The organism is Fundidesulfovibrio terrae (assembly GCF_022808915.1).
Taxonomy (GTDB): Bacteria; Desulfobacterota; Desulfovibrionia; order Desulfovibrionales; family Desulfovibrionaceae; genus Fundidesulfovibrio; species Fundidesulfovibrio terrae.
Genome location: NZ_JAKZFS010000001.1, coordinates 1,438,853 through 1,492,993, shown reverse-complemented (window position 1 = coordinate 1,492,993; position 54,141 = coordinate 1,438,853). Strand labels below are relative to the sequence as shown.

At 65.0% G+C, this 54,141-nt stretch carries 61 protein-coding genes (2 of these 61 only partly in view); 24 read left to right on the top strand and 37 right to left on the bottom strand.

Annotated features, from left to right (window positions below):
• Window positions 1–308 carry the 5' portion of a deoxyhypusine synthase family protein gene (locus tag ML540_RS07005; RefSeq protein ID WP_243359583.1) on the bottom strand. It extends 664 nt beyond the left edge of the window, so only the first 308 of its 972 coding nucleotides appear in the window; the start codon lies at window positions 306–308; its stop codon lies beyond the left edge, outside the window.
• A 304-nt stretch (window positions 309–612) separates the two neighbouring features.
• Between ML540_RS07005 and ML540_RS07000 the strand changes: the two genes are divergently transcribed.
• The 3 genes from ML540_RS07000 to ML540_RS06990 all read left to right on the top strand — a co-directional run bounded on the left by ML540_RS07000 (window position 613) and on the right by ML540_RS06990 (window position 4,748).
• Entirely contained in the window at window positions 613–2,295 is a 1,683-nt protein-coding gene (locus ML540_RS07000) for a long-chain-fatty-acid--CoA ligase (protein ID WP_243359582.1), read from the top strand.
• Between the two features lie 45 nt (window positions 2,296–2,340).
• A complete protein-coding gene (locus ML540_RS06995; RefSeq protein ID WP_243359581.1) occupies window positions 2,341–2,841 on the top strand; it encodes a cyclic nucleotide-binding domain-containing protein in 501 nt (166 codons plus the stop codon).
• Window positions 2,842–2,906: 65 nt separating this feature from the next.
• Window positions 2,907–4,748: a UbiD family decarboxylase gene (locus tag ML540_RS06990; RefSeq protein WP_243359580.1), complete on the top strand. Its 1,842-nt coding sequence runs from the start codon at window positions 2,907–2,909 to the stop codon at window positions 4,746–4,748.
• Between the two features lie 361 nt (window positions 4,749–5,109).
• On the opposite strand, the gene ML540_RS06985 is transcribed toward ML540_RS06990, so the two are convergent.
• Both ML540_RS06985 and ML540_RS06980 read right to left on the bottom strand, forming a co-directional pair.
• On the bottom strand, window positions 5,110–5,643 hold the full coding sequence (locus tag ML540_RS06985; RefSeq protein ID WP_243359579.1) for a hypothetical protein: 534 nt from the start codon (window positions 5,641–5,643) through the stop codon (window positions 5,110–5,112).
• 72 nt (window positions 5,644–5,715) lie between these two features.
• Window positions 5,716–6,846: an acyltransferase family protein gene (locus ML540_RS06980; RefSeq protein WP_243359578.1), complete on the bottom strand. Its 1,131-nt coding sequence runs from the start codon at window positions 6,844–6,846 to the stop codon at window positions 5,716–5,718.
• A 211-nt stretch (window positions 6,847–7,057) separates the two neighbouring features.
• Between ML540_RS06980 and ML540_RS06975 the strand changes: the two genes are divergently transcribed.
• Window positions 7,058–8,134: a hypothetical protein gene (locus ML540_RS06975; protein ID WP_243359576.1), complete on the top strand. Its 1,077-nt coding sequence runs from the start codon at window positions 7,058–7,060 to the stop codon at window positions 8,132–8,134.
• A gap of 225 nt (window positions 8,135–8,359) precedes the next feature.
• Here ML540_RS06975 and ML540_RS06970 read toward each other — a convergent pair whose 3' ends face one another.
• From ML540_RS06970 to ML540_RS06950, 5 genes are all read right to left on the bottom strand, one after another.
• Window positions 8,360–9,733 carry a sigma-54-dependent transcriptional regulator gene (locus ML540_RS06970; RefSeq protein WP_243359574.1) on the bottom strand — a complete coding sequence of 458 codons (1,374 nt, stop codon included), beginning with the start codon at window positions 9,731–9,733 and terminating at the stop codon, window positions 8,360–8,362.
• A 2-nt stretch (window positions 9,734–9,735) separates the two neighbouring features.
• The gene (locus ML540_RS06965; protein ID WP_243359572.1) at window positions 9,736–10,353 is read right to left on the bottom strand and encodes a hypothetical protein; all 618 of its coding nucleotides are present in this window, start codon (window positions 10,351–10,353) and stop codon (window positions 9,736–9,738) included.
• A 1-nt stretch (window position 10,354) separates the two neighbouring features.
• Window positions 10,355–11,818 carry a sensor histidine kinase gene (locus tag ML540_RS06960; RefSeq protein ID WP_243359570.1) on the bottom strand — a complete coding sequence of 488 codons (1,464 nt, stop codon included), beginning with the start codon at window positions 11,816–11,818 and terminating at the stop codon, window positions 10,355–10,357.
• Window positions 11,819–11,883: 65 nt separating this feature from the next.
• Window positions 11,884–12,390: a PH domain-containing protein gene (locus ML540_RS06955; RefSeq protein ID WP_243359569.1), complete on the bottom strand. Its 507-nt coding sequence runs from the start codon at window positions 12,388–12,390 to the stop codon at window positions 11,884–11,886.
• A 293-nt stretch (window positions 12,391–12,683) separates the two neighbouring features.
• The gene (locus tag ML540_RS06950; RefSeq protein ID WP_243359567.1) at window positions 12,684–13,634 is read right to left on the bottom strand and encodes a rhomboid family intramembrane serine protease; all 951 of its coding nucleotides are present in this window, start codon (window positions 13,632–13,634) and stop codon (window positions 12,684–12,686) included.
• Window positions 13,635–13,732: 98 nt separating this feature from the next.
• Here ML540_RS06950 and ML540_RS06945 point away from each other — a divergent pair, with 98 nt between their 5' ends.
• A complete protein-coding gene (locus ML540_RS06945) occupies window positions 13,733–14,842 on the top strand; it encodes an AI-2E family transporter (RefSeq protein ID WP_243359565.1) in 1,110 nt (369 codons plus the stop codon).
• An 86-nt stretch (window positions 14,843–14,928) separates the two neighbouring features.
• On the opposite strand, the gene ML540_RS06940 is transcribed toward ML540_RS06945, so the two are convergent.
• On the bottom strand, window positions 14,929–15,375 hold the full coding sequence (locus tag ML540_RS06940; protein ID WP_243359564.1) for a hypothetical protein: 447 nt from the start codon (window positions 15,373–15,375) through the stop codon (window positions 14,929–14,931).
• 46 nt (window positions 15,376–15,421) lie between these two features.
• Window positions 15,422–16,072, bottom strand: a complete 651-nt coding sequence (locus tag ML540_RS06935) for a class I SAM-dependent methyltransferase (protein WP_243359562.1) — start codon at window positions 16,070–16,072, stop codon at window positions 15,422–15,424.
• A 137-nt stretch (window positions 16,073–16,209) separates the two neighbouring features.
• On the opposite strand from ML540_RS06935, the gene larE reads away from it, so the two are divergent.
• From larE to ML540_RS06915, 4 genes are all read left to right on the top strand, one after another.
• Window positions 16,210–17,049 (top strand): ATP-dependent sacrificial sulfur transferase LarE, encoded by an 840-nt coding sequence (gene larE / locus ML540_RS06930; RefSeq protein WP_243359560.1) that lies wholly within the window; start codon window positions 16,210–16,212, stop codon window positions 17,047–17,049.
• A 93-nt stretch (window positions 17,050–17,142) separates the two neighbouring features.
• Window positions 17,143–17,790: a nickel pincer cofactor biosynthesis protein LarB gene (gene larB, locus ML540_RS06925; protein WP_243359559.1), complete on the top strand. Its 648-nt coding sequence runs from the start codon at window positions 17,143–17,145 to the stop codon at window positions 17,788–17,790.
• Window positions 17,790–18,533, top strand: coding sequence for a nickel pincer cofactor biosynthesis protein LarC (gene larC / locus ML540_RS06920; protein ID WP_243359558.1), 744 nt, complete (start codon window positions 17,790–17,792; stop codon window positions 18,531–18,533). The genes larB and larC overlap by 1 nt, the downstream gene beginning before the upstream one ends.
• Window positions 18,534–18,667: 134 nt before the next feature.
• Window positions 18,668–19,219 carry a hypothetical protein gene (locus ML540_RS06915; protein ID WP_243359557.1) on the top strand — a complete coding sequence of 184 codons (552 nt, stop codon included), beginning with the start codon at window positions 18,668–18,670 and terminating at the stop codon, window positions 19,217–19,219.
• Window positions 19,220–19,319: 100 nt separating this feature from the next.
• Here the strand turns inward: ML540_RS06915 and ML540_RS06910 are convergent, their stop codons facing one another.
• Entirely contained in the window at window positions 19,320–20,798 is a 1,479-nt protein-coding gene (locus ML540_RS06910) for a SagB family peptide dehydrogenase (RefSeq protein ID WP_243359556.1), read from the bottom strand.
• Window positions 20,792–21,214, bottom strand: a complete 423-nt coding sequence (locus ML540_RS06905) for a DUF4079 family protein (protein WP_243359555.1) — start codon at window positions 21,212–21,214, stop codon at window positions 20,792–20,794. Before ML540_RS06905 ends, ML540_RS06910 begins: the two co-directional genes overlap by 7 nt.
• Before the next feature lie 126 nt (window positions 21,215–21,340).
• Here ML540_RS06905 and bioB point away from each other — a divergent pair, with 126 nt between their 5' ends.
• From bioB to bioA, 5 genes are read left to right on the top strand one after another with little or no spacing between them, the layout of a single operon-like run.
• The gene (gene bioB / locus ML540_RS06900; protein WP_243359554.1) at window positions 21,341–22,351 is read left to right on the top strand and encodes a biotin synthase BioB; all 1,011 of its coding nucleotides are present in this window, start codon (window positions 21,341–21,343) and stop codon (window positions 22,349–22,351) included.
• A complete protein-coding gene (gene bioF, locus ML540_RS06895) occupies window positions 22,335–23,498 on the top strand; it encodes an 8-amino-7-oxononanoate synthase (RefSeq protein WP_243359553.1) in 1,164 nt (387 codons plus the stop codon). The genes bioB and bioF overlap by 17 nt, the downstream gene beginning before the upstream one ends.
• Window positions 23,499–23,553: 55 nt before the next feature.
• A complete protein-coding gene (locus ML540_RS06890; protein WP_243359552.1) occupies window positions 23,554–24,183 on the top strand; it encodes an alpha/beta fold hydrolase in 630 nt (209 codons plus the stop codon).
• A complete protein-coding gene (locus ML540_RS06885) occupies window positions 24,180–24,944 on the top strand; it encodes a methyltransferase (protein WP_243359550.1) in 765 nt (254 codons plus the stop codon). The genes ML540_RS06890 and ML540_RS06885 overlap by 4 nt, the downstream gene beginning before the upstream one ends.
• 10 nt (window positions 24,945–24,954) lie before the next feature.
• Window positions 24,955–26,877 (top strand): adenosylmethionine--8-amino-7-oxononanoate transaminase, encoded by a 1,923-nt coding sequence (gene bioA / locus ML540_RS06880; protein ID WP_243359549.1) that lies wholly within the window; start codon window positions 24,955–24,957, stop codon window positions 26,875–26,877.
• A gap of 112 nt (window positions 26,878–26,989) precedes the next feature.
• On the opposite strand, the gene ML540_RS06875 is transcribed toward bioA, so the two are convergent.
• Both ML540_RS06875 and ML540_RS06870 read right to left on the bottom strand, forming a co-directional pair.
• Window positions 26,990–27,409, bottom strand: a complete 420-nt coding sequence (locus ML540_RS06875; RefSeq protein WP_243359548.1) for a MauE/DoxX family redox-associated membrane protein — start codon at window positions 27,407–27,409, stop codon at window positions 26,990–26,992.
• Window positions 27,409–27,897 carry a rhodanese-like domain-containing protein gene (locus ML540_RS06870; RefSeq protein ID WP_243359547.1) on the bottom strand — a complete coding sequence of 163 codons (489 nt, stop codon included), beginning with the start codon at window positions 27,895–27,897 and terminating at the stop codon, window positions 27,409–27,411. Before ML540_RS06870 ends, ML540_RS06875 begins: the two co-directional genes overlap by 1 nt.
• 112 nt (window positions 27,898–28,009) lie before the next feature.
• On the opposite strand from ML540_RS06870, the gene ML540_RS06865 reads away from it, so the two are divergent.
• Both ML540_RS06865 and ML540_RS06860 read left to right on the top strand, forming a co-directional pair.
• On the top strand, window positions 28,010–28,846 hold the full coding sequence (locus tag ML540_RS06865; RefSeq protein ID WP_243359546.1) for a rhodanese-like domain-containing protein: 837 nt from the start codon (window positions 28,010–28,012) through the stop codon (window positions 28,844–28,846).
• Window positions 28,847–29,028: 182 nt separating this feature from the next.
• The gene (locus ML540_RS06860; protein ID WP_243359545.1) at window positions 29,029–29,454 is read left to right on the top strand and encodes a YccF domain-containing protein; all 426 of its coding nucleotides are present in this window, start codon (window positions 29,029–29,031) and stop codon (window positions 29,452–29,454) included.
• Window positions 29,455–30,556: 1,102 nt separating this feature from the next.
• Here the strand turns inward: ML540_RS06860 and ML540_RS06855 are convergent.
• On the bottom strand, window positions 30,557–31,297 hold the full coding sequence (locus ML540_RS06855) for a TlyA family RNA methyltransferase (protein WP_243359544.1): 741 nt from the start codon (window positions 31,295–31,297) through the stop codon (window positions 30,557–30,559).
• Between the two features lie 115 nt (window positions 31,298–31,412).
• Here ML540_RS06855 and ML540_RS06850 point away from each other — a divergent pair, with 115 nt between their 5' ends.
• Entirely contained in the window at window positions 31,413–31,835 is a 423-nt protein-coding gene (locus ML540_RS06850; RefSeq protein WP_243359543.1) for a hypothetical protein, read from the top strand.
• A gap of 85 nt (window positions 31,836–31,920) precedes the next feature.
• Here the strand turns inward: ML540_RS06850 and thrC are convergent, their stop codons facing one another.
• The 12 genes from thrC to ML540_RS06790 all read right to left on the bottom strand — a co-directional run bounded on the left by thrC (window position 31,921) and on the right by ML540_RS06790 (window position 40,486).
• On the bottom strand, window positions 31,921–33,372 hold the full coding sequence (thrC, locus tag ML540_RS06845) for a threonine synthase (RefSeq protein ID WP_243359541.1): 1,452 nt from the start codon (window positions 33,370–33,372) through the stop codon (window positions 31,921–31,923).
• A gap of 54 nt (window positions 33,373–33,426) precedes the next feature.
• Window positions 33,427–33,963, bottom strand: coding sequence for a DUF456 domain-containing protein (locus tag ML540_RS06840; RefSeq protein WP_243359540.1), 537 nt, complete (start codon window positions 33,961–33,963; stop codon window positions 33,427–33,429).
• A gap of 13 nt (window positions 33,964–33,976) precedes the next feature.
• Window positions 33,977–35,272 (bottom strand): phenylacetate--CoA ligase family protein, encoded by a 1,296-nt coding sequence (locus tag ML540_RS06835; protein WP_243359538.1) that lies wholly within the window; start codon window positions 35,270–35,272, stop codon window positions 33,977–33,979.
• A gap of 136 nt (window positions 35,273–35,408) precedes the next feature.
• Window positions 35,409–36,863, bottom strand: coding sequence for a replicative DNA helicase (gene dnaB / locus ML540_RS06830; protein WP_423747881.1), 1,455 nt, complete (start codon window positions 36,861–36,863; stop codon window positions 35,409–35,411).
• Window positions 36,832–37,341: a 50S ribosomal protein L9 gene (gene rplI / locus ML540_RS06825; RefSeq protein ID WP_243359654.1), complete on the bottom strand. Its 510-nt coding sequence runs from the start codon at window positions 37,339–37,341 to the stop codon at window positions 36,832–36,834. The genes dnaB and rplI overlap by 32 nt, the downstream gene beginning before the upstream one ends.
• A 19-nt stretch (window positions 37,342–37,360) precedes the next feature.
• Window positions 37,361–37,621, bottom strand: coding sequence for a 30S ribosomal protein S18 (gene rpsR, locus ML540_RS06820; RefSeq protein WP_243359537.1), 261 nt, complete (start codon window positions 37,619–37,621; stop codon window positions 37,361–37,363).
• Between the two features lie 3 nt (window positions 37,622–37,624).
• Window positions 37,625–37,942, bottom strand: coding sequence for a 30S ribosomal protein S6 (rpsF, locus tag ML540_RS06815; RefSeq protein WP_243359536.1), 318 nt, complete (start codon window positions 37,940–37,942; stop codon window positions 37,625–37,627).
• Between the two features lie 181 nt (window positions 37,943–38,123).
• Complete coding sequence (locus ML540_RS06810; RefSeq protein WP_243359535.1) at window positions 38,124–38,570, bottom strand: hypothetical protein; 447 nt, start codon at window positions 38,568–38,570, stop codon at window positions 38,124–38,126.
• Between the two features lie 57 nt (window positions 38,571–38,627).
• A complete protein-coding gene (locus tag ML540_RS06805; RefSeq protein WP_243359534.1) occupies window positions 38,628–39,089 on the bottom strand; it encodes a hypothetical protein in 462 nt (153 codons plus the stop codon).
• A gap of 5 nt (window positions 39,090–39,094) precedes the next feature.
• Window positions 39,095–39,718 carry a hypothetical protein gene (locus ML540_RS06800; protein WP_243359533.1) on the bottom strand — a complete coding sequence of 208 codons (624 nt, stop codon included), beginning with the start codon at window positions 39,716–39,718 and terminating at the stop codon, window positions 39,095–39,097.
• Between the two features lie 3 nt (window positions 39,719–39,721).
• Window positions 39,722–40,060 carry an STAS domain-containing protein gene (locus ML540_RS06795; protein WP_243359532.1) on the bottom strand — a complete coding sequence of 113 codons (339 nt, stop codon included), beginning with the start codon at window positions 40,058–40,060 and terminating at the stop codon, window positions 39,722–39,724.
• 9 nt (window positions 40,061–40,069) lie between these two features.
• Window positions 40,070–40,486: an ATP-binding protein gene (locus ML540_RS06790; protein WP_243359531.1), complete on the bottom strand. Its 417-nt coding sequence runs from the start codon at window positions 40,484–40,486 to the stop codon at window positions 40,070–40,072.
• Window positions 40,487–40,581: 95 nt separating this feature from the next.
• On the opposite strand from ML540_RS06790, the gene ML540_RS06785 reads away from it, so the two are divergent.
• The 5 genes from ML540_RS06785 (at window position 40,582) to ML540_RS06765 (ending at window position 44,091) form a co-directional block, all read left to right on the top strand.
• Window positions 40,582–41,367: a YkgJ family cysteine cluster protein gene (locus ML540_RS06785; RefSeq protein WP_243359530.1), complete on the top strand. Its 786-nt coding sequence runs from the start codon at window positions 40,582–40,584 to the stop codon at window positions 41,365–41,367.
• 61 nt (window positions 41,368–41,428) lie between these two features.
• On the top strand, window positions 41,429–41,917 hold the full coding sequence (gene rfaE2 / locus ML540_RS06780; protein WP_243359528.1) for a D-glycero-beta-D-manno-heptose 1-phosphate adenylyltransferase: 489 nt from the start codon (window positions 41,429–41,431) through the stop codon (window positions 41,915–41,917).
• Window positions 41,918–41,973: 56 nt separating this feature from the next.
• A complete protein-coding gene (locus ML540_RS06775; RefSeq protein WP_243359526.1) occupies window positions 41,974–42,315 on the top strand; it encodes a hypothetical protein in 342 nt (113 codons plus the stop codon).
• Between the two features lie 82 nt (window positions 42,316–42,397).
• Window positions 42,398–43,156 carry a substrate-binding periplasmic protein gene (locus tag ML540_RS06770; protein WP_243359525.1) on the top strand — a complete coding sequence of 253 codons (759 nt, stop codon included), beginning with the start codon at window positions 42,398–42,400 and terminating at the stop codon, window positions 43,154–43,156.
• Window positions 43,153–44,091, top strand: coding sequence for a hypothetical protein (locus ML540_RS06765; RefSeq protein ID WP_243359524.1), 939 nt, complete (start codon window positions 43,153–43,155; stop codon window positions 44,089–44,091). The genes ML540_RS06770 and ML540_RS06765 overlap by 4 nt, the downstream gene beginning before the upstream one ends.
• 77 nt (window positions 44,092–44,168) lie before the next feature.
• Here the strand turns inward: ML540_RS06765 and ML540_RS06760 are convergent, their stop codons facing one another.
• From ML540_RS06760 to ML540_RS06720, 9 genes are read right to left on the bottom strand one after another with little or no spacing between them, the layout of a single operon-like run.
• The gene (locus ML540_RS06760; RefSeq protein ID WP_243359523.1) at window positions 44,169–45,275 is read right to left on the bottom strand and encodes a sensor histidine kinase; all 1,107 of its coding nucleotides are present in this window, start codon (window positions 45,273–45,275) and stop codon (window positions 44,169–44,171) included.
• A gap of 13 nt (window positions 45,276–45,288) precedes the next feature.
• Window positions 45,289–45,738 (bottom strand): response regulator, encoded by a 450-nt coding sequence (locus ML540_RS06755; RefSeq protein WP_243359522.1) that lies wholly within the window; start codon window positions 45,736–45,738, stop codon window positions 45,289–45,291.
• Window positions 45,739–45,781: 43 nt separating this feature from the next.
• Window positions 45,782–46,438, bottom strand: coding sequence for a sensor histidine kinase (locus ML540_RS06750; RefSeq protein ID WP_243359521.1), 657 nt, complete (start codon window positions 46,436–46,438; stop codon window positions 45,782–45,784).
• Between the two features lie 8 nt (window positions 46,439–46,446).
• A complete protein-coding gene (locus tag ML540_RS06745; RefSeq protein ID WP_243359653.1) occupies window positions 46,447–46,821 on the bottom strand; it encodes a response regulator in 375 nt (124 codons plus the stop codon).
• 2 nt (window positions 46,822–46,823) lie between these two features.
• Window positions 46,824–48,554, bottom strand: coding sequence for a sensor histidine kinase (locus tag ML540_RS06740; RefSeq protein ID WP_243359520.1), 1,731 nt, complete (start codon window positions 48,552–48,554; stop codon window positions 46,824–46,826).
• On the bottom strand, window positions 48,544–48,900 hold the full coding sequence (locus ML540_RS06735; RefSeq protein WP_243359519.1) for a NifB/NifX family molybdenum-iron cluster-binding protein: 357 nt from the start codon (window positions 48,898–48,900) through the stop codon (window positions 48,544–48,546). The genes ML540_RS06740 and ML540_RS06735 overlap by 11 nt, the downstream gene beginning before the upstream one ends.
• Complete coding sequence (locus tag ML540_RS06730) at window positions 48,897–50,060, bottom strand: sigma 54-interacting transcriptional regulator (protein WP_243359518.1); 1,164 nt, start codon at window positions 50,058–50,060, stop codon at window positions 48,897–48,899. The genes ML540_RS06735 and ML540_RS06730 overlap by 4 nt, the downstream gene beginning before the upstream one ends.
• Window positions 50,061–50,073: 13 nt before the next feature.
• On the bottom strand, window positions 50,074–50,508 hold the full coding sequence (locus ML540_RS06725) for a DUF1634 domain-containing protein (protein ID WP_243359517.1): 435 nt from the start codon (window positions 50,506–50,508) through the stop codon (window positions 50,074–50,076).
• Window positions 50,509–50,538: 30 nt separating this feature from the next.
• Window positions 50,539–51,513, bottom strand: coding sequence for a sulfite exporter TauE/SafE family protein (locus ML540_RS06720; RefSeq protein ID WP_243359516.1), 975 nt, complete (start codon window positions 51,511–51,513; stop codon window positions 50,539–50,541).
• A gap of 294 nt (window positions 51,514–51,807) precedes the next feature.
• Here ML540_RS06720 and ML540_RS06715 point away from each other — a divergent pair, with 294 nt between their 5' ends.
• Window positions 51,808–52,842, top strand: coding sequence for a sigma-54 interaction domain-containing protein (locus ML540_RS06715; RefSeq protein ID WP_243359515.1), 1,035 nt, complete (start codon window positions 51,808–51,810; stop codon window positions 52,840–52,842).
• 71 nt (window positions 52,843–52,913) lie between these two features.
• On the opposite strand, the gene ML540_RS06710 is transcribed toward ML540_RS06715, so the two are convergent.
• On the bottom strand, window positions 52,914–53,327 hold the full coding sequence (locus ML540_RS06710) for a response regulator (RefSeq protein ID WP_243359513.1): 414 nt from the start codon (window positions 53,325–53,327) through the stop codon (window positions 52,914–52,916).
• Between the two features lie 797 nt (window positions 53,328–54,124).
• Here ML540_RS06710 and ML540_RS06700 point away from each other — a divergent pair.
• Window positions 54,125–54,141: the 5' end (the start) of a methyl-accepting chemotaxis protein gene (locus ML540_RS06700; protein ID WP_243359511.1), read on the top strand. Its footprint extends 2,041 nt past the window's final position; only the first 17 of its 2,058 coding nucleotides appear in the window; it begins with the start codon at window positions 54,125–54,127; the stop codon falls past the right edge of the window.

The following is a 54,141-nucleotide window of genomic DNA, read 5'->3' as shown; positions in this document are numbered from 1 at the left end:
AGCTCTTTTTCGGCCTCGGGGGAGAGGTCCCGGTAGTGGGGGACCATCTTGTATTCGTTGTGGTTGAAGAGGTTGAAGAGGTCCTCTTCCAGGTTCGCCGCCGTGCAGCAGATGGTGTGGACCTTGCCCGCGCGGATCATGCGCGAGAGGATGATGCCGATCTCGGCGGTGCTCATGGCCCCGGCCATGGTGAGGAACATCTGGCCGCCGTCGTCCAGAAGCTTGTTCCAGGCCCTTGCGGCATCCAACGTCTCACGGGCGTTGAAATGCCTGAAGTGATGGTCCATGAATTTGGAAATGGTGGTCATTGCCGCTCCTTTGCCGCTTATCGGGCGCGCGTCGGCGCTCTCTCTCGATATGTGGATTTGGTGCTTTGAAATGCTGTGCTCGCGCACGGGTTCGACGATACGGGAACATGCCGAACATGCCCTTGCCTCTGCCAAAGGGTGTCGTACATAACAGAAAAGCTCCGGGGGCGTAAAGTCTCTACAGGGGCAATCCTCGCCCGTCCCGGCACTTTCCCGCCGGGCGAGGCGCCTGGCCTGACGTCATTGCCATGTAACATGCGGCAGGTTAGGAGCACGAAACATTCACCAAGCGAAGACCACCGCCATGATCCAACAAGACGCTCCCTGGCTGGCCCATTACGACCCCAACGTCCCGGCCAGCATCACCTACCGCGACGAGCCCGTCACCGCCCTCCTGGACCGGGCCGTGGAGAACACTCCCGGCCGCACGGCCGTGGCTTTCCAGAACTGGCGCGTCAATTACGCCCACCTTCGCAGGCGCGCCGGGCGCTTCGCCGAGGGCCTGCGCCGCATGGGTGTCAAGCGCGGCGACCGCGTGGCCATCATGCTGCCCAACCTGCCCCAGACGGTGGTCAGCTACTGGGGGACGCTCTACGCCGGGGCCACGGTGGTGTTCGTCAACCCGCTCTACATGGAGACGGAGCTTAAGCACATCCTGGAGGACTCCGGGGCCAAGGTGCTTGTGGTGCTGGATCTCCTCTGGGCCAGGCACCGCGAGCTGCTCACCCGCATGCCGCTTGAGCGCATCATCGTCACACGGGTCAGCGGCGGGCTGGGATTTCCGCTCAACTGGCTCTACCGGCTCAAGGCCTGGCGCGAAGGGAAGCTCCCGAAACTCGGCGCGGACGGCAGGCGCGTGCTGGACTGGCAGGCGGCCTTCGCCCCCGACGAATATTACGACCGGGATTTCGATCCCGCCGAGCAGTTGGCCGCACTGCAATACACCGGCGGCACCACCGGCGTGTCCAAGGGCGTGATGCTCACCCACCGCAATCTGTCGGTGAATGTGCAGCAGTCCCGGGCCATCCTCCACGCCATCGGCGGCAGGCCTGAGGTGTTCCTGGGGCTTTTGCCCTTCTTCCACATCTACGGCCTCACGGTGAACATCAACTTCGCCACTGCCTGCGGGGCCACCATCGTCCCCCTGCCGCGCTTCGACCCGCTGGACACCCTCAAGGCCATACAGCGCCACAGGCCCACCATCTTCCCGGGCACGCCCTCGGTGTACATGGCGCTTTTGCAGCAGAAGGCCCTGCCCCACTACGACCTGAAAAGCGTGCGCTACTGCGTCTGCGGCTCTGCCCCGCTGCCCATCGAGGTCATGCGCCGCTTCTCCGAGGTGACGGAGGCCGAAATCATCGAGGGCTACGGGCTCACCGAGGCCTCGCCCATCACCCACTTCAACCCCATCGTGGGGAGCCGCAAGCCGGGCTCCATCGGCGTGCCCTTCCCGGACACCATCGCCCGCGTGGTGGCCCTGGACGGCTCAACCGCCCCGCTGCCTCCGGGCGAACCCGGGGAACTCATCCTCAAGGGGCCCCAGGTGATGCTCGGCTACTGGAACCGCCCCGAGGACACCTCCCAGACCATCAAGGACGGCTGGCTGCACACCGGCGACGTGGCCGTCATGGACGAGGACGGCTACTTCTTCATCGTGGACCGCAAGAAGGACCTCATCATCACCGGCGGCTACAACGTCTACCCGCGCGAGATCGAGGAGGTGCTGCACGAGCACCCCAAGGTGGCGGAAGTGGCTGCGGTGGGCGTGCCGCACCGCACCAGGGGCGAGGTCATCAAGGTGTACATCGTCCCCAAGCCCGGCCAGACGCTGGCCCGGGAGGAGGTTTGGGCCTTCTGCCGGGAGAAGCTGGCCTCCTACAAGACGCCCAAGTTCGTGGAATTTCGGGATGAACTCCCCAAGACTTTCGTGGGCAAGGTGCTCAAGCGGACCTTGCGGGCCGAAAACCACGAGGTGCGCCCGGCCTAGCGGTTTTTTGAGCCCTGTGGCATACCCGCCGGGCGGAGGACAACCATGGACTACGACGGTTGCGAAGACCTTTTCCACAACCCCGACGTCGGCCCGAAGCTCCTGGAGATGCTTGACGACTCCACCTGGGCCAAGGACTTCACCGAGAACGACGTCAAGGGGCTCTGCAAATACGTGCGACTGGCCCGTTTCCCCAAGGGGTCCATCATCTTCCATGAAGGCGATCCGGACGACTCCATGGCCATCATCCTGGAGGGCTCCATCGAAATCACCAAGCGCGACACCTCGCCCGACCACAAGCCCAAATGCCTGGTGCGCATCGGCCCTGGCCGCGCCTTCGGCGAGCTCGCCCTGATCGAAGGCCCGCCCCGCTCGGCCACGGCCAAGGCCTTGAACGACGTGTCGCTCTTGATCCTGACCAGGAAGATGTACGAGTCGCTGTGCGCCAAGGACACAGAACTGGCCCTCAAGGTGACCACCAACATCGCCCGGCTCATGAGCTTCAGGCTGCGCAACACCAGTGTGAAGCTGGTGGAATACTTGTAGCCACGGGGACAGCCCCCGGCGTGACAACCTGGCGGCCGTCGGCCGCCAGCTTCTTTTGAGGACCCATGAGCTACAGAAATCTTTCCGAGTGTCTGCGTGACCTGGAAGCGACCGGGCAACTCAGGCGCATCGACGTGGAGGTCGACGCCGACCAGCAGGTGGCGGCCATCCAGAGGCGCGTCTTCCGGGCCAATGGCCCCGCCATCCTGTTCACCCGCGTCAAGGGCACCCCTTTCCCCATGGTCGGCAACGTCTTCGGCACCATGGAACGGACGAAATTCATCTTTCGCAAGACGCTTCGCGCCATCGAGAGCCTCTTCAAACTGAAGCTCGACCCCACGGAGGCCTTCAAGCGCCCCTGGCGCCATCTCGGCGTCCCGGCGGCCCTGGTCCACGCCCTGCCCAGGCGGGTCAAGGACGGCCCGGTCCTGGCGAACCAAACCCGGATATCCCAGCTCCCCCAGCTCAAATCCTGGCCGAACGACGGCGGCGGCTACGTGACGCTGCCCCAGGTCTACACCGAGAGCCTGGCCCATCCGGGCTTCGCCCGCTCCAACATCGGCATGTACCGGGTCCAGCTCTCCGGGCAATCCTTCGAGCCGGACCGGGAAATCGGCCTGCATTACCAGATCCACCGGGGCATCGGGCACCATCATGGCGAGGCTTTGGCCCGGGGCGAATCGCTCAAGGTGAACATCTTCGTGGGCGGCCCGCCTTCCATGACCGTGGCAGCGGTCATGCCGCTTCCCGAGGGAATGCCGGAGCTCTTCTTCGCGGGAGCGCTGGGCGGGCGCAGGATGGACATGATCGACAGGCCTGGCGGGCTGCCCATCCTGGCCGAAGCGGATTTCTGCATCACCGGCCGGATCGCTCAAGGCCGCGAACTCCCGGAAGGTCCCTTCGGCGACCATCTCGGCTATTACAGCCTCGCCCATGATTTCCCGGTCCTGACGGTGGACAAGGTCTACCACAGGCCGGACGCGGTCTGGCCCTTCACCACGGTGGGCAGGCCGCCCCAGGAAGACACGGTCTTCGGCAAATTCATCCACGAGCTGACCGCGCCGCTGGTCTCCACCGTCTTCAGCGGGGTCCACGAGGTCCACGCCGTGGACGAGGCAGGGGTCCATCCCCTCCTGCTGGCCATCGGCAGCGAGCGCTACGTGCCTTACGCCGCCGAGAGGACTCCCCAGGAGCTCATCACCAACGCCCTCTCCCTGCTTGGCACCACCCAGACCTCCCTCTCCAAATACGTGCTCATCGCGGCCAAGGAGGACAACCCCTCGCTGCACTGCCACGACGTCCCGACCTTCTTCCGGCACATGCTGGAACGGATCGACCCGGCCAGGGACCTCCACTTCATCACCCGGACGACCATGGATACCCTCGACTACTCGGGCATAAGCCTCAACCAGGGGTCCAAGGTGGTCATCGCCGTCACGGGGGAGAAGCGCAGGGAGCTCGGGAGGGAGATGCCCACGGGACTGCGTCTCGCGGAGGGCTTCAGCCAGGCCCGCCTCTTCGCGCCGGGCGTCCTGGTCCTCCAGGGGCCGCCCCACGGCAGGGGCCGGGACGAGCATGACCCGCTCATGGAAGGACTGGCCCGGGCCATGACCGCGGAAGCGGGGCTCGAGGGCTTCCCCCTGGTCGTGGTGGCGGACGATGCGCCGTTCACGGCCGAATCCTGGGCGAACTTCCTCTGGGTGACCTTCACCCGCTCCGACCCGGCCACGGACACCTACGGCGTGGGCGAGTTCATCCACTGCAAGCATTGGGGATGCCGGGGACCGGTCATCATCGACGCGCGGCTCAAGACGTACCACGCCCCTCCCCTCGATCCCGATCCGGAGGCGGAGAAGTTCACTGACAGCCTCGGCGCGCCCGGGGGGCCGCTGCACGGGATTATTTAGGGGAGGAAGCCTCCGGCGGCCAAAGGGCTAGCGCCCTCTGGACTCCCTTTTCGCTTCGCGTCGAATGATGCGAAGCTATCTGGACGCAAAAGAAGGCAGGGAGCGCGCAAAGCCGCGCTTCCTGCCTTTATTATTCAATAATATTCTTTAGTTATCAGCGCTTGCACCGACGATGATCCGCCGGTGCGAGCGCCGCCTTGGGTGCGGCATCAGCGGCTCTGTGCGCGCCAGGCCCGTGTCCACTCACGAAACCCGCGAAGCCCATTGAGGGGGAAGGCGGGATCATCCCCCTGGCGGGAGAGTGCGGAGAGGGCAGCGCCCTCTTTGCCCGCCGGAGGCTTCTTCCCTCTTCGTCTCTCTTCTAGAACGACGCGCCGTTGAGCTTCCCGGCAAGATTGGTCTGCATGATGGAGGTCAGCTGCCCGGTGAAGTCGGTCCCTTGGGAGCCGTTCATGTAGTCGAGCAGGCTCATGCTGGCCTGACCGGCGTAGGCCTTGGCCAGGGTGCTGGCCGCCCCGCCCAGGTTGATGCTGGACATGGACCCGGAGAGTCCGGCGTTGGAAAACTGCGCGGCCATGCTTTTCAGCCCGTAGCTTTGCAGCGTGTCGGTGCACTGGCCGGCCGCATCGTTGAAATCCGAGGCTATCTGCTTGGCTCGGGTCTTGAACTCCTCAGGATCGGACTTCTCCAGCTTGGAAAGCGAACTGAGCAGCGTGCCCACCTGGGAGATGCTGGTGGGCGAGGCCCCGGAGCTGATTCCGGTGTACGCCGATGTGGCCGAAGTCGAACCGATGGAGGTCAGTGACGACGAATCGGACGTATCCTGGCTCTGATCGATGTCCAGGTAGCCCAGCGATGCGATGAGGCTCTGGGTGGTGATGCCGGTGACGCTCATGTTTTTCCCCTGTCTGACGTGCTGCCGGGAAGCAGCAAGATGCATTCCAGGGGAAGAAACGACCGGCCGCGCCTACGCGGTGAGGCCCTCCACGGAAGAAGCGTCGGATTGCGGGGTGGCGACGTTTCGCACCCTCGCCTGCCGGTAGGCGTCCAGGGGCGCGGACACGAAGCGGCACAGCAGGATCGACGCGACCACCACCATGCACACCGCGAAAGCCACGGGATGCGGCCCCTTGTACCAGTAGATGACCATCTGCATCACCAGGTAGTGGACGAGGTAGACGGGATAGGAAAGCTCGCCCACGGCCCGGTCCAGGGGGGAATTGCGAAACGCCTTGAACATCAGGGGCAGGCAGACCGGCACGCTCAGGTAGACCAGCACCGTCTTCACGGCTTCCGACTCGACCAGGTTGATGCCCATGAGCAGCACGAACATGGCCCCGGTGGCGCAGGCCATGGCAGAGCGCGAAAGCGCCATGTGTTCGATCCGCCTGTAATACCTGCAGGCTAGGACGCCTGTCAGGAACATCGCCAGTTCAAATCCCGGGAAGCGGAAAATCCAGTAGTCCGTGCTCGTGACCGTGGACGCCACGGCCAATTTCACCGCCAGGATGGCGGGGATGGCCGCAAGGATCGTCCTGGTCCGAAGCCGAGTAAGCCAGGGTGCCAGGGCGTAGAACATGAGCTCCACCTCCACGGACCAGGCTTGGGGGATGACCAGCATCTGCCACGGCGCCGCCAGGCCGTCGCCGGGCGGGCAGCCCAGGCAAAGCCCTCCGGAGGACGGATCGTATCGTAGAAGGAACATGAGGTCCTGTCCGATCATGGTCAGGTTGGACACCACGGCGTAGGCCCGCATGCCGGGGCCGCTCTTCGAGAACATGTCCACTGCCTCGGAAAGAAAGACCCAGTGTCCCTTGGCGGCGTACACGGCGAGGCTGAGCGCCGCGAAGATGAGCAGGATGGCCAGGTAGACGGGAAATATGCGCAGCGCCCTGTTGCCGTAGAATTTCCCGAGCCCGCCGGGTCCGGCGTATTTTCCGCCCAGGATGAAGGCCATGTAGAATCCCGAGATGGCGAAAAAGATTTCCACCGCCAGGAAGGAATCAGGGACGAACGCCAGGGCGGAGGTGGAGCCCGAGACGTTCATGAGGTGGTTCAGGCAGACCGAAAAAGCGAGGTAAAAACGAAGAATTCCCATGGTGTCGCATTATACGGCGGCGAATGTTTCGCGTGGGGCCGGATGCGCCGGTTTGGCCGGTCCCATGGCAAAGACGCTTCGCGTGGGTAACCGGTTACTGTATTGGTGAAAATCCATGCAACGTCAAGGCATGTGCCTTGCTTGTTCCCACCCTCGTAAACCGCGCCCGGAACATTTTGCCCTGTCCGGACGCCCGTACGGAGGGACCACCGTGATCACCGCGCTGGACCAGACCCAAGCCAACACTGCCCAGACCGATACGCAGTCAGCAGCCGCGACGACCGATTCCGCGTTGTTCGCCGCCCAACTGGCGCAGATTCTCCAGGCCAACGTCCAGGCCCGGAACGCGGCATCCCCGGATGCAGCCTCCCAAAGTACGACCGGCGTCCAGGCGCAGGCGGTGGACCCCAACGCCGTGCTGGCCGCCCAGATACAGACCAACCTGGCCACGGCCGCCGCTTCCCAGCCGACACGCACCTCTGAGGAGCAGAAGGCGTTCGACCACGACCTGCTCCTGGGAAGCTTGAATTTCCAGGCCAGCGTGGCCTTGAGCCAGGGAAACGCTCCAGCCTTCATGGCCTTCCAGGCCATGATCCTGCAGCAGACGGCTGCGTCCAATCCGTCCGCCACGCAACAGCCGACCGTCCAAACGCCGGCGGCTGCCGCAACGGTGAAGACGGCGTCAAAGAGCACGGCCACGGTGAAGACCGTCGCGTCCTCCACCTCCTCGGCGGTACAGGACGCGGCCAGCAACGCCGCCTCGTCCAGTTCGGCTTCGGCCGAGCTTGTGGACCAGCTCCTCTCCAACGCCAGCGCGGCGGATTCACCGGCCGCGCTCCCGGCGAGCAATGCCGCCACGTCCAACACGGCTGCGCCGACAGCCAGCAACGCCGCAATCTCGGCTTCGGCCCAGGCCAGCAATGCCGGGGCCGCCGGATCGGCGGCGCTTGACGACAGTTCCGGTACGGATGGGCTGGAGGCGCTCGATTTCATGGCCGGGGCGCTCGGAAACGAACTCGCGGGCCTTTCCGGAAACGACCTGGCCTCGGCACTGGACGATGTGGCCGCGCTGGCGTCGTCATGGAACCTTCCACAGGAAGCGGCCCTGCCAAGTCCGGACGCCGCCACCGCCGGGGACTTTCTGGTGGAGACGCTCAAAGCCGAAATCGCCGGACTCTCGGGAGACGACCGCACCCAAGCCCTGAACCGGCTGGCCCAACTGGCCCAGAAGTGGTCCGTGCCGCCCGGAGCCGCAACGCAGAACCAGCCTCCGGCCCAGGCCGCATAAGCCGCAAGACGCGGGCGCACAGCGCGATCATCTTCATTCCCGCCTCGAACGGAGGCGGAGATGAGCGCCGTTCCCAGGCGTTGCGCGGGAATCCTTCCGGCAGCACCATCGTGGGCACGGCCCTCCCGTCACGGCCGCGCCGCGCCCACCAGGCGCACACCAAAACGCAAAAGGCCGCTCCATCACGGAGCGGCCTTTCTCGTCACGGGAACCGTATCCCGGGGCTTACGGCTTCTGGGCCTTGCGCCGGGTGGGAATCTCGATTTCGTACTTCTGGATCTTGTAGTTGAGCGCCCGGCGGCTGACGCCGAGCAGCGGGGCCGCGTCCTTCTGCACCCAGTTGGACTTCTCCAGGGCGCGGATGATGGCCAGCTTCTCGCTCTCGTCCAGGGACATCGCCTCCTCACGGGACTGGCCCGGCTTCGTGGCGGGCATCACCTGGAGGTCGTCCGGGGTGAGCACCCCGTCATTGCAGATGACGATGCCCGCTTCGATGGCGTTCTTCAGTTCCCGGATGTTGCCGGGCCAGGCGTACCCCACGATGAAGTCCATGGTCGCGCCGGGAATGGTCACCGGGGGCATGTTCTGGGCCTTGCAGAAGGACTCGGCGAAATGGGTGGCCAGAAGCGGGATGTCCTCCTTGCGCTCGCGCAAGGGGGGCACGTTGATGGTGACGACGCGCAGGCGGTAGTAGAGGTCCTCGCGGAAATCTCCCTGTGCCACGTCCTGGGCCAGGTCGGCGTTGGTGGCCGCGATGACCCGGCAATCCACGGAAATTTCGCGCGTGTCGCCGATGCGCCTGATCTTTCGGTTCTCCAGGAAGCGCAGCAGGCGCACCTGCATCTCGGTGGAGATGTTGCCGATCTCGTCCAGAAAGAGCGTGCCCTTGTTGGCCTCCTCCATGAGGCCCTTCTTGTCCCGCACGGCATGGGTGAAGGAGCCCTTCACATGTCCGAAGAGTTCCGACTCCAGCAGCGTGGCCGGGGTGGAGCCGCAGTCCACCACCACCAGCGGGTGTTCGCGACGGGGGGACAGCGAATGGATCAGGTGCGCGATGCGCTCCTTGCCCGTGCCGGACTCTCCCAGGAGCAGCACGTTCACGTCGCGCGCGGCCACCTTCTCCACCATCTGGGCCAGCTCGCGCATGCGGGGGGACTTGGTCTCCCACATGCCGCCGTCCTTGCGGGGCGGAGCCGGGGCCACGAAGCTCGATCCCGGGCCGGACTTCTGGAGCACCGTGCTCACCTTCTCCAGGAGCTCGCGCCCCTCGAAAGGCTTGGTGAGGTAGTCCACCGCACCGCTCTTGATGGCCTGCACCGCGTCCTGGATGGACCCGTAGGCGGTCAGGAAGATGATGGGCAGCTTGGGGGCGGTCTTCTCCAGGCGCGCCTGAAGCTCCAGGCCGTCCAGGCCGGGCATGCGGATGTCGGAGATGACCAGGTCCACGGGCGTGCGCGCCAGGATGTCCAGGGCCTCGCGCCCGTCCGAGGCCAGGAGCACCTCGTATCCGGCCGAGGAAAGGCGCACATCCAGAACCTCCTGGATGTGCGGGTCGTCGTCTGCGACGAGGATGGTCTTGCGAAGCTGGGTGGCTGCCATGTCTACTGTGTGGACATCTTCTTTTTTTCCTGGATTTCCCTATGGATGGCTTCCAGGGCTTTGATCTGCTTCTGCAGGAGCATGACTTCTTTTTCCTTCTCCTGCAAGCGCCTGGCCATGTCCGCCTCACCGGGCTGCCGGGCGGCCTGGGGCTTCACGTCCCGTCCGTCCTTGGCCGGAGCGGCGAACCTGGGGTTCTGGATGAAGGGGGTGAGCATGCGCGGATCGGCCTGGTATTCCGAGCCGGAGGACGCCTGTTCCCAATCACGCCAGGCGGACTGGGCGGCCTTCATGTCCTCGGGTGTGGACGCTGCCGCCAGCTTGGCGCAGGCCAGGCCGAACAGGGCCTTGGTACGGAAGGAATGGTCGTCCAGCCGGCGCGCCAGGCTCTCGAAGAGCGCTGCCGCCACTTTGTAGTCGCCGCTCCAGAAGGAATGCAGGCCCTCGGTATAGACCGTGTCCACGTCCAGGGCGTCCGGGTTGATCATGGTCTGGGGCGCGGGCTCCTCCTGAACCGAGGAGGGTTTCTTGGGCGTGCAGGCAGCCGAAGCCAGGACGAGCAAAACCGCCAGGATCACGAGGCTGTTCAAACGGTTGGGGTGGATGGAATGCGCGTGCATGTTACTCTGTCTCCCTGGCGATGGGTATGGTGAAGAAAAAGGTGCTGCCCCGCCCGGGCCGGCTGGAAAGCCATATCTTGCCGCCGTGGGCTTCCACGATGTTCTTGGCGATGGAAAGGCCCAGGCCGATGCCGTCGGCGGATTTCTTCAGCTGCTCGCCCCGGTAGTACTTGTTGAACACCAGGGGCTGCTCTCCCTCGGGGATGCCGGGGCCGGAATCCACCACGGAGAAAAGCAGCTGGTTGCCGCCGTCCGCCAGTTGCAGCGACGCTTTCACGGTGCTGCCCGGCGGGGAGAACTTCACGGCGTTGCCGATCAAGTTCAAAAGGGCCTGGCGCAGGTGCTCGGTGTCGGCCATCACCGAGGGGACGTCGGGGACGCTGTGGGCGGTGATGGCGATCTTCTTGGCCTCGGCGCCGGGGGTGGCCTTGTCCACGGTCTCGTGGAGCAGGTGCACCGGATCGACCGGTTTGAAGCTCAGGTTGATGAAGCGCGAGGACATGCTGGAGACCTGCATGAGCCTCGAGAGAAGCTTGGAGATGCGCTCCATCTCGGAGGAGGCGATGTCCAGGAAGCGCTTTTGGCGGTCGTTGACCTCGCCCAGCACCTGCTCGCGCATGAGGTTCACCGACTCGCGGATGGAGGTCAGAGGGGTGCGTATCTCGTGGCTGAGCATGTCGATGAAGTCCGTACGCATCTTCTCTTCCTCGGTTAAGCGCGCGGTCATCTCGTTGAATGCCTGGGCCAGTTCGCCCAGTTCGTCGCGGGAGATCACCCGCACGGATTCGAGCTTGCCGTCCACGGTGAAGGATCGGATGCCCCGGCGCAGCTCGCGCAGGGGACGGAAAAGCGAATAGGTCAGGTAGACGCTGCCGAAAAGGGCCACGGCCATGGACACGCCAAGCCCGATCAGGCCGGCGCGCACGGAGCGCTCGCTCCAGGCGTAGAGCTCGCGCATGCTCGATTCAATGAAGCGCTCGTTGTCCTGCTTGGCGCTGGAGATGGTGCTCAGCCAGGCGTTGAGCTTCTCCTGCGGCACCCAGGGTTGGTGCGCCTTGGTGATCTCGGCCGGGTCGACCTGGTTGCCCATGGTCGCCTGGAAATCGTCCTGCAGCTTGCTCCAGACATCGGAGCCAGGATAGGTGAACCACTGGATGGAACTCAGGTTGCGCTTGTATTCCTTCAGGGCGGAGGTGAAATATTCCTTGTAGTTGTCCTGGCGCAGGACGTCGTACTTCTTCTGGTTCTCCTCCATGGAGAGCAGGCTGTCCACCATGGCCTGGGAGATGGAGAGCACCTCGAAGCGCACCTTCACCACCTCGCGGGAGATGTTCACGATGCCGCGCTGGTAGTCGAATATGTTGGATGTGGTGAAGTAGATGATCACCAGAATCGAGGTGAAGACCAGTATCAGCTTGAAGAGGATGCCAATCCTCAGAATGCGGGGTCTGGTGGGGAAGCGCATGGTGGTTTACGGGGTCCGTCCTCTCGGGCGGGGCGGACCATACGCCCAAACCCCGCAGTGGGCAATCATTTGGCTCCAAAGAGTTCGCGTTCGAACTCGTGGGGTTTGCGCAGGTTGGCCACGGCGATCTTCTGCCCCGACCCCATGACCATGATGACCTTGCCGTAGCCCAAAAGCGACCCCAGAAGCCCGGTGCAGGCGCGCACGGACTCGATGTGCTTCAGATCTATCGAATAGAGCCCCCCCGAAAGCACGTCGTGCTGGATGACGCGCTTGGCGGTGACGAGCACCTTGTTGCTGAAGAAACTGAGGAGCCTCGCCATGCCCAGCAGGCCGAACACCACGGCGGCCGAGAAGCACACTCCCTTGACCGTGCCGTTTATGACGGGGGGCAGGATGCGCTTCAAGTCCTCGGGGGGAGTGAACTGCACCGCCGCCAGGATGGGATCCTTATAGGCCAGCACCGCGGCGGCCAGGCCGAAATAGACGGCCGCCTTGATGAAAACGGCCCAATGCTTCTTGGTCTGGTAGAGGATCTCTTCCTGCTCGGCCAGGACGCGGCGCGGCTGCATGCTTCACTCCGTGGAAAGTCTGTTTCGGGCGGCCCGCCGCAGACCCTAACGCACCTTCGAGACCCGTGTAAAGAAACGAGGCGGTTGGGCCTTTCCAAACGCCCGACCAGCAATTATGATCCCCTCATCGGAGTCGATAGGAGAAACCTATGTGGGACGCACTACTCTTTCTGGCCATCATTGTGGGTGGAGCCATCATCGTCAACAAGCTGTTCCCGAAGATGGACGGCGGGGGCGGCTGAATACCCCGCGTGGGTCCGGACTTCGGTCGGAAGTCCTCCTGTGACAGGAAATCAGACAAGTAGGGCCAAGGCCCAACTGAGGGCGACCACGGCGGCCGCGGCCACCCCCAGCCAGGGGGAGAGCCCGCGGCCGCTTCTTTTGGCGAGCTTTTCCACGCAAGCGTAGCCCGCCCCCAGCACGACCCCCGCCCCGAACCCCATGAAGTGCCCCGCCAGGTCGATCCTGCGGGATTCCTCCTCGGAGCCCACGCCCAGGAAGGCCAGGATCATGAGCCCGGCCGCGAAGGGCAGCGCCCGCCTCCAGCGAAGGTGGCGGCCCAGGCGCACCAGGCGCACCCCGGCCAGCGCGCCCAGGGACGCGAAGACCGCCGTGGAGGAGCCGATGAACCGGTAGCCCGGGGCCTGCATGGGCATCTTGGCCGCGTTGGCCCACACCGCCCCGGCCAGGGACAGGAACCAGGCCGAGCCCAGCCCCACCTCCCCGGCCAGCAGCAGGAGAAACGTGCCCCCCAGGCAGACATTGCCCACCAGATGGGCCACATCCGCGTGCAGGGTCAGTGCGGTAACGGCCCGCCACCACTCCCCCGAGGCCATGAGCCGCGTGTCGCCGCCGCCGAGCTGGTGCCAGTCCACAAGCCAGGCCCCCAGGGTGTTCTCGGCCCCGGTCAGGGTCAGGAACACCGTGACGATGGACAGGCTCCAGAGGACACCCGGCAGTTCGCCCCAGGAACTGGGCCTGGGCCGCAGGTCCGGCAGGCTCACCGGCTCGGGCGGGTTCTCCTCCAGGTAGGCCCGGAGCTCTTCCAGGGCCTCCTCGCGACGCGACGCCGGGACCAGCAGGCGAAGCCCTGGCCAGCCCTGGCGGATACGGTTCGGCACGCGCCGCGCCTGCAGCACCAGGGCCCATTGCTGGGCCATGTCCATGGTCAGCTCGGGCAGGCCCACGGCTTCAAGCAGTTCCGGGGCGATGTCGGGCCAGGATTGTCTCTGGGTGGGAAGCATTGGTCGTCCGCCGTATGCATCGCCGAAATGCCGCTATGCGGCCGGGCGCATCTCTGTTAGGGAGGCCATGGTCACACGTACGAATCGAAGGGAAAGCCATGGCCAAACAGGAACAAATCTATTCGTTCTTTCTGCTGGGGATTCTGGCGATTTCGCTCTATTTCGCCTATCAGGTGCTCAATCCCTTCCTGCACAACATCTGCATCGCGGTCATCCTGGCGAGCCTGCTGCACCCGGTGCACCGCAGGCTCAAGACGGCCTTCGGGGGCCGCGACACCCTGGCGGCGCTCTGCTCCACCATGCTGGTGCTGGTGCTCATCATCCTGCCCATGTTCCTGTTCACCGGGGCCCTCGTGGGCCAGGCCGTCAAATCCATCGCGGCCGTGCAGTCCTGGCTCAAGGGCGCCCACCTGGACACCTGGCTCTCCGGGGAATCCATCGCCCCCTACATCAGCTGGGTGCAGGAGCACTTCCCCTGGCTGGAATTCGACCTAAGCAAGCTCGACCTGAAAAACAGCCTGCTGGACCTCTCCAAGAACATGGGGCAGCTCATGATCGACCTGGGCACCCGGATGCTGGGCAACTTCATCGGGGTGCTGCTGGACTTTCTGATCATGCTCTTCGTGCTGTTCTTCCTGTTCCGCGACGGCGAGGCCATGCTCCGCCAGCTCAAGCACCTCTCCCCCCTGCACGACGAGCAGGAGGACCGCATCCTCGGCAGGATGCGCGACGTGGCCCGCTCCGTGGTGGTGGGGAGCTTCCTGGTGGCCATATGCCAGGGCGTTGTCGGCGGGCTGGGCCTGGCCATCGTGGGCATCCCGGCCCTGTTCTGGGGGGCCATGATGGGCTTCGCCTCCCTGGTCCCGGTGGTTGGCACCATGCTCATCTGGGGCCCGGCGGCGCTGTACCTGCTCATCGTGGGAGACTGGAAAGGCGCGATCATCATCACCGCGTGGGGCGCGATCATCGTCTCCGCCATCGATTCGGTGCTCCGCCCCATGCTCATGAAGGGCCAGGCCCAGATGTCCACCTTCTGGGTGTTCCTGTCCATCATCGGGGGCATCAAATTCTTCGGGCCGCTGGGCATCCTCTACGGTCCCATGATCCTGGCCCTGGCCATGGTGATGCTCGGCATTTACGCCGACGAATACAGCGAACTGCTCGCGTCTAAGTGCACCCCCGGCGGCGCCCCGGGACAGGACGGTTAGGCGCCGTCACGACACGCCGGGGGCCGGCCGTTCGGACGCCTGGCGCGAGCGCCTTCCCCGAGCCGCGCGGGGCCGCGTCTCTCCGGCTATTTCGCGGCGCCCCACTCCTCGCGCAGCTGCCTGAGAATCTCGGCGGCCTCGGGCACGTTCTTGCGCTGCATGGCCCACACGCGCAGGGCCTTGTTCACCGGGATGGGCCGGTTGGCCGGGTCCTTGTAGAACGCGTCCATTCCTTCCACGAAATCCTTGAGCGAAAGCCCGAAGAAGAACCGGCTGGTGTTGTAGTCGAAGGTGGTCTGGGCCTTCTCCAGGCAAGCCTTGTCGTCCTTGTACAGGACGATGCTGCCCTTGGAGAGGGTGGGCTGGGTGAAGTCCGAGCCCGTGGTCACGCCGTCGAGCACGCCGGTCATGTAGGCGTATTTCCAGACGTCGTCGCGCCCGGTCCAATCCTTGCCGTCGCGTTCGGACTGGGCGTGGGAGACGGCTGCGGTGACGAGCAGCAGGAAACAGACGGCAAGAAGAATTATGCGCATATAAGAAACCTCGTAAGGGATGTTTCGTAATCTGGCCGGGTTGGTATCAGGGGGCGGGCTCGCTGGCAACAACTGCCGGCTTGCGGCAGACCATGCGGCCCATCACGCGGGAAGGATCGTCGAGGTCGCCCTCGAAGTGCTCCAGCACCTCCCAGTCTCCGAACCAGGCGGCGAGTTCCCCGCGCCTGAGCAGGTGCTCCGGATTGCGGGGCTTGCCGTGGGCCTCCTGGCCCTCGAGATAGGTTTCGTAGACCAGCAGGCCGCCGGGAGCCAGGCAACCGCGCAGGACCGGGATCAGGGGCCGGTGCAGGTAGCGGAACACCAGCACCGCGCCGAATCCCTCCGGGTCGAAGGCGGGGGGGACCGGGGTTTCCAGGTCCATGCGGCTGAAGTGGACCCGCTCGGGCCAGCCCGCCGCGCGCAGGCTCTCCTGGGCCGCCTCCGAGGCGTCCACCAGGAGGACCCGGGCTCCATGCGCCGCCAGATACATGCCGTTGCGCCCGTCGCCGCAGGCCACGTCCAGCACGGGTCCCAGGCGGGCGGCTTCGAGCAGGGCGTCCCGCCAGCGCACCACCAGACCGGCGGCCTTGGCCGCCGCTCCGCGCAGGGGGGCGGGGGGGTGCGGTTCGAGTCCGCGCGAGGGGGGCGCGCCGTCGGCGTGCCCCGCCGGCTGCGCACTACGGGTGGAATGATTCACGGTCGCCTCCGCGACGTTTCCGGGTGTCCAGCCCATTGCATACGGCAAGCGCCCTCCCCACGCAACGAGGCGTCACGCCTCGGCCGGGCGGGGTTGAGGGTATGGCAAACCGTCCCGTAACCGTATACGATGCCTTCATGACAGTTTTGCCCGAACATCCGAAATGGCCCGCCCTGCAGGACGCGCTCTCCGGGATGAAAGCCGTGGTCGTGGCCGTCTCCGGCGGCGTCGACAGCATGCTCCTGGCCACGCTGGCTCATCGGGTCCTGCCGGGGAGAACGCTCATGGCCCACGCCCTGAGCCCGGCCGTGCCGGGGCCGTGCACCACGCGCGTCCAGAACGAGGCCCAGGCTCAAGGATGGCGATTGTCCGTGGTGGAATCCGGGGAGTTTTCCGACGAACGTTACCTGCAGAATCCCTTCGACCGCTGCTATTTCTGCAAGACCCACCTGTACGACCTGCTGAATCTGACCGCGCACGGCCTGGCCGACGATTTCGGGACGCGGCCCGTGGTGGTGAGCGGGGCCAACACCGACGACCTGGGTGAGCACAGGCCCGGCCTTACCGCCGCCCGGGAGCACGGCGTTCGCCACCCCTTCGTGGAAGCGGGCGTGGCCAAGCAAGACATCCGGGCCATGGCCGGACAGCTCGGGCTCTCCTTCGCGGACATCCCGGCCTCGCCCTGCCTGGCCAGCCGCATCTATACGGGCACGCGGGTGACGCCTGAGCTCATGACCGCCGTGTCCTTCGCCGAGGAGTCCCTGAAATCGCGCCTGGGCGTGGCGGTGCTGCGCTGCCGCGTCCTCGGCGGGGCCATGCTGGTGGAAATGCTCCCCGAGGAACGCCATCTGGCCGGACGGGACCAGCTTGCGAGGCTCCACGCCGAACTCGAGGCCCGCTTCAAGAGCATCGAAAGCGTTTCCTTGGATCCGGAGGGCTACCGGCCCGGCCGCGCCTTCAAAAAGGACGCGTCGTGACCCCTTCCCGCCCTGCCTGGACAGTATCCCCATGATTGATGCCCGCCCCGGCGCGTCCCGGGCGCGTGTTTTCGCATCCAGGAGAGACATGGCATGACCGTGGTATTCGATCATTGCCGGGCAGAGCGCATCGGCCTGCCCGAATCGGTTTTCAGCGAAGGCAAGCCCTACGAGGCGCTGGAAAAGCTCGCTTGCGAGTACGCCTCACCGGACGCGCGCCCGGTGCTCTTCACCCGGCTCGCGCCCGAGACCTACGAGCGCTTCCCCCCCGAGGTGGCGAAGGGGCTCGACTATCATCCCCTCTCCCGAACAGCCTTCAACCGCGTCTGCCCCGGACGTTCGGGAGGCCGCGTCGCCGTGGTCTCGGCCGGGACCTCCGACGGCCCCACCGCCTGGGAGGCCGCCCGCACCCTGGCCTACCTGGGCGTGGAACACACCCTCTACGAGGATTCCGGCGTGGCCGGACTGTGGCGGCTCACCAGCCGCCTGGAGGAAATCAACGCCCACCAGGCGGTGATCGTGGTGGCCGGCATGGACGCCGCCCTGGCCTCGGTGCTGGGCGGGCTCACGCCGCTGCCGGTGATCGCGGTGCCCACGCCCGTGGGATACGGCGTGGCCCAGGGCGGCGAGACGGCGCTTCATTCCATGCTCGCCAGTTGCGCCCCGGGCGTGGCGGTGATGAACATCGGCAACGGTTACGGCGCGGCCTGCGCCGCCGCCCGCATCATGAGGCTTCTGTGATGGCTGACACGTATCTGGTCGTGCGCGCCCCTTCGGGGCTTTCGGGAGACATGCTGCTCACGGGCCTGGCCCGCCTTTCCGGTACGGACCAGGCGGGCCTTGACGCCCTGTGCGGAGACCTGGGCCTGCCCCAGCTGCACGGGCGCGCCCGGATCGTGCCCCGCGCCGTGTCGGGCATCGCCGGATGGGGCCTGGAGTCGGAGCCGCCCCACGACCATGCCCACCGCCACCTGCCGGACATCGAGCGCATCATCGAAGAAAGCGCCCTCACCCCCCGGGCCAAGGAGCTCTCCCGCGCGGCGTTCGCCCTGCTGGCCCAGGCAGAGGCGTCCGTGCACGGCATCGACGCCTCCCACGTGCACTTCCACGAGGTGGGAGCGCTCGACTCCATCATGGACGTCTGCCTGTCCTGCGCGCTCTTCGACCGGCTTTCGCCGTCCAGGTTCGTCTGCGGCCCCCTGCCGGTGTGCGACGGCACGGTGCGCTGCGCTCACGGCCTGCTCTCAGCCCCGGCCCCGGCCTCGCTCAAGCTCCTGGAGGGCGTGCCGGTATACGGCATCGACTCCAGCGGCGAGACCCTCACCCCCACGGCCCTGACGCTGCTCAAGGCTTTGGGCGCTCAGTTCGGCCCCTGGCCGCCGGTGGTCGTCGAGCGCCAGGAGAGGGTCTACGGATCCAGGGTGCTGCCCGGGGTCCCCAACGGAGCGGTTTTCGTCTGGGGGAGCGCTCATTCCCTGGCCTGACCAGAAGCCTTCTCGCCGCCCTCGCTCCTCTGCCGGGATATTTTTCTTGCAAGTACCGTCAGTTGGCCTCTTGTCATTTGATGGTGTTTACTGCATTGCTCTACTACAAGAAGTATCCCGTGTTGGAGGTTGTCATGAACGGGAAAGCCAGAGCGACCAGATGGCGTGAAAGACAGGTGGCCGATGGTGGAAAACCCATAGGCGTGACCCTCACCGCCCAAGCCGCACAGGCGCTTGAATCGCTCCAGAGCGTGCGCAGGTGGTCGCAGCGGGAAGCCATTTCACTGGCTCTTGAATTCGCGGCCGGACATCCTGAGTTTCTCAGTACGCGAAATGCCCCCCCTCTCTCAATGGATGCATGCGAATTCGACTCCACTTCGCGTCGCATCGAAGACCTGGAACAACGCATCGAACAGGTCGAAGCCATGCTGGCCCGCAAGAAAGAGGAAGAGCAGCAGGCAGACCCGGAAAACGACGCCCGGGAAGCCAAGGCGGCGCTCATCGCCTTCACGGCCAAACAGATGCTCGAACATGGCGAGCGCATGTCGCGCGTCCAGCTCTACGGACTGGCCAGGCAGCACAACATGCCCGTCCCTCCCACGCAGCACGAATACAACGTCTTCATTTCCTATCACATGGACATGATCCGGGACATGATGCGCCGTTTGAGGGAGAGAACGCACTAGCGGCTCGCGAGAAGAATAACGGGAAGAGGGTTGGAGACGTAAGTCCGGCGGCGTTCGCTCCCCAGGAGCGTCGCCCGCCGCACCGCGCCGTAACGCGGCCCTATCCCTTGCGGGGAACGCCCAGCGAGACCACGTAGGTCATGCCCGCCTGTTCCGGCAGGCCCAGCACGTCCGCGGCCTCGGCGTCGAAGAACGCGCCCACGCCGCAGGCCCCGAGCCCCAGCGACTCAGCCGCCAGGTAGAGCCTGTGCCCAAGTCGCCCGGCGGCCTGGAGCGACGACCTGTATCCCCGGTCGCCAAGGCAGAGCTCCAATTCGGTGAAATCGACGAAGAACAAGACGTGCATGGCCGCGTCGCGCATCCACAACTGATCCAGGCATATGCCCGCCATCACGGGCACGATGTTGCCGTCGCGGCGAAGCCCCGAGCGCTGGCCGTGCCGGTCCAGCATGGAAAAGCCCGTCAGCAGCTGCACGGGCTCTCCCGCCAGGAGCCCCACCAGACAGGCGTCCTCCGCGCCGTGGCCCGCCGGGTGACCAAGCGGCCCGGACAGGCTCAAGAGCAGCCTGGAGACCACTCCGCCCGCCAAGGGCGTGTTCGCGTAGGCACGCCTCGAACGCCTTGTGGACATGGCTTCGAAGAGGTGCTTGCGCTCCGGCGGAGGGGGAAGGCCCGGCAGGCCGTGCCAGATAAGCCCGCGCCCCAGGCGGGAGTGCTCCACGGCGGGCGCGGCCGCCTGCGCCCGCTCCAGCCTGGCGCAGGCTTCGTGCACCGCTAGGACCTCCTCGGGCACGGTGTCGGCCAGGGCGCAGCGGCTCGCGCCGGACACGCCCTCCGGCAGGGGGCCGGGCCCGGAAGCCTGCCCGCCGGCATGAGCCGAGAACCGCACCGCGCTCAGGCAGCCCTCGCGCGAAGGGTCGACGCCCAAGAGCCTGGCCACCGCCGCATCGTCGAAATCCGTTTCCACCGCGTGGGCCGTCCTGTAGGCTCCAAGGCCCAGGGCCAGCCCTTCCACGACATGCCCGGCGTCCAGGTTCAGGTAGCGATAGGCCCTGGCCCGATATTTCCAGGCATTGCGGAAGAATATCCCCGTGACGAAGAATACGGCCTCGCCCTGCACAGCCGTCCGCTCGGGCAAGCCCAGCGATTTCGGATCGGGAAAGCCCGTGCGTAGCGGCGTCAGCCCGTGGCGGGCCACATCATAGTGGAACACCCCCGCGTCCAGCCCGTCACCGCCGGGCCAGGCCAGGTAGATCTCGCACGGGTAGAGCGCCCCGGCCGACGGACAGGCCCGGTAGAAGAACTCGCCGCCGCGCTGGGCGTTCGAACGGGTGAGCCCGGCCGCGTGGAACAACACCGCCGAAAGCCCTTCCGCGCCGAGCGCCCCCGTGGCGCCGGGCTGCATGGCGCTCCAGAGGGACACCTCGGGAAGATCGGCCTGCCGGGGCAGGTCAATGAAGTCCAGACCGGAGTATACCTTGAAGAGACTCGGCTGGTTGGTCCAGTCGAGTCCCATCCCCGAGAGCCTGCCTCTGCGGTGAGAGACGCCGAAATGGTATTTGCGTGCCCCGATCACCATATGAAGTCCTTGAGGACGCCGTAACCCGTGTACACCTGGGACAGGGCCAGGACGGCAAGCAGGGAGTTGCACAGGCCGTGCACCAGGGCCAGCGGATTTCCGGGACGGCGGTCGCGGTCGAGAATGAGGCCCGTAACCGCGCCCGAAACGGCGAGAAGGGCGATGCACAGGGCCACGGCCACGTGGGTTCCGGTGGAGAAGGGGTGGGACCAGACCAGCCAGGTCATGGACAATCCGCCGCACATGCCCGCAAAAAGTCCGCCCATGACGATCCTGCCCAATGCCACGTGCCGCTTCCACTGAAAGACGCTCTTGCGCCCAAGCACCGTGGAGGCGAAACGGGCGTATCCCAACCGCAGAACGTAGAGCGCCAAGGCCACGAGGCAGATCATGACGGCCGGATGCGCGTAGGCCATGTCCTTCTCCGGGCGGCTGGGCCGTTTCGTTTGGTTGCCAAGCCTCTTCCCGCCGGGTAATGATGACTTCCCCAAGCGCCTCTTCATTGGGACGGGCGGGGAATCATTGAATTTCTACGTGACATAATGACTATTGGCAACCAGTTCTTCGATATGACGATGCGCTCCGTGCTGGCTGGCCGCCCCCTTGCGGGCGAAGCCCTGGAACGCTTCACGCTGGCCGTGGCCCAGGCTTCCGGTCCTGCCCTGGACGAACTCCTCGCGGCCGCCCGCTCCATGCGCGTGGAGCGCCTGGGACGAGAAGTGAGCCTGTGCGCCATCGTCAACGCCAAGAGCGGGCGCTGTTCGGAAAACTGCGCCTTCTGCGCCCAGTCCGCCCACTTCGAGACCGACGCCCCGGTACACCCCTTCATGGAGCCCGCCGAGGTGGCCCGCGCGGCCCGGGCCATGCGGGACATGGGGGCGCGCCGCTTCGGCATCGTCACCAGCGGACTCACCCCATCAGGGGAGGACTTCCGGCGACTGGTCGAATCCGTACGGGCGGTGGCGGCGCTGGGCATGGAGGCCGACGCTTCCTGCGGGGTGCTCGGCCGCGCCCAGTTCGAGGAGCTCAAGGCGGCGGGCCTCAAGGCATACCACCACAACCTGGAGACCGCGCGCAGCTTCTTTCCGCAGATATGCACCACCCACGACTACGAAGAGGACGTCCAGGCCGTGCGCGACGCCGTGGCCGCCGGGCTCTATGTCTGCTCGGGCGGCATCTTCGGCCTGGGCGAAAGCTGGAACCAGCGCGCCGAACTGGCCGTGACCCTGCGCGAACTCGGCGTCCCCTCGGTGCCGGTCAACTTCCTGAGTCCCATTCCGGGCACGCCCATGGGCTCGCGCACCCCCATGGCCCCCGAGGAAGCCCTCAGGATCGTGGCCCTTGTGCGATTCATCCTGCCGAACGCCCACATCCGCATCTGCGGCGGACGCCAGACCGTGTTCGGGCAGCAGCGCGGCCTCGAGCCGCTGGAGGCCGGAGCCAGCGGGCTCATGATCGGCGACTACCTGACCACCGGGGGCCTGGACGCTGCAGCCGACCGCCAGGGCATCCTGGATGCGGGCTGGGAGATCGAGGATGCCCACGATGATTGAGGAGCGCTATCGGTCCGCCCTTGCGGGACTCAGGTCCATCCACAGGCTGCGCGCCACCAGGACGTTCGACCCGCAGCGCCAAGACCTGCTCAACGCATCCTCCAACGACTATCTGGGGCTCGCCCGCCATCCCGCCTGCATCGAGCGGGCCTGCGAGTTCGCCCGAACCTGGGGCGCGGGCTCGGCCTCATCCCGGCTCATCTGCGGCACCCTGCCCCCCCACGAGGCCCTGGAGGCCAGGCTGGCCCGCCTCAAGGGCAGCGAGGCCGCCCTGGTCATGAGTTCCGGGTTCCAGACCAACGCCTCCGCCCTGGCCGCCCTGCTGGATCGCCAGATACTGGAGGCCGAGCCCCTGGTCTTCTCGGACAAGCTGAACCACGCCAGCATGCACGAGGGCTGCCGCCTGGCCGGAGCGCGCCAGCTCCGCTACCGCCACCTGGACATGGACCACCTGGAGATGCTGCTGGCCAAAAACGCCTCCCTGCCGGGACCGCGCTTCATCATCTCCGAGACCGTGTTCTCCATGGACGGCGACCGAGCCGACATCCCGGCCCTGGCGGCCCTGGCCGCGCGGCACGGGGCCTTCCTCTACCTGGACGAGGCCCACGCCGTAGGCGTGCTGGGCGCGGGCGGCCTCGGCCTGGCAGCCGGAGTGCCCATCGAGAACGGCCTGGTCATGGGCACGTGCAGCAAGGCCCTGGGCAGCTACGGGGCCTATGTGTGCTGCTCGAAAACGGTGCGCGAATACCTGGTGAACCGCGCCCCGGGATTCATTTTTTCCACAGCCCTCCCCCCGGCGGCCCTGGGAGCCACGGACGCGGCCCTGGACCTGATCGGCTCCATGGACGCCGAGCGCGCCCACCTGCTGGCCCTGGCCGACCGGCTGAGAAACGCCCTGGTCACGGCCGGGCTGGACACGGCGGGGTCCACCACCCAGATCGTGCCCGTGCTGGCCGGGGAGGAGTCCCGGGCGCTCGAGGCCATGCGCGCCCTCGAATCCGAAGGCATCCTGGCCGTGGCCGTGCGCCCGCCCACCGTCCCTCCCGGCGGCAGCAGGCTCAGGCTCTCGCTCACCGCGCGCCACACCGCGGCCGACGTGGACCGGCTGGCGGAAGCGGTGATCCGGGCCCTCAAGGAATCCGCATGAGCACCCGCGCGAAGACCGGCGCGGCCGTCCGGCCGCTCGGACGCAGAGGCCGCGCATGAGCCGCCCGCGTATCGTCTTCGTGCACGGCTGGGCCTTCGGCCCGTCCTTCTGGGAGCCGTTGCGCGCCGGACTTGCCGACTACCCATCCACCACCGTGGACCTGGGGTTCTTCGGCCCCGAGGCGCTTGTGCTGCCCGAAGGGTCTTTCGTTGGCGTGGGCCACTCTTTGGGCGTGCTCTGGCTGTTGCGCCACGCCGCGCCCCGGATGCGGGCGCTTGCGAGCCTGGGCGGCTTCGCCCGCTTCGCCGTGCCCGCCGGGCCGGTACGGGCCATGCGCCGGGGGCTTTCGCGCGACGCAACCGCCGTGCTCACGGCCTTCTACCGCACCTGCGGGCTCGCTCCCGAACGAAGTCCGTCCATGGCCGGCGCGCGTCCGGAACGCCTGGCCGAGGGCCTCGACTGGCTGCTCGGCTGGGACGAGACCGCGTCCCTGGCCGCGTTCCCCGGCCCCTTGCTGGCTCTGGCCGCGCCGGACGACGCCGTGGTGCCCGAGACGCTCAGCCGGTCGAGCTTCCCCCAAGGACTTGCCGTGCTCCCGGGATTCCCCGGCGGGGGCCACGCCTTTCCGGCAACCCGGGCGCAAGAATGCGCCCAGGCCGTGAGGGCCTTCCTGGAGACTCTGTGAACCGCCAGGTCCGCATCCGCGAGGCGTTCGGCAAGGCCCACGCCTACGACGCCCACGCAGCGCCCCAGGCCGCAACGGCCGTCAGGCTCGCCGAACTGATCGCCGAACGCGGCTGGTCGGAGGGCGCCCGCGTCCTGGACATGGGCTGCGGCACCGGGGCCCTGGCCGCCGCGCTTTTTTCCCGCGCGCGCCCGGGCCTGTACCTCTGCGCGGACATCTCCCCGCCCATGCTCGCACGCGCCCGGACCAAGCTCGCCACGGCCTCGCCCGCTCCGCTCTTCGCGGCCATGGACGCGTCCCTCCCGGCGCTCAAACCCCGCTTCCACCTGGCGGCCTCCAACATGGCCCTGCACTGGACTCCGGACATGGCAGCCGCCCTGGCCGGACTCTGGGAACTGCTGCTGCCGGGCGGCGTGCTGGCCGTGGCTGTTCCCGGTGAAGGCACCTTTCGGGCCTGGCGCGAGGCCCACGAACGCAGGGGCCTCTCCTGCGGGCTGCAGGATTTCCCCTCGGCCAGCGCCCTGGCCGGTCTTTTTCCCGCAACGCCGCACATCACCGAAGAGCACCATCCGCTCACCCTTTCCCACGCCCTGGACCTGCCCCGGCACCTGAAGCGCGTGGGCGGGTTCGTGCCGCGTTCCGGGCACGTTCCCCTGGCTCCGGCCGACTTCCGCGCGGTGCTGAACGACCTGGACACGCGCAGGCCCGCCATGGGCTACCACGTGCTCTACGCCCTGGCCTTCAAGGCTCCCCAGGAGTAAACTCCACGCCATGAACGGATACTTCGTCACCGGAACCGACACCGGCGTGGGCAAGACTGTGCTCAGCGCCCTTCTGTGCCAAGCTCTGAACGCCCACTATTTCAAGCCCTTCCAGACCGGGCAGGACTCTGATACCGACACCGTGGTCCGGCTCGCGGGGCTTGCGCCCTCGCGCGTCACCCCTCCGGCCGTGCACCTCGACGCGCCGCTGGCTCCCAGCCAGGCGGCCGAGAAGCAGGCCCAGACACTTGACATCGCGTTCATCGCCCTTCCCCACACGGACCGGCCGCTGATCGTCGAAGGCGCTGGCGGGGCGCTGGTCCCCATCGCTCCGGGCCAGGACATGGCGGAACTCATGATCCGCTTCGGCCTGCCGGTCATCGTGGCCGCCCGGTCGGGCCTGGGCACGCTCAACCACACCCTGCTCACCCTGGAGGCCCTGCGCCTGCGCGGCCTGGACGTGGCCGGGGTGGCCCTGATCGGCGAGCCCAACCCCGAGAACCGCCGGGACATCGAACGCCTGGGCAAGATCCCCGTCATCATCGAGCTGCCCGTGCTCGACCCGCTCACGCCCGAGACCCTGCGCGCCTCGCAGGCCTCGCTCACGCTCCCGCCCAAGCCCGAAGCCGCGGACGTGGCCGGGTGGGACCGCGCCAACGTCTGGCACCCCTTCACCCAGGCCCGCACCGCTCCCGCCCCGCTGCAGGCCGTGCGGGGCCGGGGATCGCGCCTGTTCACCGCCGACGGACTGGAGATTGTGGACCTGGTGTCCTCCTGGTGGGTGAACGCCCACGGGCACGCCCATCCGGACGTGGCCCGGGCCATCGCCCGGCAGGCGTCGGTGCTGGAGCAGGCCCTGTTCGCCGACTTCACCCACGAGCCCGCCGCGCGCCTGGCCCACGAACTGTGCGCCCTCCTGCCCGGCGGCCTCGAGCGGGTCTTCTTCTCCGACAACGGCTCCACCGCAGTGGAAGTGGCCGTGAAGATGGCCCACCAGTACTGGCGCAACCAGGGCCGTCCCGAGCGCAACCGCTTCGCGGCCTTCGAGGGCGGCTACCACGGCGACACCGTGGGGGCCATGTCGGTAGGGCTCACCAGCGGATTCTACAAGGGTTTCGAGCCGTTGACCTTCGGCGTGGACTTCCTGCCCTACCCGGCCACCTGGCACGGGGACGAGAGCGTCGAGGAGAAGGAAAACCGCGCCCTGGCGGTGCTTACGAACTACTTCACCGTGCACGCCGGGACCGTGGCCGGAGTGGTCCTTGAACCCCTGGTGCAGGGGGCCTCGGGCATGCGCATGGCACGGCCCGGCTTCGTCGCGGCCGTGGCGGAGCTTACCCGCCGGGCCGGGGGACTGGTCATTTTCGACGAGGTGATGACCGGCTTCGGGCGTACGGGAACCATGTTCGCTTGCGAGCAGGCCGGGGTCGCGCCGGACATCATCTGCCTGGCCAAGGGCCTCACCTGCGGGTTCCTGCCCATGTCCGTCACCGTGGCCACGGACGCCATCTATCAGGCGTTCCTGGGCGAAGGGTTCGACCGCGCCCTGGCGCACGGCCATTCGTTCACGGCCAACCCCCTGGGCTGCGCCGCCGCCCTGGCCGGGCTTACGCTTTTCCAGGAAGAATCGACTCTGTCACGAATCGCCGCCCTGGAGCGGGTCCATAAGGCCCGCCTCACGGCCCTGGCGGATCATCCCAGGCTGCACATGCCCCGCTGGCGGGGGTCCATCGGCGCGGTGAACGTCACAGGGGAGTCACAGGGATACGAGGCCCAGATCGGCCGCCGTCTTCAGTTGTATTTCCGCGAGCGTGGATTCTACGCCCGGCCCATGGGGGACGTGTTCTACATATTGCCGCCCTATTGCCTGACGCAGGACGAACTCCACCGCGCCTACGACGTGCTGGAGGACGGGCTGCGCGAGCTCGCCTGACGCCACAAAAAAAAGCCCGGACAGCCGCAGGGCCGTCCGGGCTCACTCATCACATATATGGGATTCCAAAGGGGCGAAGCCCCTTTGGCCGCCGGAGGCGTCCTCCCCTCCCTTACCCCTCGTACCTGCGCGTCTGGGCGAACGCGCCCCACATGGCCACCAGGCCGACCACCAGGATCACCGCGTCGCGGATCAATGTCTCGCGCCCCACGGCCTGCGTGCCGCCGAAGCAGCCGCAGTCCACGTCCAGGCCGCGCGCCATGGCCCAGCCCATGGCTCCGATGAACGTGAGCATCAGCGCGCTGAGCACCACGGACGCGCCCCGGGCCAGGGTGTTGGCCATAAGCGCCAGTCCGCAGACCACCTCCACTGCGGGCAGGATGATGGCCGCCCCGTAGACCATCTTGGCCGGGAGCAGCTGATAGTTGAATATGTTGGCCGCGAACCCTGCCGCGTCGCCCATCTTGAGCGCTCCGGCGTAGACGAACACGGCCCCGAACACCAGGCGGCTGAGCATCCAGACGGTACGCATCACTGCCCCTCCACCGGGCCGCCCGCGGCCTTCCATCCTTCCATTCCCTCGGGCATCACCGAAAGGGCCGAGAACCCCGAGGCCTTCAGCCCCTCGGCCAGATCGCGGCTCTTGGGACAGGCCAGGTTGCCGCAATAGACGATCAGGGGCTTGTCCTTGGCCAGGCCGGACACGGCCGCGTCCAGGCCCATGAGCAGGGCGTCGGCGGAGATGTTCACCGCGCCGGGGACGTGCTCCATGGCGAATTCGTCCGGGTCGCGGGCGTCCACGAAGAGCTGGCCGTCCGCCTTCAGGGCCGCAATGGCCTCGGCCGGGGTCAGCACCGCAAGGCCCTTGCGTGTGGTCTCCTCCACCTTCTTGGCCGTGAAATCGGCCCACCAGGGGAGCGGCTCGGGCCTGCCGACGTTGACAAGCCACGCCGCCATGACCGATATGATGAGAAGTACAACGAATTCCGGCCATGCGGGCCGGCGAACCTGATGCAGCATGTGACGCCTCGCTCCACGGTTTGTCGGCCCCTGCCTAGAGGAAAACGTGCGGAAACTCAACGCCCTGTTGGACTACTTCCGGTTTGTCCTGACACACTCCTTGGGAGGTCCCATGCCCCAGAACAGCATCCAGCCCATCGACATCGACGCCGACACCGCCAAGAACATGCTCGACAAGGCCCCGTTCGGCGGCACCACGGTGCTGGATGTGCGCCAGAACTGGGAATACGAGGAACTCCACCTGCCTGGAGCCAAGCTCGTGCCGCTTGGCGAACTGGACAGCCGGCTGGAGGAAATCCCACGCGACAAGCCGATCCTGGTATACTGCCGCTCCGGCAAGCGCAGCACTGCCGCGGCGTCGCTGCTGGCCGGGCAGGGCTTCAAAGACATATTCAACATGCTGGGCGGCATCATGGCCTGGGTTGGGGCGGGGGCCGTGGGCGCGCCCGAGAGCGGCATGCAGTACCGTCGCGGCGACGAATCCCCCGACGAGATGCTGGCCCTGGCCTTCGCCATGGAGCGCGAGCTTGGCGCTTTCTACCTGGGCCTGGCCGACGCCTCGCCGGACCCGGAACTCAAGGCCACCTTCGCGCGCCTGGCCGGATTCGAGGACAAGCACAAGGTGGTGGTCTACCACCTCTACAAGTCGATCCACCCGCAAAGCGCCTCCATCGAGGATCTGGCGGCCAGGGCAACGGCCACGGTTCCGGAGGGAGGACGCGAGGCGCAGGAGATCCTGGGGGACACCCAGGGGTTCGACTCGCCCCGCGACGCCCTGGAAATGGCCATGGGAATCGAGGCCCAGGCCCTGGACCTGTACACGCGCTACGCCGCCGCGGCCACGGCGCAGGATACCCGAGAGGCCCTGCTCACCCTGGCCAAGGAGGAACGAGGCCATCTGCGCGCGCTCGGAACGATGCTGGACAGGGTGGGGGGAGCGAAAGAGTAGGAAAGCCTCAGGCGACCAAAGGAACGAAGTTCCTTTGGAATCCTTTATAGCTTCGCGGGAAGCACTGGGAACACGCCAGCGAGGGAAAGAGACTCTTTGTCCCTTGCTTTCTTCATGGTTTCGCATACATCCGCGCATGCAGGCGTTCGGCCGAGCAAACTCATGCAAAACAAGGATTGAACATGGAACCCGTGAATTTCATCATGAACGTACTCTGGCTGGTGCTGGGCGGCGTGGTCATGGGCATCGGCTGGTGCCTTGCCGGGCTCATCATGGCCCTGACCATCATCGGCCTGCCGTGGGCGCGCTCCTGTTTCGTCATCGCCAGGCTGGCCTTCTGGCCCTTCGGCAAGGTGATCGTGGACCGCCAGTTCGTGCAGGGCTACCACGACGCGGGCACGGGCCCGCTGGGCTTTCTCGGCAACGTGATCTGGTTCGTGTTCGCGGGGTGGTGGCTGGCCGTGGGGCACATCATGTCGGCGGTGGCCAACTTCGTGTCCATCATCGGCATCCCCTTCGGCATTCAGCACCTGAAGCTGGCGCTTCTGTCGCTTGCGCCGGTGGGCAAGACAGTGGTGGACAAGCCGGATTGTAGGATTTGCCAGTAGCTTCTCCGACCCTGTGATTCAAAACGGCTCCTGGATTCCCGGAGCCGTTTTCATTTGCAAGCACCATTCCCGTTCAATGACGAAACAATAAAGATGCGAGAATCAGGTCATGCACATTCTTCACCGAAACATCCGTACACAGGCATGATACTCGATTATTCAGAATCGGCTTTCTCCAACTTCATATTGCACATATAAAGACATGTTGCATTCAATATGCTGAAATATACTGGTGATAAGTGCGCGCTATAATATATAATATCTTCCAGTGTTTTCAATTGAACATGCATACGAACATCATATATCATGGCAAGCAGCACGTTAACAAAAACAGTAGGGATAAAATTAAGGACAAAAATACTCGCTACACAAATACTTAGATTTGAATAATAACATTTTCTTTGTTCTTTAATATTATTTAACATCTTATTTGTAATCACAGAATAATATATCATTGTCAAAAAACAATCAAATGGAGTCATCGGAATAAATAACACATCCAGAAAACTCCTCACAAACATTGCCAGCTCATAAAAAATAAAAAAAGACACTGTTTTGTCAAAAAATCCTGACAGCCTTCTGACTACATTATGAAATGAAATTTTCCGCTCCGCAGACATCTCGGTAAACACGGAATAAAATGACAAATACAGAATATACCTAACAAATAAAGCGACATACAACCAATTATATCTTCCGCTCCACATCATGTCATTCTTCGGATTAAGATACAAATAATAACCAAACATCTTGTTCCAAAACAATCCATCATACACTATGGATATCGCAACATAAACAATATATGCAAATGCAGTTCTTCTACTAGCACCAACAATTATATTCACAGTATTGCCCCTATTTCATAAAACCCTGCCGTGCGTGATAATGATTTACTTTTCGGCATTAAGATTTACCACCACAGGTAGGTCGCCACAACCATAACTGACTCAACAGGTTGGGTCAGGACGCAAAAAAAGACTGCCAGCCCCTCTGGCACACACGCATCCATTCGATATTTTTAATTTAAAAACAAATTGCTACAGAGAAAAGTCACACGACAAGGTTGATTTATCGCATGAACAAACGGACAGGAGCCGCATTATCAGGCCAAAAGAAGCAGGTACTCCTGGTTCCCCTTGGGCCCCTTCACCCCGGCCGGAACCATCCCGGCCGGTTCCATTCCGAGCTCCCGCGCCGCCGCTTCCACCATCTGAACGGCCAGCATGCGAAGCCCCTCGTCTCGCACCACGCCCTTGTCCGTCTGGCCCGGCCCAAGCTCGAACTGCGGTTTGACCAGCGCCACTATCCGCCCGCCAGGCTTGAGGAACTGCCGGACCGCCGGAAGAACCTTGGTAAGCGAGATGAACGACACGTCGATCACGCAGATATCCACTGTCTCGGGGATCAGGTCCGGCGAAGCCAGGCGGAAGTTGACCCCCTCCAGGCTCACCACGCGTGGGTCGGCGCGCAGCTTCTCGTGCAGCTGGCTCTTGCCCACGTCCACGGCGTAGACCTTGGCCGCGCCGTGCTGCAGCAGGCAGTCGGTGAATCCGCCGGTGGAGGCCCCCACGTCCAGGGCGACCATGCCGGTCACGTCCAGCTTGAAGTGCTCCAGGGCGGAGAGAAGCTTGTAAGCCCCCCGGCTCACGAAACGCTCGGGTTCGGACAGAGCGAGCACCGCCGTGGCCGGAAGCATGCGCCCGGGCTTGTCCAGGCGTTCGCGCCTGCCGTCTTGTTCCAGAAACACAAGCCCGGCCATGACCAGGCGCTTGGCCCGCTCGCGGCTTTCGGCCAGGCCCTGTTCGACCAGGAGCTGGTCGGCCCTGAATTTGGGATTCGCCATGGTTCTTGCCTGCCAGCCGGGGCTGGGCTAAAAGTGGCGGTGTGAAAATCACGCCGCATCAAATCGTCGTCGCGAAGTCCGGCCGCCAATGGCGCAGCCGCCGGGAACACCAGCCATGAGCCCGAAATTCCACGCTGCCCAGGGCGCGGTCAGCGCGGCCCTGCTCTACCCGTTCATGGGCTCGGATGCGATCATCTTCGGCCTGACGGTGTTCTTCATCGACCTGGACCACATTATTCCGTTCGTGCGCGACTGCAAAAGCCTGAACATCCGCCGCTTCTTCGAATACCACCGCGTGGTGCCGGACATTCCGGACTACCTGGCCCTGGCCTGGTTCCACACGCTGGAGTTCTTCCTGCTGCTGTTCGTGTTGGGCTTCTGGCACCATCAGTTCTGGGTGATGCTGGCGGCATGCCTGTTCCACATCTCCTTCGACGTGGTCAAGGCGTTCCAGATGGGCAAGCCCAACATCCGGGCTTTCTCGGTGGTGGAATACCTCATCCGGCGCAAGGGAATGACCACCAGGCACGTCGTCTAGTGTGACGTCCGCCAGAACCAGGACTCCAAATGAAAAACGGCCCCGCGAAGGGGCCGTCTCATTTCCGGGCCGTTTTCGCCGCGATCTATTTCCTGCTGGCCAGATTCAGGCGCGCCACCACCTTCTCGGCGGCCTTCACCGTGTACTCCTCGGGGGAGAGGCGCTCCTTCTCCGAGGCGTCGATGACGAGTTCCGGCAGGTTGGTCAGGTCCTTTTTGGGCGTGATGCCGTACTCGGGCGGGAAGGTGTCCGTGAAGTACATCTCCTGGAACCCGGCGAACTTCATGCTGTGGGCGGTGGCGTCCAGGATGGCGATCTCGGAGGATTCGATGAGGCCCAGTTCCTTGGCCCGGATGAGCCCGGCCACGCATTCGCCGCCCTGGGTGCAGCTGATGTGCCCGTGGCGGTTGGCCAGGAGCATGCCCTCCACGATGGCCTGCTCCTCCACCTGGATCACCTGGAAGGAGCCGGGGCCGCCGATCTTCTCGTACTGTTCGGCGAAATGCTTCACGCGCGGGAAGCTGACGGGGTTGCCGATCATGGCCGCCTGGGCCACGCTCGCCTGCACCTTCACCGGCTCGAACACGCGCTTGGCCGGATCGTCGGCGGCGTAGTAGCGGTACACCGGGTCGGCGTGGGCGGACTGCACCCCGAAGATGCGCGGCAGCGACGGAATGATGCCCAGGCGCTGGAGCTTCAAGAAACCGCTCATGACGGCGGTGACGTTGCCCGCGTTGCCGATAGGCACGAACACGGCCTTGCGGTAGGTATCCCAGTCGTACCACTGGGCCACCTCGAAGGCGTAGGACTCCTGGCCCAGGATGCGCCAGGCATTCTTGGAGTTGAGAAGCGCCACGCGGTAGTTGTCGGCCAGGTGCTCCACCACCTTCATGCAGTCGTCGAACACGCCGGGCACTTCCAGCACCGTGGCGCCGCTGCCCAGGGGCTGGGAGAGCTGCTGCGGCGTGACCTTGCCCTGGGGCAGGATCACCACGGACTTGATGGGGCCGCCCACGTAGGCGGCGTACAGCGCCGCGGCGGCCGAGGTGTCGCCGGTGGAGGCGCACACGGTGAGCACGCTGTCCCAGCCGTTCTCGCGCACCAGGTTCTTCAGGTAGCTGAAGGCACAGGCCATGCCCCGGTCCTTGAAGGAGGCCGAGGGGTTCTGGCCGTCGTTCTTGAAGGCCATGGGCGTGCCCAGATAATCGGACAGGGCCGGGCTGGCCTCGATGATGGGGGTGTTGCCCTCGCCCAGGTAGACGATGTCCTTAGGCTCCAGGATGGGGGCCATGAGCTCGTAGAAGCGGAAGATGCCGCGAAGAGGCGTGGTCTTGGAGGCCGCGCGCTTGTCGAAGAGCGATTTCCAGTACACCGGCGGATTCTCGGCCAGGGAGTCGAACCAGGTGTCCTCCAGCAGGAACACGCCGCCGCACTTGGGGCAGGTGTAGTGGAGTTCGCCCACCGCGAAGCGCTCTTCGCAGCCCAGGCAGAAATATTCCATGTTTCCGCGATATGTGGGGAAGTCGTTGGTCGTCATGGTCTGTCCTTCGAATGATTCGTGGAGTTGCGGAACCTGATACCCTTGGTGGCGTCAAATGCCAAGCATGGTCACCATTTGGCGGGCGGTGGGCCAGGCGGCGCGGGCGGCCATGGCCAGCATGCCGCCGCCGAGGCCCGTCTTGACCACGAAGCCCAGCACCCGGCCCCACATGGCGCCCTTGGCGGCGTGCCAGGCTTCATGGGCGGGGCGGCCGTGCAGGCGCTCGAACACGAAGCAGCCCACATAGGCTCCGCCGACCGCGCCGATGAGCGCCCCGAAGCCCAGCAGGAAGGGGGCGCAGAAGATGGCCCCGGCGATGGCCCCGATGAAGGCCCCTATGTTGCCCTTGCTCGATCCGCCGTATCTCTTCGCGCCGTAGAACTGCGCGCCGAATTCGATGATCTCGCCAAGCGTAGCGAAGGCGATGAGCGGGCCGTAGAAGCCCCAGCCGAGCTGAAGGCCCGGGTGGATGACGCCCCACACCCAGGCCAGCCCCAGGATGATCCAGTTGGCGGGAAGCCCCAGGACGTTGAGCCCCAGCACGGCCAGCAGGACCAGGATGTAGAGGGATGCGAAGACGTATTCCATGACTGCTCCCCGCCTACTCAGGCTCCCGGTTGTCCACCACGCGCTGGGCCTTGCCCTCGCTCTTGGGCAGGGTGTTGTGCTCCACCAGGTCCACCTTGGGAGTCACCAGTATCTCGTCGCGCAGCTTGTGGGCGATCTTCTGCTTGAGGGCGTTGAGCGAGCGCATGTCCTCCACGAAGTACTCCTCCTTGACCTCCACCTTGATGCGGATCTGGTCGATGGGACCTTCGCGGTACAGCTCGATCAGGTAGTTCTGGCCCACCTCGGGCAGGCTCATGAGCACCTGTTCGATCTGCATGGGATAGATGTTCACTCCCTTGATGATGATGAGGTCGTCGGAGCGGCCGGTGATGCGGTCGATGCGCACGTGGCTGCGGCCGCAGGGGCAGCCGCCCGGCAGGATGCGGGTCAGGTCGCGGGTGCGGTAGCGCACGATGGGCATGCCCTCGCGGCACAGGGTGGTCAGCACCAGTTCGCCCACTTCGCCGGGAGCGACCGGCTCAAGCGTCTCCGGGTCAATGATCTCGGCCAGGTAGGCGTCTTCCCACAGGTGCATGCCGTTTTGTTCCGGGCACTCGAAGGCCACGCCCGGGCCGTTCATCTCGGAGAGGCCATAGGAGTTGAACGCCCTGAACCCGAAGATGTCCTCCAGGCGGCGGCGTGTCTCCTCCGAATACGGCTCCGCGCCCACCAGGGCGATGCGCACCCCGAGGCTTTTGGGGTCGATGCCCTGCTGCGCGCAGAAGTTGGCCAGGTACAGGGCGTAGGACGGGATGATGTGCAGGGCCGTGACCTTGAAATCCTGGATGAGCTTCAGCTGCCGCTGGGTGTTGCCCGCGCCCATGGGGATGGCCAGGCAGCCCAGCCGCTCCGCGCCGTAGTGCATGCCGAGCCCGCCGGTGAACAGGCCGTAGCTGGTTGTGTTCTGGAACACGTCGTTTGGTCGCATGCCGGTCATGTGCATGCAACGCGCCACCATGGAGGACCACCAGCAGATGTCGGACGCGGTGTGGTAGACCACGGTGGGGGTGCCGGTGGTGCCGGAAGAGACGTGCATGCGCACCATCTTCTCGGTGGGCACGGTGTTGAGCCCGTCAGGGTAGGAGTCGCGCAGGTCCTGCTTGGTGGTGAAGGGCAGGCGGCGCAGGTCGTCCAGGGTCTTCACGTCCTCGGGGCGAACGCCGTGCCCGGTAAACTTGCGGGAATAGAGCCTGGAGCGGGCCGCGCGCTCGCAGGTGGTGCGCAGACGCGAGAGTTGCAGGCGGGAAATCTCGTCTCGGGAAAGGGACTCGGCTTTGTCGTAATACATGCGCTCTGCCTTCGCGGCGTTTCGCCGCCCATATCCAGGCCGGCAGCACGCCCATGTCATAACCATAAGGGATTCCAAAGGGGCTGGCCCCTTTGGCCGCCGGAGGCTTCTTCGCTGCTCAGTCAGCCTCTCCAGCCTATTCCCCGTATTCCGAGGGCGGCGGGATGTCCGTCGGGTTCTCGAACGACGTGGACTCCCGGAAGAAACGCAGCTTGACCATGCCGGTGGGGCCGTTTCGCTGCTTGCCGATGATGATCTCGGCCACGTTGTCGTCGGGGGTCAGCTCGTCCTTCTTCTTGTAGGCGGCCTCGCGGTACAGGAAGATGATCATGTCCGCGTCTTGCTCGATGGCGCCCGATTCGCGAAGGTCGCTCATCATGGGGCGCTTGTCGCTACGCTCTTCCACCTTGCGGTTGAGCTGGGAGAGCGCGATGACCGGCACGTGCATTTCCTTGGCCAGGGCCTTCAGGTTCCGGGAGATGTCGGAAATTTCCTGCTCGCGCGAGTCCACGCGGCGAGCCGAGCGCATGAGCTGCAGGTAGTCCACCACCACCAAGCCCAGGCCGTGTTCGGCCTTCAGGCGGCGGCAGCGGGCGCGCACCTCCATGGTGGAGAGGGCCGGAGTGTCATCCACGAAGATGGGCGCGGGAGAGAGCGCGTTGGCCGCCTCGTAGAGCCTGGCCCAGTCGGTGTCGTCCAGGCGGCCCTTGCGCAGCTTGGAAAGGTCTACCTTGCCCCAGCAACAGAGCATGCGCATCATGATCTGCTCTTTGCTCATCTCCAGGGAGAAGACGGCGGTGGGGGTGGTGTACATGCAGGCCGCGCGCATGGCCAGGTTCATGGCGAAGGCGGTCTTGCCCATGGAGGGGCGGCCCGCGATGATGATCAGGTCGGAGGGCTGCAGGCCGGCCGTGTACTCGTCGAAGGAGTAGTAGCCGGTGGGCACGCCCGTGACCACTTCCTTGTTCTCCACGCGCTTGGTGAGCTGCTCGAACACCTGCTCCACCAGGACCTTGCTGGAGCTGAGCACGCCGGTCTTTTTGGAGTCGGAGATGGCGAACACGGCCTGTTCGGAGGCGTCCAGCAGGGCGTCGGTGTCCTCGGCCCCGTCGAAGACCTTCTCGATGATGTCGGAGGCGGTGGAGATGAGGCGGCGCTTGACGGACTTGTCGCGCACGATCTCGGCGTGGTGGGTGGCGTTGGCCGCGCTCACCGTGGAGGAAGCCAGCTCCGCCAGGTACACGGGGCCGCCCACCTCGTCGAGCTTGCCCATGCGGGAAAGCTCGTCTGCCAGGGTGACCAAATCGACGGCCACGGAGCGGCGGTTGAGCTCCAGGCAGGCCTGATAGATAGAGCGGTGCACTGGGGAATAGAAGTCGTCCTCCCCCAGGATGTCGATGAGATTGTGGAGCGTGGAATTCTTGAGGAGAATCCCCCCCAGCACGGACTGTTCGGCCTCCGGGCTGTGCGGGGGAACGCGGCGAAGGAGATCGCCGGAGACCCGTTCCAAAGTCTGCGGGGCGAGCTGGCCGTCAGGCTCGCCCGCCCCGCGACGGGTCTTACGCTTCGGCTTCGGCGGACTGCTGTCCACTTTCTTCAGCCGCGGTTTCTTCGATGAGTTTCTCGCCCTGACGGCAGACCATCACGCGGATGGTGCCGCGCACGTCGGCGTGGAGCTTCACTTCCACTTCGTGCACGCCGATGGAGCGGATGGGATCGTCCAGGACGATCTTCTTGCGGTCCACGACGATGCCCTGGGCCTCGAGGCCGTCGGCGATCATGGCCGAGGTGACGGAGCCGTACAGCTTGTCACCCTCGCCCACGCGCACTTCGATGGTCACGGTGGCGCCGGCGATCTTGGAGGCCAGGTCGGACGCGGAGGAACGCAGGGAGTCCATCTTGGCCTGGAGCTTCTTGCGCTCCAGCTCGAAGACCTTGAGGTTGGACTTGCTGGCCATCATGGCCAGGCCCTGGGGGATCAGATAGTTGCGGCCGTAGCCGGGCTTCACGGCGACGATGTCGCCAAGTTTGCCCAGGTTTTCCATATCGGCGCGCAAAATGAGTTTCATGGCTGCCATGGCTTAACTCCTACTGCATCTTCTTGAGAAGTTCGGCGCTGTGGGTGGCCGTGTAGTAGATGAGGGCCATCTGGCGTGCGCGCTTGATCTGGGTGGTGAGCCTGCGCTGGCACTTGGCGCAGGTGCCGGTGATGCGCCGGGCGATGATCTTGCCGCGCTCGGTGATGAAGTCGCGCAGGATGTCGGGGCGCTTGTAGTCCAGGGGCAGGTTCTTGTTGGCGCAGAACCGGCAGAACTTTTTCTTGGGGGTGAATTTCTTCTTGAAGGACATGGATTAGGCCTCCACGGGAGCGGCGGGCACGAACTTGTCGGCCAGCTTGACGGTGACGAACTTGAAGATGCCGTCGGTGATGCGCACGATGCGCTCCAGCTCGGCGACAGCCTTGCCGGGGGCGGCGTACTCCATGCGGACGTACTGGCCGCGCACGAACTTGCGCACCGGATAAGCCAAGTCCTTGGTTCCCCAGTCGTCGACGGTCAGCATGGAGCCTTCTTCGCGCTCGATGATGCCGACCATGGTGTCGATGACGGTCTTCTTGCTTTCCGCGTTGAGCTCGGGGCTCAAGAGCAGAAGCGTCTCATACTTCCTCATGTGATCCTCCTTTTGGGCTGTGGCCCTTCCCCCTGAGGCAGGGGAAGAGCAAGGCGAACGGGGATGATTAGGCGAGTTTGGAGGGGGTGTCAAGACCGAGAGCGCGTTCCGAGGCAAAGTCATCACCCCAGCGGAGGCGAACCAAGGGCGGCACGCAGCACGCACTCCCCATTCGTGGACATCATTCAACCACGATCGTATTGTAAACCGTCTCCTGCGACGGGATAGTCGGCGACAGGCTGCTGTACACGGCTCGTCTGAGAACTCTTTCACGGTCAAAAACGATCACCACCGTATAGGCTTCCGAGGCATCGCCGCCTCTCATGGTCAGTGTCGTCCTGGGACCATCCGCACTCAACGTCGCAGAGCCTAAATCCGACAGGTCACTAAAAACAGATCGCGGAACAAAGAGTGATTTTCCGTCAACAAACAGGTCAATGCCGTCAACAACGCTGCACGGAAATCTGCTATACGTGCAGCTCGACATTTTCTTTTCCGGCCAGGGGTCACCCGCCTTGCCGATATCGACTTCATGCGTGGTAACTCTTACGCGCGCCTTTGAGTAACCAATGGAACATTCAAGTACGATCTCTCCTTGACTGAAAACTTGAACGCCCTCAGCGGCCACCGATTGGCACTCTGAGGCGATAAAAACCAGGAGGGATAAATACAAAAAATATTTGCTTCATTTATTCATGAAACTTTTCATATCAACCGTCGCAGGATCAAATCCACCTCCTTTTACCGCAAAAGCAATACAATAATCGCTTTCCTGCGCATATTCATCTTTGACAACAAATATATCACCAGGAGCCGATCCATTCAACCTATTCAAAACAATATCAGCAAGCCTCCCGATATCCGCCTGGCTTCCATGGATGGAATCCCTGTCTACTCCTGGACTCTCCCAGGTCATTATCTTCAAATAAAGATATGGTCCGTAATGCTCATGGGAGGATATCTTGCGGTACTGCTTGCTTCTTGAATACTCGTTCAAGATCGCATGCAATTTCAGCAAACCACTTTTTGACCCGACGAATATCCATTGTTTCTGCTCTTCGTCCACGTCATAAAAGAAGCCAAGTTTTCTCCACTGATATTCAATCGATTTATTTCCGACAGAGCGCATTTTAATAATCACTTTCAAACACGTCACTTCGGCAGGAAATACTCCAGGTCCAACGGCTTGGCCGGGGGAGCGGGCTTGGTGATCTTCTCCTCAGGGTGCTTCTTGCGCCAGCAGGCGGCCTCCTCGTCCAGGAGCCCGTTTGCCGCGATGCGGATGGAGTTCCCCTTGGTGAAGGAGTCGTCCTCGCCGGAATAACGCTGCAGGATCACGGAAATGTCGCCGAGTTCGGCGTCCTTGATGCTCCATTTCCAGATGCGAAGCGTCCCGAAGGGGTTGCCGCGCCACTGCTGCGGCTCGCCGTAGCGCTGCTTCATGGCGGCCAAGAGCTTCTCGTAGAAGGCCATGGAGCCGTCGTCGTAGTTCATCTTGATGCGCGCGATGCGCCCGGGCTGGGCGCACGAGCCCGAGGTGACGTAGCCGGAGCGGAAGCCCGCCACCGGTTTCATCGCCCGGGTGGAGAGGTACTGCCGGTCCAGGTCGATGTCCGCCGCGGTCATTTCGATCTTGCCGGGGTAGTCCTTGACGTCCGTCCCCAGGCGGAAGCCCGCCAGTTCCTGCGGCGCGTCATGTGCCGGAGCGGCGGACGGGCACGCCAGGGCGAGCACGAACGCCACGGCCAGGAAGGGTCCCCATGCGGCGGTCCTCACGACTCACCCCGGGAAGGCGGCCAGCGCCTCGGGCTGGCCGGCGAAGATGGGGAAAATCTCGTTGTAGCCGGAAATCTCGAACACCTCGCGCATGTAGTCCTTGATGTCGCACAGGTGCAGCGCCCCGCCGCCCTTCTTGAGGTGCTGGAAGGCCATGAGCAAAACGCGCAGGCCGCTGGAGTTGATGTAATCCACCCCGCCGAAATCCATGAGCAGCCGAGTGGTCCCGGACGTGACCAGCCCCATCACCGTGTCTTCGAGTTCCTTGGACGTATTGGAGTCCAAACGGCCGTCTATCTTGAGGACGGTCACTGGCCCGGCGGTGGTCACGTCGATGTGCATCGCAAACTCCTAGGTGGTCTTCTTGCTTAAGTGCAGGATGTTCATGCCGTCCTTGCGCTCGTAGGACAGCCGGTCCATGGTGGTGCGCACGAAATGGATGCCCAGTCCGCCCACGCGCCTGGCTTCCGGCGAGGCGTCCAGGTCCGGAGCGGGGGCCAGGAGAGGATTGAAGGGCTTGCCCGCGTCGCGGATGGTCATGTCCACGGTATCCGGACCGCGTTCCAGGAGCACCTCCACGGAGTGTCCGCCCTGGACGTCGAAAGCGTAGCAGATGACGTTCGTGACCAGCTCATCCAGGGCAAGCTGGATGTGGTAGGCAGTCCGGCCGCCCACGCCGCATCGCGCCAGGAAGCATTCCACCTCCGAATGCAGCCGGTCCAGTTCCGGAAGGCTGTTGCCGATGCGCAGGCTCAACTGCTCGCTCATGGCTGTTTGTGTTCCATGAAGACCGCACGGTGTCAACGCACGAGGCCGTTTTCTGGTTTTCAAAGCGGCTGGCCGGGTGTTAGAGTCATGAAATCATGTCCACACACGAACACGACAACGACGCCACCCAGGCCTTCCTGGCGAGCCTGCCGGAGCTTGAGCCCGGCCAGAGCTTCCAGTTCGCCTGCCACCCCCAGGTCCCCTGCTTCAACGCCTGCTGCTCGGACCTTTCGCTCATGCTCACGCCCTACGACGTGCTGCGCCTTCGCGCCCGACTCGGCCTTTCGAGCCGCGACTTCATCGCCCGCCACGTCCTGGTGGCCCAGGCTCCGGACACGGGATTCCCCATGCTGCGCCTGCGCATGCTAGACGACATCCCGGGCTCGCCCTGCCCCTTCGTCACCCGCGAGGGATGCTCGGTCTATCCGGGCCGCCCCGGAGCCTGCCGGACCTATCCTCTCGGCAGGGCCACCAAGACCGGCCCCGACGGCGAGGTGATCGAGCAGTTCTTCGTGGTGCAAGAGCCCCACTGCCGGGGATTCGAGCAGGACAAGTCCTGGACCTCGGCGGACTGGCTGAACGACCAGGACCTTCAGGAATACAACAGCCACAACGACCGCTACATGCTCCTCCTGGCCGAGGCCAGGAACCGCGCGGCCAGGCTCGACCAGAAGCAGGCCAACATGGTCTTCCTGGCGGCCTACAACGTGGACGCCTTCAAGGATTTCCTGTCCAACACCGGCATGCTCACGCGCCTGGACGTCACCCCGGAGCGCGCCGGAGCAGTGCTGGCCGACGAGACCGAGCGCCTCACGTTCGCCATGGACTGGCTGGGGCTGGTGCTTTTCGGCCTGGAGCGCAACCTGAGGAAGAAGGTCTGATGGCCGTGGACCGCCGCTTCCGCCGGGCGCGAGCCTGGCCTGCGCTCCGGGGAGGTTCCTGATGCGCCCGGTCGCGTCCTTGCTGAGCAAGATCGCGCCGCGCGACGAGCTTCCGGGGCTCCTTGCGCCCCTGCGTCCGGGCCGCAAGGTGGTCTTCACCAACGGCTGCTTCGACCTGCTGCACCCCGGCCACGTGGACCTGTTGGCCCGCGCCAGGGCCTTGGGGGACATCCTGGTGCTGGGGCTCAATTCCGACGCCTCGGTGCGGGGGCTCAAGGGGCCCACGCGCCCGGTGGTGCCCTTCGAGGACAGGGCGCTTGTGCTGGCCGGCCTCGCCAGCGTGGATTTCGTCACCATGTTCGACGAGCCGACCCCGCTTGCGCTCATCGAGGCCGTCCTGCCCGACGTGCTGGTCAAGGGCGGGGACTGGCCCGTGGCGTCCATCGTGGGACGCGAGGCCGTTGAGGCCGCCGGGGGAACGGTTAAGAGCCTGCCGCTTCTGCCGGGCTTTTCCACCACGGTTCTCATCGAGCGCATCAAAAGCCTGTGAAGCTTGACGCTTAAAACTTGCAGGCGTAAAACGCGGCCCGTTTCGGAGGGGTTGCCATGCACGGTCACATTGCCGCTTTCTTGCGTTTCACGGCCATCACAGCCGTCATCCTTATGTTTTGCGCCGGGCAGGCCCTGGCCCAGGGCGAGCCCGACATGCAGCTTATCGCCAAGGACTCCCCCATCACCGCGGTGGTGGGCGAGGAGGACGGCGAGGGGCTGTGGATCGTCACCGCAGACGGCACCAGCTATTCCGTCTGGACCCCCGAGGACGTCAGCCTCGAAGCCCTCTCCGCCTTCCAGCAGACGTACAAGAACAAGGAAGTGACCCTCACCGGCGACGTGTTCAAGGACAAGTTCGGCAACCTGAACCTGTTCGTGAAATCCCTGCCCAAATAAGCCGCGCGCGCCCTCCCTGGATTTGCGCAAAGCGTGAATCCGGAGTAGCCTTGATCCCGCAGTGTTTCGGCAGGAGTGGGACATGCCTCGCGCGATCCTGACCTTACTGGCTGTATCGGCCGCCGTGTGCGCCTTGCCCAGGCTGGCCCTGTCAGGCCCGCTCAAGGTCTACTACTTCGAGCGCCCGCCCTACTACGCCACCCTCGAAGCACAACCCAGCGGCTTTCTCATCCACCGGACCCGCGAGATTCTCACGGAAGCCGGCCTGGAATTCGAGTTCCAGTCCATGCCCGCGCGCCGGATTCTCCAGGAGCTCGCCACCGGAGAGACTTCAGCCTGCGCCGTGGGCTGGTTCAAGACCCCCGAGCGTGAGCGGCTCTACAAGTTCAGCCTCCCCATCTACCAGGACATGCCCATGCTGGCCGTGTTCCTCAAGTCCGGCAAGCAGCCGCCCGCCGCCACGTCGACCTTCACGCGGCTTGCCACGGAAAAGGACCTCACCCTGGGGATCATCGAATCGTTCTCCTACGGCCCCAAAACGGATGCCCTGCTCGCGGCGATGCCCATCCCGCCCATGCGCGTGCAGGGGTCGCAGGAGCAGCTCATGCGGATGCTCGCAGCGCGACGCTTCGACTACATGCTGGTCAACCCCGAGGAAGCCAACACGTTGGCCTGCCTGGCAGGACTCGCCCCGGACGACATCGTCCAGCTCCCCTTAAGCGACCTTCCCAAAGGCAACACCCGCTATCTCATGTTCAGCAAGGCCACCGGCGACGAGACCATCCAGCGCATCAACGCGGCCATCACGAAGCTGGGGGTCGTCCCCCGACGCGCCCGATGAGCGGGGAGCACGTTCCTCGTCTTGCCCAGGCCCTCGCGCGTCTGCTCTCGAAGGGCCTCGAGCAGGACGCCTCCATCCTCGAATTCGCCGCCTCCACCCACGGGGAGGGCACGGCGGGCGGACTCCGGGGCATCCTGGCCGAGCCGGACAGTCCCGACGCGACCACCCTGGCCGGGCTGCTGCTTTTCCCGAGCGACGCCCAGCTGGCGCGGCTCGAACCCATAATCGAGGAGGCCGCCTGCTCACCCGAGGAAGCGGCCCGCGTCGCGGATACGGTGGAGGACGGTTGTTGCGCGGCCGCGGCCATCCTGCCCGGAGGCGAGTGCGTGTCCATCACCCTGGAACCGGGCCAAGCCCGGGCTTTCGTCTCGCGCCTGCGCCTCGCGCACACGCCCCCGCGCCTGCTGGCGCGGACCGTCGAAGATCGCTTTCCCGCCCGGGAGGACCAAGCCGGCTCATCCGCCCCGCCAGGGCTGACGGGATGGGAGATCAAATCCCGCCTCAGGCACTGCCGCCTGGACTGGACGCCGGACCGCACGGCCTTCCTGGCCGCCCTGTTGGCAAGCGCCACCGAGGAAGGCCTGCTCGAGCTGCTGGACTGGACCGTCGGGTACCTTAGCGCCCTGCCCCCGGACGCACCCGCCATGGACCGCCTGGGCGCCAAATACTTCGAACTCACCACGCTGCTCAGGCGCGCCCGGGATTTCCACGACGCCCTGGCCAAGTCCAGCTTCGAGATCATGATGGCCCAGGGAGCGCGCGTCTCCCTGCCCCACCCTGACCAGGTCCGCCGCGAGCTGGCCCTGCTGGACGCGGTCTGCCAGGCCGTGACCGGACGCCCCTCCTGGACCCTGTCCGGAATGACCGAGACCGACCTGGGGGCCATGGAAGACGGGGAAGAAGTGATAGCGGCTCTAGGCGGACCGGGAGGATAGAGGGGCAAGGAAAGGCGGACGGGGGAAGCCTCCGGCGGCCAAAGAGACAAGTCCCTTTGGAATCCCGTATAGGGGCGTCAGGCGCGCGAGGGGCCGATCGGCAGGGTCACGGCGAACACGGCCCCGGGGCCGTCCGGGCGCACGAAGGTGACGTCGCCGCCCAACGATTTCAGGATGCCGTGGCAGATGGACAGGCCCAGGCCAGAGCCCTGACCCACGTCCTTGGTGGAAAAGAAGGGTTCGAAAAGGCGGTCCTCGATGCCAGGGGACACGCCGCAGCCCATGTCCGCCACCTCGATGCGCACCGAGGACGCTTCCTGGTCGCGCACGGTCACGGTGAGAATCCCGCCCCCGGAAGCCATGGCGTCCAGGGCGTTGTCCGCCAGATGGCGCAGCACCTGCTCTATCTCGGCGCGCGGCAGGAGCGCCTGGGCCACGTCCGCATCGAAGCGGGTTTCGAGCCGCACGCCCAGGGAGGCTGCCCGCTCGCGCACGCCTTCCAGCACCGCGCGCACCGCGTCCCGGGGATCGAACTCGCCCGCTCGAGGGTCCACGCGCCCGCCCAGGCTCATGAGCTTGGCCACGATGTCCCGGCAGCGCCGGGCCTGGCGCACGATGGCCTCGAGCTCCGCGCGCACCTCGGGCAGGGTGTCGTCGCTTGGGCTGTAATCGAAATCCTCGAGCAGCTCCTGGGCCCACTGGGCCTTCTGCATCATGGTGTTCACCGGGTTGTTGATCTCGTGGGCCACGCCCTCGGCCAGCCGCCCGAGGGCCGCCAGCTTGCCCGTCTCGATCATTCGCAGGCTTTCCTCCTGGTCCAGCCTGCGGGAACCGGCGCGCTCCAGAACCCGCACCAGCGGGTCGATGTCCACGGGCTTGACCAGGTAGTCCATGGCCCCGAGCTTCATGCCCGTGACGGCCGTGGCCACGTCGGCCTGCCCCGTGAGCATCACCACCTGGACCAGCGGCCAGCGCTCCTTGATCTCGCGGAGCACCTCCAGGCCGCTGCGATCCGGCAGGTTCACGTCCAGCACCACCACCGGCGGGGCCTGGCTCTCCACGAGCCCCAGGCCCTGCGAGGCGTCAAAGGCCGTCAGAACCGGGAAATCCCGGGCCTCCAGGCGCGTGGCCAACAGCCGGACGAAGTCGTGCTCATCGTCGATGAGCAGGGTCTTGGGGCGCATGGCCCCCTCCGCGTTATTTGTCCTCGTCGAGCACCTTCTGGGCCGACTCGAAATCGCCTTCCTCGGCCAGGGCCGCCACGACCATGGCATCCTCGATGCGCTGGCGGTAGGCTTTCTTCACCGTGCCCAGCAGCTCGTCGATGTCGATGGGCTTCTTGTGGTAGTGGAAAGCGCCCAGCTTGCGGGCCTCTTCCTCGTCCAGGTCCGTGCCGTGGCCGGTGAGGATGATGATCTGCACCTTGGGGTTGGTGGCGCGCACCTTGCGCAGCACCTCCATGCCGTCGATGCCGGGCATGCGCAAGTCCAGAACCATGACGTCGGGCTCCTGGGTCTTGACCACGTCCAGTGCGGCTTCGCCGGAATAGACCACCTTGGAGGGCACGTCGCGCATCTTCATGCGCTCGGCCAGGGTGTTGACGAAGTTCTCTTCATCGTCCACGAGAAGCAGCTTGATTTTGTTCATTACCGTCTCCTTCCAACGTTTGGCGCGTATGCGCCCCACTCGATTACGCCTGACACCCGGCTTGTTCGAAAACCAGGCGCACCCCGCCTTGAACGGCCTCGGCCTTGTACGGGCCGGACCCGCCGCTGCACAGGGACCCGGCCAGGGACTCGCAGTCACCCTGGCCCAGGGCCTGGCAAAGAATATCCACGTGCACGCATCCCTCGCCGCCGCCGGGGGCGAACACGATGTCGCCCTGCCCTTCCCGGCATTCCCTGGCGATCGCCAGGAGCGCCGCCTCCAGGCCCGCCAGCACCTCCACCAGATTCACCTTGGCCCTGCAGCACATGGGCGCCGGCATCACCAGGAGCCTCACCTTGTGCTTCTTGGCCACCCGGCTCGACAGCTTCACCAGAAGCTCCACCGCCTGGGCCAGATCGGCGCTGTCCTGGCCCTCGTCCGGGGAGTGGGCCAGCCGGCTCAACTGGTCGCACATGTCCTGCCCCCGGTTCACCTGGGCCTGCACCTGGGCGATGATCTCCTCGAACTTGTCGTTGTACTTGAACTTGGGCCGAATCCCCATGGACTTGAGCGTCTCCTTGCGCGACAGGGCCAGGTAGTCCGCCAGCAGCCCCGAAGCCTGCTGGATGGTGGCCAGCACGTTGCAGAGATCGTGGCTCACGGTGGCGGCCATGCGGCCCATGAATCTGGCCTTGTTCATGGTGTTTCCTAGGCCCTCGCCGTCTTGACGGCCTCGGCGATTTTGGCCGTGAGGTCATCGATGGAGAGAGGTTTGATCATGTAGTCGAAGGCTCCGAGCTTCATGCCGTCCATGCCGTCCTTGGTGGCCCCCTGCCCGGTGAGCAGGATCACCTGGACCTTGGGGTGGCGCTGCCGGATGAGCTTCAGCACCTCCAACCCCTTGAGCCCGGGCATGAACATGTCCAGGACCACCACGTCCGGTTCGGCCTCGTCCATCATCTTGAGTCCCGCCTCGCCGTCCAGGGCCACCCGGCAGGCGAGTCCCCGGAGGTCCAGGCGTTCGCACAGGGTCTGGACGAACTCCTCTTCGTCGTCCACGAGCAGGATGTTCCAGTCCTTCATGGTCACTGAGCCTCCACGGCCGCCGACGGGGGAGCCATCACGGGCAGGGTCACGGTGAACGTGGACCCCACCTGTTCCTGGCTGTGCACGGACACTTCGCCGCCGAGCCGTTTGATGATGCCGTAGGTGATGGAAAGCCCAAGCCCGGTGCCTTTGCCGCGCTTGGTGGTGAAGAAAGGCTCGAAAATGCACTTGAGGGTGTCCTCGGACATGCCGCAGCCGTTGTCCTGGATGGACAGGCCCACGTGCTCGCGGTCCTGGTTCCAGGTCTTCACCGTGATCTGCCCCCGGTCGGGAATGGCGGCCAGGGCGTTGTTTAAGATGTTCAGGATCACCTGCTGGAGCTGGCCCCGGTCGGATTCGATGCGGCTCAGCTCCGGGTTGAGGTCGAGGGACAGGGTGACGTTGCGGTGCTCGGCCTCTCGGGCCAGGAACCCCGACGTCTCCTCGATGACCTCGTTCAGGTTGAGTCCCTCGATCTTCACGTCCATGCGCCGGGCGAAGCCGAGCATGCGGTGGGTGATGCCCCGGCAGCGCTCCACCGCCTTGATGATGGCCTCAACCTGCGTCCCGAACTTGGACTTGCCGGGGAAGTCTTCCTGGAGCCCGAGCAGGTCCTTCATGAGCCCGGCCTTCTCATTGATGATGGCCAGGGGGTTGTTGATCTCGTGGGCCACGCCCGCGGCCAGGCGTCCGATGGAGGAAAGCTTCTGGGCGTGTTCCACCTGCCTGAAGGCCAGGGCGCGCCGCTCCTCGGATTCGCGCATGCGGTTGAGCAGAAGCCCGGTGAACTTGGACACCACGAAGAAGATGGCCACCACTCCGGCCAGGAAGACCACCAGCAGGTCCCCGCGCAGGTTGTACCAGGCGGTAAGCGCGCCCACCTTGGGTTTGGCGGCCATGATGACCAGATCGGTGTTGGGGAAGTAGGCGTAACTCAGGTAGAGTTCTCGTCCGCTGGGGTCCGTGGCCGGGACCACCTGGGCCTCGAAGGAGACCGGCGGCAGCGGCAGCGGGCACTTCTCCAGCACGTTGCCGTACAGGTAGGAGCCGGTCTGCAACACGCCCTTGCGGTTGACCAGGAAGGCGTCCGAGCCCGGTTCAAGCCCCATGGCCGAGATGATCTTGTCGAACTGCCTGGTGTCCAGGGTGGCCCGCAGGATCCAGGTCTCGCCGGACTCCGAGATGTGCTGCATGGCGATGACCACGTGGGGCAGGTTGCGGAATCCGAGGAACACGTCGGAGATGTATTTGCCGTTGACCCGCACCTGGGCGAACCAGTCCTGCCCGGAGTAGTCCCGGCCCTTGAGGTCGTAGGGCCCCACGTAGCTGACCTGATGTCCCTGGGCGTCGATGAGCCCGAGGTCCACGAAGCCTTCGAACTCCTTGCGCATCACTCGGAAGATGCGCCCCAGGTTGCGCTCGTCGGAGAGCTCCTGGAAGCTGTACGCCTGGGCGATGAAGGCCACGGTTGAGGTCCGCTCGGCCAGGAACAGATCGATGGTGTTGCGGGTCTTGCCCAGGAGCACGCGAAGCGGGTTTTGCACCTCGCGTGACATGGTGGACTGAAATTCGGTGAAGTTGATTCCCGCCATGAGCAGAAGCGGCAGGAGCGTGACCACGGCCATAAGGCCGACGATCTTGCGCTTGAGCGTGTCGTAGCGCTCGGGCGAGATCGCGTCGTCGCTGGTGTGGAGATCCCGGAAATGCCGGGTGAAGATGTCACCGAGCATGCGCTTCCTCCATGGCGAAGAGGATGTCGCCCGCCTTGAGCGAACCCTTGGCGTAGCGTTCCAAGGCAGCTTGAGCCCTGGCGGCTACGTTGTCCAGCACCTCGACACGTTTCCAGCGCAGATAATGGTAATATTTCTCCTCGATTCCACCGCAGATGACCACATCCACGTCCTTTCTGAGCACCAGGTCGCACAATCCGTCGGCCGAAGGCTGGAGGAGCAGGGAATCCTGGACCGCGATCCCTCCCTCGGGGGAGACTTCGGCCAGCAGGGCCTCGGCGGCCAGGTCGAACCGGGGGGCCACCTCGTCCTTGAAAAGCGGGATGAGCACGCGCTTGGTTCTCACAGTCCGCCTCCCTTGTTCGCGGCGGCCAGCTGCTCGAGCAGATGGCCGGGCAGGCAGGCGGGCGGAATGGAGGGCTTGTGGCAGACCATGACCGCGAACTCCACGATGTTGCGCAGCTCGCGCACGTTGCCGGGATAGTCGTGGGCCAGGAGCAGCCGCCGGGCCTTGGGCGTGAACCCGCGCACCTTCTTGCGGAACTTGGCCGCGAAGATATCCAGGAAGTGGGCCAGCAGGAATTCGATGTCCTCGGGGCGCTCGCGCAGGGGGGGCAGGTCGAGCCTGAGCGCACCCAGGCGGTAGGCCAGGTCCTGGCGCATCTGGCCCGAGCGCACCAGGGCCTCGGGACCGGATGGAGACGAGGCGATCACCTTGGCCTCGCAGCGTTCCGGGGTCTGACTCCCGGCCGGAAAGACCACCCCCTCGTCCAAAAAGCGCGCCAGGCGCACCTGGAGCGCCTCGGGCAGCTCGCCCACGTCCGAGAGGTACACGGTTCCGGCTCCGGCCCGCTGGAACGCGCCGGGAGCGACCTCGCCCGAGGGCTGCAGCCGCCCGAAAAGTTCGGCCTCCAGCACTTCGGGCTGCATGGGGCCGCAATTGACCCGCACGAAGGGTTCGCGCGTGCGGGGGGAAAGCTTGTGGATGGCCTCGGACACCGCGTCCTTGCCCGCCCCGGTCTCGCCGATGACCACCACCGGAGCCCCGGACTGGGCCATGGCCGGGATCAGGCGCAGGATGTGCTCCATGGCCGGGCTCTTGCCGACCAGCCTGCCGATGCCGCCCGGCTCCTCCACGCGGCGCTCCAGCTCCTTGAGGGCGCTCAAGTCCTCCACCACGTCCAGGCGGTAGAGCTCGCGGCCCAGGGTGTCGCGCACGGGGATGGCGCTTATGCGCACGGGGATGCGGCGGCGGTGGCGGTTCACGATCTCGGTGTCGGCCGTGCCGTGCTCCTGGTTCCTGCGGTGGGACAGCCCGGAGCGGACCACGTGCCTGCACGGCACCCCCCGCGCCTCCTCCCGGGTGAAGCCGGTCAGCCGCTCCAGGGCGGTGTTGACCGTCACCACCCTGCCCTCCGGGTCCAGGACGGCCACGCCGAGAGGCAGGCCGTCCAGGAGTCCCGGGAGGTCAAGGGAAGCGAGCGTTGCGGGGGGCACGAGCGGCATGGGGCCGTGTCTCCTAGTGTCCGCCGCTGGCCACGAGGCCGGAGGCCGCCAGGGCGAGCACCAGCACTTCGAGCAAGGCGATGACTGCGAACTTCGTGTCGCCCTTCTTCAGGAACGCGGGAATAAGCGGGATGTAGGCAATGATGGTCAGCCCCGCGAGCAGGACGATTCCCAGGAAGTTCAGGAAGTCACCCTTGCCGAGAAGCACCACCCAGCCCCAGCCGTGGGGCACGTTGCCCTGCTCGAGATACACCTTCACGGGCTGCGACCACAGGACCGTGACCTTTTCCAGGGCCACGTGCGGGGCCATGATGCCGGAAACGTAGAGGATATAGGTCAGCGCCATCAGCGCCAGGCCGCCCCAGCAGCCCCAGAACAGGATGTCCGCGTACTGGACCTGCTCCTGGGGGGTTTGGATGGGCGTGCAGGCATTCGTATTGTCAGCCATGACTCACTCCTTGGAGATTCGAAATCGGGTTTACCAGCCCAGGCCCTTGGACAAAGCCTTGTAGCCGGAGAACAGCAGCACGCCGATGACCATGTAGCGGATGAACTTGGGCTTGGCCTTGGCCAAGAGCTTCACGCCCGCGAACGAGCCGAACATCAGGCCCACCACCGAGGGAATGGCCATGAGCGGGATGACGCACCCCTGGTTCAGGTAGATCCAGGCAGCGGAGGTGTCGGTGATGGAAAGAAGGAACTTGGAGGTGCCCACCGCGACCTTGAGGGGCGCGCCCATCATGAGGTTCAGCACCGGCACGTTGGCCCATCCGGCGCCCAGGCCGAACATACCCGCCATCACGCCGATGACGATGAACAGAAGCAGGCCCGGCAGGGTGCGGTGGGTCTTCCATTCCACGGTCTCGCAGGTGGCGGGATCGTAGTAGACGCCGTTCATGCCCAGGGCCAAGCCCACGGCGTCCTGCTTGGTGACCACCGGCTTGGCCGTGTTCTTGGACACCAGGAGCAGGATGGCGATGAACAGGATCGTCGCGCCCAGGCAGGTCTGCACCACGTTGGTGGGCAGGGCCAGGCCGATCATGGCGCCCACGATGGCGCAGGAACTGGCGATCAGCGCCACGGGCAGGGCCAGCCTGAGGCTTGCCATGTTACGCTTGAGAAGACCGGGGCCGGCGGCCAGGGCTCCGGCCAGGGCCACCAGCAGGCCCGCGCCTCGAACGAAGTCGAGGTGGAAGGGGAAGAAGCCGCTGACCAGGGGCACGAAAAGCACGCCCCCGCCCACTCCGGCCAGCACCGCGATGATGCCCAGCACGAAGCAGAAGACCAGCAGAATGGCGGGCCACATCCACCACGGCCCGGCAGGGGCTCCCGCCGCCTGGGCGGCCTCAGCCATGGCCTTGCCGCCGTCCGCGGACGCGGCGAAGGCGAAAGCCGCTCCGGCCAGCCCCAAAGCCAGCACCACCATACCGATTCGCAACCATCTCGATTTCATGTTCGCACGCTCTCCCTATTCAGATGATTCCAGCAAGACCGTCGGCGAAATCGTCGGCGGCACGCCCCACGCTTGTTCTTTCTTGAACATTCCAAGAAGCGTACCAACTGAAAATCACGGTGAAACAAGGGTTTGCGGACATCTGCCGCATCAAAAAGCGGCAAATCCATGCCGCTATCGGCAAAAACTTGCCGCAAGCACTTCCCTTTTTCCGGGCGAAAACGTATCCGAAAGCACCAACAGCGCGGATTCGGCCCCACCCCGAGGCGTCGCCTCGAAACAGGAGTGCGCAGAGTGAAAATCGGCAAAAACTTGCCGCTTCGGCTGGACCTGGACGACCTGCCCGAGGAAGGGGGCGGCGTCACCGCCGTGCTCATCGGCTCCAAGGCCATGCGCGACGCCCACCTGCTGGCCTCACAGGTGGCCTGCTCCGACGCGCCGGTGCTGCTCCAGGGCGAATCCGGCACCGGCAAGGAACTCTTCGCCCGGCTCATCCACACCATGTCCAACCGCAGGGAAAAGCCCTTCATTCCCATCAACTGCGGCATCCTCAAGGGGGAGCTGTTCGCGGACAAGTTCTTCGGGCATGAGGCCGGGGCCTTCACGGGAGCCTCCCGGCTGCAGAAGGGCAGCTTCGAGCTGGCCGGGGAAGGAACCCTCTTTCTGGACGAAGTGGGCGAGATCCCCCCCAACAACCAGGCGGACTTTCTGCGCGTGCTGGAGCAGCGGACCTTCCGCCGCCTGGGCGGCGAGCGCAGCCTGCCCTTCGAGGCCCGCATCGTGGCCGCCACCAACAGAAACCTGCAGGAGATGGTCAAGGCCGGACACTTCCGGGCCGACCTCTACTACCGCCTCAACGTGGTCCCGGTGTTTCTGCCGCCGCTCAGGCAACGCCGCGAGGACATCCCCATCCTGGCCGGGCACTTCCTGGACCACTTCGCGCTGCGCTACCACAAGCACGGCATGCGCCTCGCCCCGCGTTCGCTCTCCATCCTGGCCTCGTATGCCTGGCCCGGAAACGCCCGCGAATTGCGCAACCTCATCGAACGCCTGGTGCTGGTGCACCCGGAGGGGGTGATCGAGCCGGACGGGCTCCCGGCGGAACTCCAGCCCGGAGCAGCGCCCCACCTGGACGAACCGGCCCCGGACAATCTCACCATGGACGCCGCCGTGCGCGACGCCGAAATCAAGGCCATCTTCAAGGCGTTCCGCCAGGCCAAGGGGAACAAGGCCAGGACGGCCGAGCTGCTGGACATTTCGCCGCGCACGTTGCGCCACAAGGTCAGGGAATATTCGCTCGATATGACGAGCCAGTTCAGGGGGATGTAAGACGGCGGCAAATTCTTGCCGCACCGGGCTGTCCGCCGCACGTGCGGGACCGGGAAACCGGCCAGGGGATATCAGGAATGGCCGACGGGTGTGCGCGGCACCAGGCTCACGTCGCGCGCGTCCACGCAGGGGAATTGCTCCAGAAGTTTGGCGATGCCAGCTTCGTCCAGGGGTTTGCGGACGACCGCATCCGCGCCGAACTCCCGAGCATAGTCAAGATAGTCGAAGACGAGAGCCGGTCCGCCGCCGGACATGGCCACGACCTTGATGCCGGGATCGAACTCCTTGACATCCAGGACTATCTGCAACCCAGAGACATCATTGAGAAAAATGTCAGTGATAACCATATCCACCGAGCCGCGCGCCTTGATCTCCTCAAGACAGTAGAGTTCCTCCACCATGACCGCCTCGTGCCCCCTGCTCCGGAGTATCTCCGCGAGCTGGCACCCGGTGACGATGTCGTTTTCCACTATCAGGATGTTCACGCGCTGCTCCTTCAGCGTAGGGGTTTCCACAAACAACAATACCGCTACAACATCATCTTTCCGACATTGTCCTCTCCGTCCAGGGGGGATATCCCTACTATTGAATACCCCATCCCCCCGGGTAAACCTCCAAGCGATATAGCAAAAACGTATGCCGGCGCGATTGCCCGCACTGGGGGCATCTGCTAGAAAGGAAAAATGATCTCCGCCATTCCCACGCCCCGTCTCAGCAACGGACGGTCCGGAAGGTTTCTTCCTCCGGCCTTGCTCGCTGGCCCAGCAGTCCGCCTGCTTCTCATTTGACCTCCAAGCCCTGCGTCGGCTGCGGATGGTGCTGCCTCACGGATCAGTGCCGCGAATCACACATACTGCACGGCTACCGGGAACGCTGTCCCGAGGTGTACTGGGACGCCGAGCTTTCCATCTATCGCTGTCGCCTGTCGGTCCATGCCCGCTTCCGCCAGGCGCTGGCCATGGGAGAGGGGTGTTGCGCCCCGCTCAATGGCTGGAGGGAGGACGTCAGGAACCGCGGCTGAACATGACGATTCCGGGTCGAAAAATACCTCTTACGAGGTAGAGTTTACCTGCATGTCCCAAGTTACCGCATCTACTGCATTCTCTTGCCGGTCCGGCGAACGAAACGGTTTCACACTGGACGCGGCCCCCGGAAATATCCCTCCCCTGGTCGGAATTGCCTCTTGTCGATCGCCCATTCGGCAGGTAGTGAGACGACGGGGTTGGGGTTTGTCACATTTTCGACAAATCTTCTCTATTGATGTTTCAATCGGGAGGAACACATGTCCTTTTTCAACAA

What these genes read in the sequence shown, in the direction of transcription:
- ML540_RS07000 (WP_243359582.1), top strand. Translation starts at nt 613, where the DNA reads ATGATCCAACAAGACGCTCCCTGGCTGGCCCATTACGACCCCAACGTC.
- ML540_RS06995 (WP_243359581.1), top strand. Translation starts at nt 2,341, where the DNA reads ATGGACTACGACGGTTGCGAAGACCTTTTCCACAACCCCGACGTCGGC.
- ML540_RS06990 (WP_243359580.1), top strand. Translation starts at nt 2,907, where the DNA reads ATGAGCTACAGAAATCTTTCCGAGTGTCTGCGTGACCTGGAAGCGACC.
- ML540_RS06985 (WP_243359579.1), bottom strand. Translation starts at nt 5,643, where the DNA reads ATGAGCGTCACCGGCATCACCACCCAGAGCCTCATCGCATCGCTGGGC.
- ML540_RS06980 (WP_243359578.1), bottom strand. Translation starts at nt 6,846, where the DNA reads ATGGGAATTCTTCGTTTTTACCTCGCTTTTTCGGTCTGCCTGAACCAC.
- ML540_RS06970 (WP_243359574.1), bottom strand. Translation starts at nt 9,733, where the DNA reads ATGGCAGCCACCCAGCTTCGCAAGACCATCCTCGTCGCAGACGACGAC.
- ML540_RS06965 (WP_243359572.1), bottom strand. Translation starts at nt 10,353, where the DNA reads ATGCACGCGCATTCCATCCACCCCAACCGTTTGAACAGCCTCGTGATC.
- ML540_RS06960 (WP_243359570.1), bottom strand. Translation starts at nt 11,818, where the DNA reads ATGCGCTTCCCCACCAGACCCCGCATTCTGAGGATTGGCATCCTCTTC.
- ML540_RS06955 (WP_243359569.1), bottom strand. Translation starts at nt 12,390, where the DNA reads ATGCAGCCGCGCCGCGTCCTGGCCGAGCAGGAAGAGATCCTCTACCAG.
- ML540_RS06950 (WP_243359567.1), bottom strand. Translation starts at nt 13,634, where the DNA reads ATGCTTCCCACCCAGAGACAATCCTGGCCCGACATCGCCCCGGAACTG.
- ML540_RS06945 (WP_243359565.1), top strand. Translation starts at nt 13,733, where the DNA reads ATGGCCAAACAGGAACAAATCTATTCGTTCTTTCTGCTGGGGATTCTG.
- ML540_RS06940 (WP_243359564.1), bottom strand. Translation starts at nt 15,375, where the DNA reads ATGCGCATAATTCTTCTTGCCGTCTGTTTCCTGCTGCTCGTCACCGCA.
- larE (WP_243359560.1), top strand. Translation starts at nt 16,210, where the DNA reads ATGACAGTTTTGCCCGAACATCCGAAATGGCCCGCCCTGCAGGACGCG.
- larB (WP_243359559.1), top strand. Translation starts at nt 17,143, where the DNA reads ATGACCGTGGTATTCGATCATTGCCGGGCAGAGCGCATCGGCCTGCCC.
- larC (WP_243359558.1), top strand. Translation starts at nt 17,790, where the DNA reads ATGGCTGACACGTATCTGGTCGTGCGCGCCCCTTCGGGGCTTTCGGGA.
- ML540_RS06915 (WP_243359557.1), top strand. Translation starts at nt 18,668, where the DNA reads ATGAACGGGAAAGCCAGAGCGACCAGATGGCGTGAAAGACAGGTGGCC.
- ML540_RS06910 (WP_243359556.1), bottom strand. Translation starts at nt 20,798, where the DNA reads ATGGTGATCGGGGCACGCAAATACCATTTCGGCGTCTCTCACCGCAGA.
- ML540_RS06905 (WP_243359555.1), bottom strand. Translation starts at nt 21,214, where the DNA reads ATGGCCTACGCGCATCCGGCCGTCATGATCTGCCTCGTGGCCTTGGCG.
- bioB (WP_243359554.1), top strand. Translation starts at nt 21,341, where the DNA reads ATGACTATTGGCAACCAGTTCTTCGATATGACGATGCGCTCCGTGCTG.
- bioF (WP_243359553.1), top strand. Translation starts at nt 22,335, where the DNA reads ATGCCCACGATGATTGAGGAGCGCTATCGGTCCGCCCTTGCGGGACTC.
- ML540_RS06890 (WP_243359552.1), top strand. Translation starts at nt 23,554, where the DNA reads ATGAGCCGCCCGCGTATCGTCTTCGTGCACGGCTGGGCCTTCGGCCCG.
- bioA (WP_243359549.1), top strand. Translation starts at nt 24,955, where the DNA reads ATGAACGGATACTTCGTCACCGGAACCGACACCGGCGTGGGCAAGACT.
- ML540_RS06875 (WP_243359548.1), bottom strand. Translation starts at nt 27,409, where the DNA reads ATGCGTACCGTCTGGATGCTCAGCCGCCTGGTGTTCGGGGCCGTGTTC.
- ML540_RS06870 (WP_243359547.1), bottom strand. Translation starts at nt 27,897, where the DNA reads ATGCTGCATCAGGTTCGCCGGCCCGCATGGCCGGAATTCGTTGTACTT.
- ML540_RS06865 (WP_243359546.1), top strand. Translation starts at nt 28,010, where the DNA reads ATGCCCCAGAACAGCATCCAGCCCATCGACATCGACGCCGACACCGCC.
- ML540_RS06860 (WP_243359545.1), top strand. Translation starts at nt 29,029, where the DNA reads ATGGAACCCGTGAATTTCATCATGAACGTACTCTGGCTGGTGCTGGGC.
- ML540_RS06855 (WP_243359544.1), bottom strand. Translation starts at nt 31,297, where the DNA reads ATGGCGAATCCCAAATTCAGGGCCGACCAGCTCCTGGTCGAACAGGGC.
- ML540_RS06850 (WP_243359543.1), top strand. Translation starts at nt 31,413, where the DNA reads ATGAGCCCGAAATTCCACGCTGCCCAGGGCGCGGTCAGCGCGGCCCTG.
- thrC (WP_243359541.1), bottom strand. Translation starts at nt 33,372, where the DNA reads ATGACGACCAACGACTTCCCCACATATCGCGGAAACATGGAATATTTC.
- ML540_RS06840 (WP_243359540.1), bottom strand. Translation starts at nt 33,963, where the DNA reads ATGGAATACGTCTTCGCATCCCTCTACATCCTGGTCCTGCTGGCCGTG.
- ML540_RS06835 (WP_243359538.1), bottom strand. Translation starts at nt 35,272, where the DNA reads ATGTATTACGACAAAGCCGAGTCCCTTTCCCGAGACGAGATTTCCCGC.
- rplI (WP_243359654.1), bottom strand. Translation starts at nt 37,341, where the DNA reads ATGAAACTCATTTTGCGCGCCGATATGGAAAACCTGGGCAAACTTGGC.
- rpsR (WP_243359537.1), bottom strand. Translation starts at nt 37,621, where the DNA reads ATGTCCTTCAAGAAGAAATTCACCCCCAAGAAAAAGTTCTGCCGGTTC.
- rpsF (WP_243359536.1), bottom strand. Translation starts at nt 37,942, where the DNA reads ATGAGGAAGTATGAGACGCTTCTGCTCTTGAGCCCCGAGCTCAACGCG.
- ML540_RS06795 (WP_243359532.1), bottom strand. Translation starts at nt 40,060, where the DNA reads ATGCACATCGACGTGACCACCGCCGGGCCAGTGACCGTCCTCAAGATA.
- ML540_RS06790 (WP_243359531.1), bottom strand. Translation starts at nt 40,486, where the DNA reads ATGAGCGAGCAGTTGAGCCTGCGCATCGGCAACAGCCTTCCGGAACTG.
- ML540_RS06785 (WP_243359530.1), top strand. Translation starts at nt 40,582, where the DNA reads ATGTCCACACACGAACACGACAACGACGCCACCCAGGCCTTCCTGGCG.
- rfaE2 (WP_243359528.1), top strand. Translation starts at nt 41,429, where the DNA reads ATGCGCCCGGTCGCGTCCTTGCTGAGCAAGATCGCGCCGCGCGACGAG.
- ML540_RS06775 (WP_243359526.1), top strand. Translation starts at nt 41,974, where the DNA reads ATGCACGGTCACATTGCCGCTTTCTTGCGTTTCACGGCCATCACAGCC.
- ML540_RS06770 (WP_243359525.1), top strand. Translation starts at nt 42,398, where the DNA reads ATGCCTCGCGCGATCCTGACCTTACTGGCTGTATCGGCCGCCGTGTGC.
- ML540_RS06765 (WP_243359524.1), top strand. Translation starts at nt 43,153, where the DNA reads ATGAGCGGGGAGCACGTTCCTCGTCTTGCCCAGGCCCTCGCGCGTCTG.
- ML540_RS06760 (WP_243359523.1), bottom strand. Translation starts at nt 45,275, where the DNA reads ATGCGCCCCAAGACCCTGCTCATCGACGATGAGCACGACTTCGTCCGG.
- ML540_RS06755 (WP_243359522.1), bottom strand. Translation starts at nt 45,738, where the DNA reads ATGAACAAAATCAAGCTGCTTCTCGTGGACGATGAAGAGAACTTCGTC.
- ML540_RS06750 (WP_243359521.1), bottom strand. Translation starts at nt 46,438, where the DNA reads ATGAACAAGGCCAGATTCATGGGCCGCATGGCCGCCACCGTGAGCCAC.
- ML540_RS06745 (WP_243359653.1), bottom strand. Translation starts at nt 46,821, where the DNA reads ATGAAGGACTGGAACATCCTGCTCGTGGACGACGAAGAGGAGTTCGTC.
- ML540_RS06740 (WP_243359520.1), bottom strand. Translation starts at nt 48,554, where the DNA reads ATGCTCGGTGACATCTTCACCCGGCATTTCCGGGATCTCCACACCAGC.
- ML540_RS06730 (WP_243359518.1), bottom strand. Translation starts at nt 50,060, where the DNA reads ATGCCGCTCGTGCCCCCCGCAACGCTCGCTTCCCTTGACCTCCCGGGA.
- ML540_RS06725 (WP_243359517.1), bottom strand. Translation starts at nt 50,508, where the DNA reads ATGGCTGACAATACGAATGCCTGCACGCCCATCCAAACCCCCCAGGAG.
- ML540_RS06720 (WP_243359516.1), bottom strand. Translation starts at nt 51,513, where the DNA reads ATGAAATCGAGATGGTTGCGAATCGGTATGGTGGTGCTGGCTTTGGGG.